Below are 57,671 nucleotides of genomic sequence, written 5' to 3' on the forward strand. Positions count from 1 at the left end.
ATATCGCTGCCTGATTACTGAACAAAACCCTCTCCGGTAAAACCGGGGCAGTTCAGTAGACAGTACCAGAGTGGCCGCACGTTAGCCCTAACAGAGTAGCAACGCGTATTGCGGTGATAACCCAACCTGAAAGAACAGGATATGACGCAGAATTTTTCTGAAACAGACAAAATGCCCGCTAATAACAACACATGTTCCGTTCGTAAAAGAGCCTTGGTGACTGGGGCCTCAAGTGGTCTGGGGGTCGATTTTGCCGATTTGTTGGCAGCACAGGGATACGACCTTGTTCTTGTTGCAAGGCGGCAGGAACCCATGGAAGCGCTGGCAGAGCAGCTCCGGTTCAAACATGGCGTGGATATTGCGGTGGAGCCTGCGGATTTAGCAGTTCCGGGTGCTGCTGCGGCTCTCAAGGAGCGTCTGGATGCACGGTTGTTTCAGATCGACGTTTTGGTGAACAACGCCGGTTATGGATTGCATGGTGATTTTTTGGATACACCAATCGCGCGTACGGTTGATATGATTCAGCTTAACGTGAGCGCACTCACGGAACTGAGTTATGTGTTCGGGCAGGATATGGCTGTTCGGGGCCATGGGCATATTCTGCTTGTGGCAAGCCTGTTGGCGTTCCAGCCGGTGCCGACCTATGCGGCATATGCCGCAACAAAAGCCTATGTGCTTTCTTTGGGGGAGGCCCTTCATGATGAACTCCGCTCTTGCGGTATTACGGTAACTACGCTTTGCCCTGGCCATACCGAAACAGGTTTTGATGCCGCAGCAGGGGCAACGGCCTCAGCCGCCTTGCGTATGCTCACCATGCAGCCCCGTCCGGTTGTTCAGAGCGGGCTGCATGCGCTCTGGAAGGGCAAGGCAAGCGTGACCTCCGGGGTTATGAATAAGGTTGTCGCCTTTTCTAACCGTTTGATGCCCAGATTTATGCAAAGAGCTGCAATGCGCAGAGTTCTGGGGCCGTAGCATACGATACGGGCGGGGAGTGGGCTTGCTTTTTATGCCGCGTTAAAAATGCATGGGCACCTGAGATGGGCTGATGCCAAACTCTCTTTTAAAGAGTTTGGCAAAGTGCGAGCTGTTAGAATACCCAACCTGCAAAGCGACCTCCGTTACGCTCACAGGCTGGTGCGCAAGGAGGGATTTGGCTTTATCCATACGCAGTTTTTGTAAAAAACCATATGGACCTTTCTGATAGTATTTTTGGAATCCGTCTTTCAGGCGTTTTTCGGAAAGGCCTACCCGTTCCGCCAGCATTTTAATTGTCCATGGTTCGGCCATGTGGGTGGTTAATACTGTGGCGGCCTCACGGATACAGGCCTCGTAACGCCCAGCCTGCCGCCATAATGCTGCGTCCTTGTTGCCGTCAAAAGCTTCCAGCACTTCATCCAGCAGGCAGAGTGAAAAACCTTCCAGCATAAGGGAGCGCCTGCCATCTGCTGCCGCAGCCCGGAGGGTTCGTGCGGTTGCACCCAGCGTGAATGTGCGCGACAGGCGTGCCATCCAGCCTGCGGCTTTGCCTATGACCTGCACAGGCTTGTAGTGGTTTTCTGCCTTGGCCAGAAAACCGGGCATGAGCTGCTCCAGCAGGTCAAAACTGACCCTGAGTTCCAGTCCGCTGAATTTCTGCCCCGCAGTGAGCCCAAAAGTTGTTTCTCCGTCCGCCAGATTGCAGGCAACAATGACATCACCAGTCTGGTAGCTCAAACGGGGGGAGGGGGCTTTATCGGCGCAATGCCGGAAGGTGCCGTAGGCCAGACCCTCAGTAATAAGCACAATAACAAGCTGGGGGGAGGCGGAAAAAGTGCCCATAAAATCCCTGCGTGCATAAAGGTCGAACACGCCTAGTTCCAGCCCCTCCCGAAGAGTGAAAGTTCGCATTCGGCCTTGCAAGGCCGTCTCCCGGCCCAGCCTGTCCACCTCCTTGTAATAGGACGGAGAAAACGCATGAGCCTGCTTCATTTGAGAGCGTGAAACACGCGACAAAATCTCTACGGACATGATCGCTATGGCCTTGGGAGTGAAAATAATAAGAATGATTATCAATTACATGACCGGATCGCAATAGTCTGGTTCGATCGCGGTGGCGAGGGGCATCAACTCCGATCATGACAGGAGGCATCTTTTCACCCGTCGGAACAGATCAAAGTCCAGCACATGTCCTGTTGTTCACCTGAGTGTTTGAGTATTTCGGATTATATTCACCGGTATAAGCCACGGTTTTATGTGGTCATTGTTTTTTCTGTTCTGACAGCACTTAGCGGGCTTATCCCGCTTGTTATTCTCAGCCAGCTTTTTCGCTCTCTCCCTACGCAGCAGGCTGTGCGGATAGCCCTGTTTCTGCTCCCCGCTGTTTTTCTGCCGTTTCTTTGTCAGGGGGCTACATCTGTGTTCTGTCACAGGTTGGCATTTGATGTTGTCAGGGATTTGCGGAAGGCTATTTTAAGTCTTACGCAAAAACTTCCTGCTGATTATGCAGCCAGTCACCGGGCAATGTTAAAAAAACTGGCCCTTGATGACAGTGCCGAATTTGAGACGGCTATTGCGCACACTTTCCCTGATGCAATTGTCAGCCTTGTCACTGTACTGGTAAGCCTGCTTTTTCTGCTGGTTATTTCTCCGGTTATGGCTGTGGCCAGTGTTGGATTGCTGCCCGTGGCCGTATGGGCATGGCGACAGATTGGGCGTGTTGCTTCCGGTAATGGCCGTGCGTGGCATCAGGCTGATGTTAAAATCAACCAGAACATCATGGCCTGCCTGGAAGGGCTGACGACACTCAAGGTTTTTAACAGACCACCAAGCTCTCTGCCTCCTTTAAAAGACGCATTGCAGGATGTGGCGCATCTGGCGTGCGATATGACCCGGCGCTCCAGATGGAGCTATGTCATGGTGTTTCTATGCGTTGGCACAAACCTGCTTCTGGTGCTGCCATGCGCGATCATCCTGCACATTGCGCATGATCTTGCTTTGCCTGATTGCCTGTTTTCCATTCTGCTTGGAATGGGGCTGATGACGCCACTTCAGCGGCTCATGTTTGTTTCAGGCACGCTTCCACGCCTGCGTGCGACAATTGGGCGCTTGAACGTGCTTCAGGCAGAAAATACAGCACAGCCCGTTGCACTGCACCTACCCGTGACAGTTCAAACCGATAAACATGACTACGATGTTGTGTTTGAAAATATCAGCCTTGAACGTTCCGGGAATGAGAACGTGCTGACGTCTGTCTCACTAACATGCCCTGCAGGGCAGGTAACGGGTCTTGTTGGCCCCAGTGGAGCGGGAAAAAGCACGCTTTTACAGCTTGCCGCAGGCAATATTAAGCCAACATCCGGCCGTGTTTTGATCGGCGGTCATGATCTTGAAGCACTTTCACCGCAAGAGATTGGGCAGCTTATTTGCCCGGTATTCCAGCATCCTGTTCTTTTAGGTCATTCCCTTGCGGATAATCTGCTTCTGTACCGCCCCGATCTTGCCGAAAATGAAATTGTTGATGCTCTGGCTGAATGTGATCTTGCCGGGTGTGTCAAACGCTTTGGGCTGCACGGCCCGATTGGACGGAACGGAGCCCGCCTTTCGGGGGGTGAGCGCCAAAGGCTGGCTATTGCGCGCGCACTTGTCAGTCAAGAACCTGTTATTCTTCTTGACGAACCAACGGCTTTTGTTGACCCGGAGCGCGAGTTCCATATTCAAACGGCTCTGGCGCGTGCGCTGGAGGGCCGCACTATTCTTATTGTTGCGCACAGGCTTGCCACTGTGCGCGAGGCCGCGCAGGTCGCGGTTATGGAGCATGGGCACCTGACTGCCTTGGGGCAGCATGAAGACCTTATGGAAAAATCTGCACTTTATGGAACCTATGCCTGTCACCAGTTTGGCGATGGAGCCATGCCATGAGGGGGTATTACAAAGCTCTGCTGCACACCCTTGTGGCAGACCCGGCGTTGCGTACTGGGTTTGTGTATGGGGTGGCGTCCTCTCTGGCGGAAGCGGCAGGCTACATCCTGTTGCTGCTCAGTGTGCAATGGATGGCAGACGGGCGTGGCAGTATGACATTCGCCCTGCTTATCCTGCTCGGTCTGGCTGTGGCGTTTGGCTTGCAGGCGCTATTTCGCGCCCAGGGGTTGGTGCAGGACTTTACCGGAACGTATCGTGCCATGTCACAGATCAGGCTGCGCCTGCTTGATCATCTGATGGCGCTCCCGGCCCAGCGGCAGTTGCCAGATGAGCGCGCCAGACTGCTGGACCTCATGACAAGCCGTTTTGCTGCCGTGCAGGATATTTTTACCCATCTGTGGGGCATTGTTATTCCCGGTATGGCTTTACCCGTTCTGCTCCTTGCCCTGATCGGGGTCCTCTCATTTTCTGCTGCGGCTGTGCTGGCACTCAGCCTGCCGGCGGTTGTTGGCATGATGCTGCTGGCATTCCGCCTGCTGGATAAAGCCGATGCAGGCCTGGCCTTTGCGCAGGAAGCTTATGCCCAGGCGACACTGACGCTTTTGGAAGGTGCCGGTGAGATCCGTTTTTTTGACCCGCAGGGGCAGATTTTCTCTCGTGCACAAGCGGCAACGGATAACCTGAAAACAGCCCAGATGGCGCTTGAAGTGGCGCCTGCGCCTGCCATTATGGGGTATGCCCTTGCTGCGCAGACCGGAATGGCCCTTGCCATTGGCGTGCTGGTCATGGGTTTTCAACAAAAGAGTCTTTCCGCAGGTGCGGTGTTTGCAGCCATTATACTGACCTACCGCTTTACCCGCTGCGTTGTTGAATTGGCAGGCCAGATTGCAGGGCTACGTTTTGCGAGGAATACTCTCCGCCGCATGAGCCTGATTATGGGGCAACCCGGCATGGCCCAGACTCAAAAAGTCGCGGAGCCGGAGGGGTATTGCCTGCATTTTTCAAACGCCTCGGCTCTTTTTGATGCAGATAATCCCGCAGCTGGTGGCCTTGCCCCGATTGAAGGAACAATCCGCCAAGGCACAAAAATTGCACTTGTTGGTATTTCGGGTTCTGGCAAAACCACGCTCGCACATCTGGCTCTTCGCCTGCAGGACGTTGGTGCAGGAACCATTACAATAGGTGGTGCGGACCTGCGGGGCATGGACCGCAATATGCTTGCCCGGAGCATTACGCTGGTGCCACAGGACGTGCACCTTTTTGAAGGAACCATAGCCGATAATATCCGCCTTGGTTGCCCCGCGGCCTCAGAGGCCGCTGTGCTGGCGGCTATTAAACAAGCACATGCCCATGAGTTCATCCAGCGTCTGCCGCATGGCCTGAACACAGAAATCAGGGCTGTGGCAACAGCACTTTCTGGCGGAGAGAAGCAGCGTCTCGCCATAGCACGTGCACTACTTATGAACGCACCTTTGCTGGTGATGGACGAAGCAACCTCGCAGCTCGACACAATGAGGGAAACTGCCATCCGCAACACCCTGCAACACATAGGGGGGGATCGCACATTGCTCACAATTGCGCACCGCCTGTGGATTGCACAGGACGCCGACGAAATCTGGGTGATGGAGAACGGCCACATCGTAGAGCGTGGCACGCACAAAACCCTCATGTCTTTCAACAGCACCTATGCCCGGCTCTGGCACGCACAACAGTGCCCCCGGTCATGGGTTGCCCCTAATGCCCCACTGAACTGACCCTTACTCTCTTTGGAAAACAGGATATGTCTTACTCGATCAGTCACACATCAGCGCGGTGGCATCAGAAGCTTTATAAAGGCCTTATGGCTGGCGGGGTTCTTGTGAGCTGTTCTGCGCATGCAGAAACAATAGTGGCCAAAAACAACACTAGTGCCCCAAAAGCAGCAAAGGAACATCTGGAAGTCGTGGGTGTCCGCCAGCCTAGGCGGTTGGACCAGACGGGCACAAGCGGGCAGTTTGTAACGGGTACACAACTCCGCCAGAAACAGGTGAGGGACACGAATGATCTGGCCCGCGTGTTACCGGGTGTGCAGATTCAAAGCTCGGGGAGCTTTCTTTTCCCCGCCATTACAGTGCGGGGTATTACCTCGGCGCAGGACCTCTACCATCCAGCCACAACGTTTTATGTGGATGATGTTCCCGTGCTTCCCATTAACGCCATGCAGTCTCTTATTGGTATTGAGAGCGTGCAACTGCTGCGCGGACCACAGGCGGCCCTGTATGGCCAGAGTGCTGAAGGCGGTGTGATTGATATTGCAACACGCCAGCCCGGCCCGCGTGCCCATGCCTCGTTCGAGGCCGGGGCGGAAAGCCGTTATGGTTACCATGTAACCGGTACGGCAGATGGCAGCCTGATAAAAGACTGGTTATACGGCTCCATTGCCCTGACTTCTCAGGAGCAGCAGGGCAATGTGAGCAATCCGTCCACGGGTTCCAGGCGCCTTGGTGGTTTTGAAAGCCGTGGAGGGCGCGCCACGTTGCGGCTTGCACCAACCGACCAGCCCTGGGAGCTTGCCTTTGCTGTTGATGGCTCCTGTAGTTATGGGAGCCAGGATGTTTATGTGGGCTTCAACCATTTGCGGGATCGTAAAGTGGCAAGCGTTGTGCCGGGCACTCCCGACCCGCGCCTGAGCCGGTGTGGGCATGATGAATCCCTGCACGGCACCTATCATTTTGATGGGTGGAAACTCAGCGCCATAGCCTCATGGCAAGACAGTGATATTGTGCGTTCGTTCCCTTACTATTCGTATATTTCCACCCAGCCGGAGCAGTGGAGTGCCAATACGCAGGAACTGCGTTTGAGCACTGAAGGTAAACATCGTTTTTTTGATGTTGTAACAGGGTTTTATCATCAGACAACATATCAGGACCGTACAAGCCAGACAGCGGCTTATGTTCCAAGTTACATGCCCTACCCACTAACCGCATCGCATAACCGTGCGGAAACAGTGGCTCTTTATGGCAATGTTTACTGGCATATTCTGAAAAATCTGGATCTGGGGCTAGGTGGTCGTCTCTCGCGCGATATGTCCAGCATAGCGTTCAATTCGACCTATGGCGGGCAAACGCTTTATGCGGGCAATAAAAGCCGAGATCAGAACATGAGTCTTGGTAATGTTTCGCTTGATTATGAAGCTTTGCCGGGCTGGCATCTTCATGGTCGGGTCAGTCAGGGCTACAAGCCTGCGGGGTTTAATTACGCCCCAACCAGCATTGCAGATGCAACATCCTACAATCCGGAATGGGAGCTGAGTTACGAGATAGGGACGGTGTACCGTCATAAACAATTCTTTGTAAGGGCCGGGTATTTTTATAATCACCTGCAGAATGAGCAGGTCTATGTTGGTCCGGCAGGCTACCAGACAATTGCCAGTGCGGCACGCGCACATGCAAGCGGTGTGGAAGGGGAGGTGCATTGGGAGTTTAAACCCGGTTGGATTATTGGGGCAGATGGCAACAGAACACTCTCAAAGTTCGATAGTTTTAATGATGGCGCAGGCAATAACTATGCCGGCCTGCGTATGCCTTACGTTCCGGAGTTTATGGCTGCGGGGCATCTTTCAACCCGGTTTCAAACAGGTTTTGGGCGTATTGAACCCGGGTTGGACCTGCGTGTAACCGGTCCGCAGTATTTTGATATTGCCAACCAGCTAAAACAACCCACCTACACACAGCTAGACCTGAGAACGACTTGGTCTTTTGGGAACCGTTACGAGGTCATGGTTTACGCCAATAACGTAACCGACAAACTGTATCGCACCTATGCCTTTACAGGGCCTGCGGGGAATGTGGCGCAGATCAGTTTTGGCAGAACTGTCGGCTTTAACCTTAAGGTCGCCATTGGAGACAACTCCAAATAATGAGAGCCGCCGATACCAAAAATGGTTTAGCCCCTTTGTTCAATATTGGGGCTCTTCCCGCCATCTGGGGCATTTACATAGCGCAAGGTGTATTGGGCGGGCTTACGTTTGTCGGTTTGCCAACCATTCTGCGCAACCAGCATGTTTCGTTAGAGAAAATAGGTCTGCTCTCATTGGTTATGCTGATCTGGGCTATAAAATTCCTGTGGGCGCAGCCTGTTGAAAGGCTGCGCATCGCCCCAACGGGCCGCAGGTACTCGCGCAAGATCATCCTGATGGGGGACTGTGTTACGGCTGGGTTATTATGTGTGATTGCATTTTGGCCCCCTTGGTTATTTTCCGGTCTGTTAGCGCTTCTTTTGTGTGCGGCCGTTTCCGCAACAATCGTGGATATTGCCTGCGATGCATTCCTTATTGAACAGATCCCGGAAAACGAGAGGAGAAAAGGCAATATGGCGCAGGTGGGCGGTGCCTATATTGGCCTGGTATTGGGAGGAAGTGTTTTTGTAAGCCTATATGGTGCCTTGGGGTGGCAGATTGGCTGCTTTGTTATGGCTTTTACTGTTTTAAGCCTTACAGCTCCAATGTTCTTTTATAACCATGAAAACAGAGAGGTTTTTCTGGTCAGACCTCAAGAGTTACGCCCCGGCCTTTTGAATGCGCTCAGAAGGGGAGAAATATGGTGTGGCATTGTTCTGACCATGACGTATGAAATGAGTGGTCGGTTAGTGCAGGGTTTGACTGGTCCTTTTTTGATTGATCAGGGTATTCCGCTTAATACTGTTGGAGTTTTTAATGGTATGGGTGGTGTTGTTGCAGGTCTATGCGGCACAGTTATTGGCGGTATTGTGGTGCGCAAAACCGGTGCAAAAAATGGCATGTATCTTATTGCCATCTGTCAGGCCGCTTTGCTTGCTGTGATTTTTTCCTCGATTAAGCTTCAGTTCCTGCACATATCTATTCTGTTCGCCCTCTTTGTGTGTGAGGCAGCCCTTATGGCGGCCAGTTTTGTTGCCAGTTATTCTCGACTAATGGCGTTTACGGCTCCTCATCAACCCGGAATAGATTTTACATTATTTCAAAGTGCAAGCGCCATTGCGGCAGCCTCCCTTGGAGCGACTGGCGCCTTTGTGGCTGGCAGGGCAGGATACGATACAGTTTTTCTAATTTCGGTTGTGTTATCTCTAGTGGCGCTGTGTCTCATTCCTTTTATAAATTCCTTTCAGAAGAAATATTTCTAACAGTATTTATAACATAATTTTGGAAATGGTATTTAATGGTTTTTAATCTATATTTTAAATCAGGATTATTTGTTCAAATAATAAGATATTTATTTTCCAAGCAGGCATAAGCATTTTGGGCCATTGTATTGGGAATGATAAGGATCATGGAGGATACGCCTAATTGCGATATATTCTCATTTGTGCGGAGCGCGTTTATCCGTAGTGTTCTGGTGCTCCTGAAAGCATGGATATGAACAGTTTCCAGATAAAATAAATGTATACAGCTTTATATGGACCATGCCTGTTAGGGGCATAGTCTCACTAAAGGCCATTGCAGAACACCTACAGAATTCCGCTCAGAATACGGGGATTATCTGGCCGGGCAATACCTTTTTGTCTGCGGGAATACGGCCGGGTTCCCTCTATCTGGTATCTCAATCACAAGAAATATGAATAAATTGTAATATATTGTCACTTTGGGTGAGGGCGGGAGTCTGCTAGACGCGCTGCTTATGAGAATGACTCGCATTAACCTCTTTGGTAGGACCTTGATGTGACACTCCGTCCCGTATCATCTTTCCGCGTAACCGCTCTTTTGGCCTCGACATTCCTCTCTCTGGGGGGAGCATTGTCTGCACAGGCAGCAGACGCGGCGTATAATAAGAATAACAAGACAACTTCAGACGAAGTGTTGGAAAAAAAAGCGGACGCCCCTAAAACCCCAGCGGTAAAGGCGAATAAAAACCAGAAGACCATCGTCAATGTCGCTTCCAAGGCGGACGAGAGTATTCTGGTTAAGGCCCACAGGTGGGACCGCGGCAGTTACACGGCATCGGAAACAAGCGCATCAACCGGTTTACCGCTAAGCCTGCGAGAAACACCACAGACCGTTACCGTCATGACCCGGCAGGTCATGGATGATCAGCAGATCAATAGCCTTGATGATGTTCTGAATACGACCCCCGGTGTGACCTCTTACGCCAACGATAACGCCGGTCGCACAACCTACCGTGCACGTGGCTTTGATATTACCAACTACAAGATTGATGGCATGCAGATTGATGCCTCAACCAGTTTTGGTGGTGTGGGTTCGTCCATGAACATGGACCTGTACGACAACGTGCAGATTGTCCGTGGGGCCAATGGTCTGCTGGGCGGGACGGGGGATCCATCCGCAACAATTTATCTGCAACGCAAGGCACCGCAGCGCGAATTTTCCGCCAATGGCCTGTTAAGGCTGGGGAACTGGAACGAGCACCGTGTTATGGCGGACCTGAACGCGCCATTAAACCACTCAGGCACCATCCGTAGCCGGTATGTTTTTTCGTGGGATGATACGGATACTTTTCGTGTGCGTGAACACGTTAACCGTATTGGTGCGCTGGCAAACTTTACGGCGGACATATCCTCGCGCGATACCCTTAATTTTGGGTTCCAGTATGAACGAACCCAAAATGATGGCGCGTCCTGGGGGACAAACGTGCCAATCTGGTATGCTGATGGGACAAAAACAAACCTCTCCCGTAGCACAAACCCTGCGGCAGACTGGAGCCAGGCCACCCGCGACCAGTACACCGCTTTTATTAACTATGATCATGATTTCTCGGCCGGTTGGCACCTGAAGGCTGGGTACATGCGTACGCAGGGGAGTTCCTATAACAACCTTGGCGTTGCAAAAATTAACAATGCAACACGGAAAACCTATGGTGGTTTCTGGAATCAGGACGGCACAGGCGCTTATCTGAATGCTCTTCATGCCGAGTATGAAGATGCACGCGACAATGCTGATGTGCATGTCTCTGGCCCGGTGCATTTTCTGGGGCATGAGCACCAGCTTGTGTTCGGCTTTAATGGTTATAATGACGAGCTGACGCAATATACATTCAGCAATGCCTTGGGGAACTGCTCCATTGCCGGGGTTACACCGTATTCAGGGTGCCAGTACCGCGCGACCGGGTTGCCCATTGCAAACTGGCAGACATGGGATGGCTCTTACCCCAACTTTGTAACGCATCGCACCCACGCGCGTGAGGTTGATGTTACGCGCAATTATGGTGCCTATACATCCGGGCGTTTTGTTCTGGCCAAGGGGCTGTCGCTTATTCTGGGTGGGCGTATCAGCAGTTATCAGGCTTATACGGGCACTTATAACAAGGCAAACCAGTATTCCGGCTCTTCCAGCACAGGGCAGCAGAATGCAGTGCTAACGCCTTATGCCGGTATGGTTTATGATTTTACCAAAACCATGTCGATTTATGGAAGCTACACAAACGTTTATACGCCTCAGTCAAATCTGCGGGATTCTGATAACAAACCTCTCAACCCGGTTATGGGCAAGAGCTATGAAACGGGTTTGAAAGGGGCATTCTTCAAACAGCGCCTGAATACATCTCTGGCTTTTTATCTTAACCGGCAGAGCAACGTAGCACAGGCAACAGGTGCCACAAACGTTACCACGGGTGAGGCCATTTACGATTCAGTCAATGGCGTGAAAACGGAAGGGATCGACTTTGATGCCTCCGGCGAGCTGCTGCCCGGCTGGAATGTCTTTTTTGGGTATAGCTATCTTTACGAAAAAGGCCTGAGCTATCGTCAGGACCCGCATCACCTTGTACGTCTGACAACGAGCTACACATTCCCCGGAAAACTGCATCATCTTACCATTGGTGGGGGTGTATCCAGCCAGTCCAGCACGGAATGGACAACCAACCCGGGGCGTCCTCTTGGGGGTGGCAAGTATGATGCATCCAACCTTCGGGTTAAAGGGTATACGCTTATCAATATCATGGCCCGCTACCGTGTTGCGAATTGGCTGGATATTGCAGGCAACATTACAAATCTTACCGATCGCACCTATGTCCGGCAGGCAGGGTTTTACGATGGCATGATTTATGGTGAACCCCGTACGTTCAGCTTTACTCTACGCGGTCATTACTAAGCCTGAATGCAGCTATTGACCCAGCCAGCGTGCGATGCAAGCTGGCTGGGTATTCTCAGTTTTGAACCTGCAATGCCCGCATGCGTGGCAGCACCAGAGTTTGGGAACGAGGGGTGCCAGACCTTGTGAGCACTCAAAATAATGGACAAATGTTTTTTGTGCCATGCAAGCCGGACGAGAAAGCCCATAATACCGGATGAAGTCTGTGCCGTCGGCTTTGGAGCGGGGGAAGGCGTATTGCCACGCGTTGTGGCCTAACAGAACAGACTTGATATTTTGGCCAAAAATCTGAAATAATGCGGCCTGATCAAGCCTGAAGGCAGTCCATTGGGTGGTTTTGTAAAAAATGGACTGGATTATAGCGTCATGAAACGAACTGCCGATTTCCCGCGGCATCCGCCTCCCGTGGTCGGGTTTTCCGATTGTTATACAGGTGGGTTTGTGGATGCGTTCCATGCCCATGAACGGGGGCAGCTCTCGGTTTTTCTGGCCGGGAGCGTAACCGTTAATACACGTAATGAGAGCTTTGTGCTTGGGCCAGGGCAGGCAATCTGGCTACCGGCCAATGTTGTGCATCAGGCAACATGCCGGACCGATCTGGCTTTTCAGGTTGTATATGTCGCGCCCAGCCTGATCGGGGCGGATACGTTGCCATGCAAGATGTTCGATGCCTCCTCGCTCGTGCGCGGGCTGGTGGACGAAATTGTTGCCATGACATTTAATTTTGACATGGATGAACGCATGTCCGCCATTGCCCGGCTGTTAGTGGATGAAGTTGCCCGCGCGCCGCGTATTGCAGACAGGTTTCTTTTTCCATCAGACCCACGTCTGCGCCGTGTTTGCGAGGCCATTACCGCCCAGCCGGGGGATTGCCGCGATATTGATTACTGGGCGCGGGAAGCCGGCATGGCACGGCGCACATTTACCCGGCTTTTCCAGCAGGAAATGGGTATGGGTTTTGCTGCATGGCGGCGCAGGGTCCGGGTGGTGGAGGCAGCCTCCCGGCTTGCTACAGGGCAATCCATTGCGGAGGTCGCGTTTGACCTTGGTTATGATAATGCCGGTAGCTTCAGCACCATGTTTCATCGCACGTTTGGCGTAGCTCCCAGCACATTGCGGGTTAATTCCCTGCCAACACCTCGCTCGTAAAAGCGAGCGCTCTACGCACTCCTGCGCCCATTGTGGCGCTGCGCTTTTTCCCTTCACACCACAATAAATCATATCCGTGCGTCATGCCGGGCCTGCTTGCCGGGTGTCGGGCAGGCGGGTTTTGGCGTTCAGGCGGAATAGTGTCGCGTTTGGGCCAATGGCATGGGGGGCTGCTTGCTGACTTTTATGAATATGGATAGGAGCGCAATTAAGTCTCATTATTAATAAGAATACCGACAGCTGCCCTCTGTAAGGAGAAGCCGGTAACGAAACGAGTTGGGTATGAAGCGCAGCAAACTTTTTTATACGGTTTTTATCTCGTTTGCTCTGAGTGACGCCGCGTTCGCAGCAGAGCAGGATGCGCAGACGGATAATCGCCCGCAGTCACAAACCGCCACACCTGCACACACCGCAGCCAAGCCGGCCAGAGCCCGCATTGCGCAGGATGAACTGGTGGAGGTCCGTGGCCACGGCCGGTCTTCCGTCATGGCGTCTTCTGCAACCAAAACAAACACACCGCTGGTTGAAACCGCACAATCCGTGACCGTGATCACGCGGGATGAAATGGACACACGCGGTGTTTTAACGCTCAATCAGGCGGTGCGTTATGCTGCGGGGATAACGGCTGATACCCGAGGCGGGGAGGGCACACGGTATGACCTGTTTGACCTGCGCGGCTTTACCGTCCCCACGTTTTTGGACGGGCTGAAACTGCAGGATAGCCCAATGGGTTTTGCCATTGCCCAGACCGATACATCGCGGCTGGAGCGGGTGGAACTGCTTAAAGGCCCGGCTTCTGCACTGTATGGCCAGTCCAGCCCCGGGGGGCTTACGGCATTGTCCAGCAAGCTGCCAACGGACCAGAAGTTTTACGGTAGTGTTAATACCACAGGGGGCATGTTCGACCTTTACCGTGTTGATGCCGATGTCGGCGGGTTTGCAACGGATGATGGTCTTGTGCGCTACCGGTTGTATGGCACGGTCAATGGGCAGCATACCCAGCTTGCCAGAACGGGGAGCAGGCGCTTTAGCATCAGCCCGGCCTTTACGTTTGGGGGGGATGGGCCAACAACCCTGACCCTGCTGGGGAATTACCAGTATGACCCCGAAAATGGATCCTATGGCGGCGCGCCACTTGTGGGGTCGCTCAAACGCGGCACATTTGGCTATCTCCCCCGCAATTTTTATGATGGGGACGCAGCTTTTGAAAAATACAACCGCAGGCAGGGTGGGATTACCTATATCCTGAACCATCGGTTTAATGAAGACTGGAGCTTTAGCACGCGCGGCCGTTACGATGATATTATGACAACGTATCGCAGTGTGCTCAATTCAGGCGATTACGATAGCGCTGACATGACAAGTGGCACCATGCTTGGCCGTTCCTCCTACGGAGCGCATGAGCACAACCGGAATCTGGCATTTGATAGCCAGTTCAAGGGGAATGTTCATACTGGCGCATTGCGGCATACGCTGATGGTTGGCTTGGATTATATGCAGCAGAAATCTCTGGATAATGAAAGTTCGGGCACTGCACCGGACATGGATGTGCTGCACCCTGATTATAATATGGCCATCCCCGACATGAGCCCCTCCGTAGGGTACCGGGTGGATTCACAGCAGATTGGTGTTTACGCGCAGGACGAAATCCGCTGGCGCCGTTTTATTCTAACCGGCAGTCTGCGGAATGACTGGTTCCATGCCCACCGGATTACCTATATTACGCCCGCGGATGACAGGCAGAGCTCCAGCCAGATTACGTGGCGTGCTTCTGGCCTTTATCACTTCGACTTCGGGCTTTCTCCCTATATCAGCTACTCCACCTCCTTTCAGCCGCAGGTAGGGAATGTTGCAACATCTGTTAGCGGGGTGACGCGTCAGGCGTCTCCCTCCATAGGCAAGCAGCTGGAGGGCGGGTTAAAATACCAGCTTCCCGGCAGTTCTCTTTTGCTAAGCGTTGCAGGGTTCCATATTGAGCAAAGCAATGTCCTTGTCGCCATTCCCCCAGCCATGGAGAGCTACACCCAGAGCGGGCTGGTACATTCGGATGGTTTTGAATTTGAAGCTCACGCAGAACCTTTTCGCAATCTGATGCTGACTGCAGCGGTCAGTGTTCAAAAAATCAAGGATGATTCAACTGGTAAGCCCTTAACCCAGTCTTCCAGAGGGAATGCCTCGCTGTTTGCATTCTACACCATGCCTTCGGGCCGGTTGAAAGGGTTCGGTTTTGGGGGCGGGATGCGCTACACGGCCAAAACATATGGCGGTGAACTGGAAAATGGGAGTGTATGGCTGCCACAATACGCCCTGTTTGATGCGGCCGTGTCGTATGACCTGTCCAATGCTTCCCCCTCTCTGCATGGGTGGAAGATCTCGGCCAATGTCCGCAACCTGTTTGACAAGAACTATATTGGCAACTGCTATGCCGATGGTGGTGTTGGTGGCTATTGCTTCTTTGGGGAGCGCCGTAACGCACAGGCCAGCATAGGGTATAGCTGGTAAAATCCAGCCTGTGGGGCCGGGCGTGTGAGGTTAGTATGCGTTTGTTGCGGCCTCATGCTCAATGGCGCAGGTTGCGGCATCGGGCGCGCCAGGGTGGGTTTGCAACTGCTCCAGTTCGTTACGGATTGCTGCGACCTGTTGTGTAAACCACGGTTGTGCCTGCAATGCGGCAAACATGGTGCTCCCGTTTATGTAGCCAGCCTGCACATCGCTTTTCCAGTGCACCCCGCAAACAATGCGGCTTTCCCCAAAAACCCGGCCACGCTGCATAATCTGGCTGGCGCGCTCAGGCAGGGCGCTGGCCAGAATGGAGGCCACCATCCACCCCCATGTTGTATGGCCGGAGGGATAGGCAAAGCTGCTGGTCAGTCTTGTTCGCGCATCGGGGGTGCAGATATCCTGCGTGGTGCCAACAAAGGGCCGTGTCCTGTGCCAGAAGTTTTTTTCTTCCGTAACGCGTTGTTCAAGTGGTTTGGCCAGTGCGTTCAATAGGGTTAGCAGGGCTGGCAGCCTGTCGGGGATAAGCGCAAACCCTGCGGCACAGGAAAAATCGCGTATGATGTGTTGCGGGCTCAGGTCGGCATCATCATGAGCCAGTTGCCAGCGCGGACTGCCCCGGAGTGCGCGTGTGGCTTCAAAAGCCTGCCTGTCTGCTTCCTGCGCCAGTGAGCCCGCAGTGGGTGGTGGGGGCAGCACGGCCCGTTCATCCGGCAGCGGGGCGGGTTGTGCCCACGTTATCTGCACCAAACCTCCGTGCAGGAGCGCACAGGCTGTTACAGTGCAAAGGGCAAAAGCACGCAGGCGCATGGGGCAGGCCTTTTGTTGGCATGGGCAGAAATACTTCCAATACGCCAAACAGCACCGGGCAAAGTGTGATGATTTGATGATGAATAACCGGGCAGGGATGATCAGGCAGTCAGGCGTCGGGGGTTTGATTTTGCGCCTGATCGGTTATGCTTTTACCCAAGCTGATGCGCCGGTGTGCGTGCCTGCGTCTGCCGCTGGTTTGGCCCCTAAGGATTCCTCGGATGAAAATCGCTCTAGGACAATTTGCCGTTGCACCGGAATGGCGCGTCAATCTTGATCAATGCGTATCCCTGATCGAGCGGGCTGCGGCGGAAGGGGCCGGGCTGCTTATTCTGCCAGAGAGCATTATCGCGGCAGATATGCACGACCCCGGCATTACCGTACGCACGGCGCAAATGCTGGATGGTCCATTTGTCAGCGGGCTGGTTAACGCGCTGGCTGGTAAGGCGCTGAGCGTTATCTGCTGCATTGCCACCCCCGCCGTACCTGCGCTGACCCATAACTGCCAGATTGTGCTTGATGCGACCGGGGTGGTGGCCTGCTACCGCAAGCTGCACTTGTATGATGCCTTTAACATGAAGGAATCAAACGACTATGTGCCCGGCACGGAACTCCCCCCTATTGTGCAGGTGGGGGATATACGTGTGGGGTTGATGACCTGTTACGATGTGCGCTTCCCCGAGGTCGCACGCTCTCTTGTGGTGCGTGGTGCGGACCTGCTGAGCGTGCCAGCCGCATGGGTGCGCGGCCCCGGCAAGGAATGGCACTGGGAAGTTATGGTAACGGCCCGTGCGCTGGAGAACACCTGCTACGTGGCCGCCGTGGGCGAGTGCGGCCCCCGCAACATAGGGTGCAGCATGCTGGTGGACCCCATGGGGGTTGCCGTGGTTCGCGCGGGGAGTGGCCCGGACCTGCTCTTTGCCAATATGGACAAGGAGCGTATGCGCGCAACCCGTGAGGTTCTGCCCGTGCTGGCCAACCGCCGGTTCAAGGACCCGGAGCTCAGGGCGGCACAGGAGTAAGGTAATCCCCGATGCACAGCAGGCACCCAGTGGAAGAAGCAGGCCGGGAGGCAGATAACGGGTTTGTGCATGTGCGTGGGGCGCGTGAACATAACCTGAAAAATGTTAGCCTGAGCATCCCGCGGGACAGTCTGGTTGTGTTTACGGGGCTTTCGGGTTCGGGCAAGTCCTCGCTGGCATTTGGCACGTTGTACGCAGAGGCCCAGCGCCGTTATCTGGAATCTGTCTCGCCCTATGCCCGGCGGCTGTTCCAGCAGATGCCCGTTCCCGATGTGGACGGGGTGGATGGGCTTCCCCCGGCCATAGCACTCCAGCAACAGCGCGGAGGGAGTTCGGGCCGTTCGTCCGTGGGGAGTATTACAACACTCTCCAACCTGCTGCGCATGCTGTACTCGCGTGCGGGGGATTATCCTCCGGGGTTAGCTCGGCTGGAGGCGGAATCCTTCTCCCCCAATACCCCTATGGGGGCCTGCAAACGCTGCCACGGGCTGGGCCGTATTCATGATGTTACGGAGGAGAGCATGGTGCCAGATCCATCACGCACACTCCGTGAGCGGGCTGTGGCATCGTGGCCGAGTGCATGGCAGGGGCAGAACCTGCGAGATATTCTGATCACCAGAGGTGTGGATGTTGATATTCCCTGGCGCGACTTACCCAAAAAAACGCGCGAGTGGATACTTTTTACCGATGAAACCCCAACTCACCCGGTCTATCCCGGCCTCACCCACGCGCAGGTGGTGCAGGCCATGGCGCAGGGCGTGGAGCCAGCATACCAAGGTACATTTACGGGGGCGCGGCGATATATTCTGCAAACATTTGCCAAGTCGCAAAGTGCCATGATGCGCCGCCGGGTCGAGGCATTCATGACCACCACACTCTGCCCGGCCTGCCACGGCCAGCGGCTTAATGCCGATGCCCTGCGTGTAACATTTGGCGGGTACACAATAGCTGCCATGACTGCCTTGCCGCTGGAAACAATAGCCGCAACACTTCGCACGACTATTGGCGCAAAGCCCGCAGCAGATGCAACGGCCATTGCCGCGGAGCGGATTGTGCAGGACATGGCTGCCCGGATTGGTGTGCTCGAAGAGCTGGGGCTCGGCTACCTGCAAATGGATCGGGGCGTGCAGACCCTCTCACCCGGGGAATACCAGCGCCTGCGGCTTGGCACACAGATTCATTCCAACCTGTTTGGAGTGGTCTATGTGCTGGATGAACCATCAGCCGGGTTGCATCCGGCGGATACACAGGCCCTGCTTACCGCACTGGAGCACTTGCGCCGCGCAGGGAACTCGCTTTTTCTGGTTGAGCATAATCTGGATATTATCCGCCATGCGCAATGGGTGGTGGATGTAGGGCCGCAGGCGGGCACACGGGGGGGAGAGATACTGTATTCCGGCCCCCTTGCCGGGTTGGAAGATATTGCTGCGTCCCACACCCGCCATTACGTGTTCGCCGCCTCCGCCCGAGTGGCCTGCACGCCCAGAACGCCACAGGCGTGGCTGCGGCTGGATGGTATGACGTGGAATAATCTGAATAATCTTTCTGCGGCTTTTCCTCTTGGCACGCTGGTTGCGGTTACGGGGGTGTCGGGTTCGGGTAAATCCTCTCTGGTCAGTCAGGTGTTAACCAGCATTGTAGCCCGCGCGCTGGGGCAAACCCCGGTGGTGGAGGAGGAAGAGGACCCCATTGTAGCCTCTAACCCCATGGGGGAGCCGCAGGGCCATATTGTGGAGGGGCTGGAGCATATCAGGCGTCTGGTGGTCATTGACCAAAAACCCATAGGGCGCACGCCCCGCTCCAACCTTGCGACCTATACGGGTCTGTTCGACATGATCCGTAAACTCTATGCCAGAACGGAACTGGCACAAAAACGGGGGTATGATGCGGGGTACTTCTCCTTCAACCTGCCCAAGGGGCGTTGCCCAACCTGTGAAGGGGCGGGGGCAACCATGGTGGAGCTGCTGTTTCTGCCCAGTGTGTACGCGCCGTGCCCCACATGCCATGGAGCGCGTTACAAACCGCAGGTGCTTGAGGTTACCTACCGGGGCCGTTCCATTGCCGACCTTCTGGCCATGACGGTGGATGAAGCCTGCCTGTTCATGGCCGAAGATGCGGGTCCGGCACAGATTCTGGCCACACTGCAACGTGGCGGGCTGGGGCACCTTACTCTGGGGCAGCCTGCAACAGAGCTTTCCGGTGGGGAGGCACAGCGGATCAAGCTGGCAACGGAGTTGCAGAAACAGCGGCGTGGCCACACGCTTTATGTGCTGGACGAGCCCACAACCGGCCTGCACCCGTTTGATGCAGACAGGCTGATGGAACATCTGCATGAGCTGGTGCAGGCTGGTAATACCGTTCTGGTGGCCGAGCACGATATGCGGCTTGTTGCAAGGAGCGACTGGGTTATTGACTTGGGCCCGGGAGCAGGCAGCCGGGGAGGGCGCATTGTGGCGCAGGGTGTGCCGTATGACGTGGCACACACACAGGGCAGCACAACTGGCCCGTTTTTGGCCCGTTATACCGGGTAAGGCTCTGGCCGGTGTGGGGGTACCCGGAGGCGCACGGCCGGGTGGGGTGCCGCAGTATAGTGTGCAGGGGTGGTTGGTATGGTTTGTTGCCCATGGTTAATGTAGGCAAAACCGGGGCTGGCATGACAGTTTTATAAGATTTCGGAATATAAGAAATAAAGCCAACTCCCTTCGTTTATACAGCATTTAGGTGTTTCGCTTTGGTGCAGGAAGTGCCAGAAGGGCGCCGCACACACGGTATAAATCCGTATTTCTGTCTTTAAAACAGGTTGTCATGCTTTTTAAAAATCTTCCCCCCGGAGCTAGTATCGGGCTTTGGGCGCTGTTTGCCTGCACCTTTACGGCGCTGACCAGTGAGGTTGCACCCGTTGGCATACTGATAGAAATGGCCGGGACCTTCCATATACAGGAAGGTCAGGCCGGGCTGGCCGTGAGTGCTTTTGCGCTTATGGTTGCCCTTGGTGCCGTGCCCCTGACCATTATGACCGCACATATCGACCGTAAGCGGCTTATGCTTGTTTCTCTCTCGGGCTATGTGGTGTCCAATCTGGTGGTGGCCATGGCACCCACTTTTGTTGTGCTATGCGCAGGCCGCTGTATTGGCGGGCTGGCCCATGCGCTGCTTATGTCCATTGTCTCGGCTTACGCGGCCCGCCTTGTGCCTGCGGGAATGACCGGGCGGGCTATTTCGTTCGTGTATGGCGGTACATCGCTCGGGGCTATTCTGGGGGTGCCGGGGACTGCGGCCGTCGGGCATCTGGCCAGCTGGCGCGTGGCTATGTACATCATGACCGGTATTGCCGTTGTACTCACGCTCTGCATTGCGTTTTTTCTGCCACCCGTCTCCTCTGCCGTGCATGTCAAGGAAAGCCTGCCTAGCATTGTCTCGCGCAAGGTCATGCGCACGTTTCTGGTTGTGGTTCTGGTGGATGCGGTCTTCTTTTTCGCACATAACCTGCTGTACACGTATGTCACGCCGCTCCTGCTTGAGCATGGGCTGTCCAATGGTGTGCTCAGCATTGCTCTGCTGCTTACCGGAGGGCTGAGTATTCTGGGCCTATGGGGTGCAGGGCAGATTGTGGACCGCCGACCGGCTGCAGGTATGCTGGCCAGCGGTATGGCCATGCTTGTGGGCATGGGTCTTCTGTATGGGCATATCCTGTCGGGCTGGATGTCTGTCGCGGCGGTGGGCCTGTGGTGTATTGGTTATTCCGCCATTATTCCGTTTGTTATGTCCGGCGCGATCCGGGCCCGTGCCACCCGGGCGGACGTGGCCGGTGCTGCCATTAACGCCGCAAGCAATGCCGGTATTCTGCTCGGTTCTGCCGCAGGGGGTATGGTGCTGACACAGGCAGGCTTTGCGGTGCTGACACCTCTGGCTCTTGCGGTTGCACTGTGTGGTATTCTGATCGCGTTTTTCAGCACTTCCGCATTCCCGCACGTGCTGCATCCCGCAGAGCATGAGGAATAAAAGGCTAGTGCTCCTGCCTGCATGGAGCAGTCGGGCTGGTCAGGCGTAGGAGCGTTCCCACTATGTGGCCGGGCGCAGGGGCCGGAGCACCTTAAGGTGCAGGGGGCTTGATGGTGACAAGAGGCTTTTGGGAGCGCTTTCTGGCAGGAATTTTCTTTTTGGTGCTGTACATGGACTGGTCGGCATGGACCATAATGGCAGCAAGGTCCTTGCCGTCCTCGGGGTAAAGCCCGCCGCCAATGCTACCCGACAGGGAGAGTTTGAGCGTATCAACCGTTACCGGGCGGCGCAGGGCAGCCAGCAGTTTGTTGCTGACCGTATCCAGCATGGTCCTGCTCTCAATGCCGGGGAGCAGAATACCAAATTCATCCCCGCCCATACGCACGACATAGTCGCTTTTGCGTACGCTTTTGCGCAGCCTGCGGGCCATGCTCCGCAACACGTTATCCCCGGTGGCATGGCCGTATGTGTCATTGATCGGTTTGAACTGGTCCAGATCAATCATGAGGAAGCCTATGGCCTGCGCGGGGTCGTCTTCTATTTCCTCATTCCAGCGCTCCATCAGGCCGCGTCGGTTGCCAACGCCGGTTAGCTCATCTGTAAAGGCATCTTTCTGGAGTGCGCGGTATTTGCGCTTGATGTCTGAAATATCGCGGAAAATACCAATCGCTATGCCCTGCTTATGGAACATGAGCGCATAGTGCTGCACAATGCGTATTCTGCCATCTGCGCCTTTAAGGTCGAGCACCAGTTCTGGCAGTTCGCTTGTGTCCTCCCGATCCGCCCGGCTTTTGGCATGCCGGACCTGAGCACGGAGCTGTTCCTGCTGCTTGGGGTCCACGCAACTGGTGTCGATCAGTGCGGACATGGTGGAAATCTTGTCGTCCGCAATATGGCGGAAGGCCGGGTTGCGCAGGAGAATCTGGCTATCGGACAGACGCACAACGACTGTCCCGATCGGAACTTTCCTGAAAAGTGTTTGCCCCAGAGTCGCCAGATCAGGAAGGGTAGAAAAATCAAACTGACCAGACAGGGGATCGGCGTTCATAGATGGGTATTATCCTGTGCAGCGGTACCGGGCTGGTCTGGCGCCTTGGTAAACGGGGCGCTCAGTCAAAAAAGTTCAGCCAAAACGAGCATACGGGTTTAATAAAGCCTGTTCAGGCCACAACCATAGTGCCCGAGTGTGAGTTGGCCATGCTTCGACCCTAAATACACCATAGACAATGATATATATCAATCATTCTGTATTATTTACGTTTGGCAGATAAGGCAGGTATGTAAGCCCCGCTGGATTCCATGGTCGACTAAAGGGAGAACTCGGGGGCTGAACAGGCCGTGAGTGGTAATAATAAATCCAAGATTTTTTCTGGATTTTCAATGAATTATGTGCGGGAAATATTGTGTGTTGAATTGATGGCTCGGCAGGGAGTGGGCTTATTTGTTGTGTGGATGATGATTATTCAGTTGGGTTGCGCCTAACATTATTGTGCTTGGGGGGGAGCCACAAAGGGCCTGCGCGCCACATGGCTGCCACTACATTCTAAAAAAGCAGGGTTGCCATGTGGTGCGCAGGCGGGGCGGTTAATTCTGCTTTTCGAACGCACCGGAAATGCGCAAGGTTACGGAATCACTCACATAAGGCACATAGGTCTTGATGCCGAAGTCGCTGCGGTTGAAGGTGCTTGTGGCGTCAAATCCGGTCGTATATTTTTTATCCATCGGGTTGATGCCAGCCCCTACAAAATGCGCATTCAGGGTAATCGGCTTTGTAACGCCGTGCAGGGTCAGGTTGCCGTGGATTGTCGCATCATTCTGGCCAAGCATTTTAATGCTGGTCGAAACAAAGGTCGCATTCGGGAACTTTGTCGCATCAAACCACTGCGGGCCTTTCAGCTCATCAGTGAGCTGGGAGCTGGTTGTCTGAACGGATGCAACCGGAATGGTCACGGATAATCTGGAAGATGCGGGGGACTGGGCATTCAGCTCCAGTGTGCCCGATGCGTTGGAAAACGCACCGTAGTAGTTGGTAAACCCAAAATGCAGGACGGAAAACCCGATCTGGGTATGGCCGGTTTCCACCGCATAGGTGCCAGACTGGACCTGAGACGCTTTGGTAATGGTCTGGGCGGATACGGGGCTGAGGGTGCTGAAGGCAATGATGGCCGAAGCCGCCGAAAATAAAAGAGAAGCGCGGTTCATGCTGGGGAATGCTCCAAAGCGTAAGGTCAGGATAGACGTGTCCAGATATGAATAGCAGGGCACACGTGAATTAATGAATAACAATAATATAAATGCTCTGGTTATGTTTTTTGTTTCGTTTTCTGTGGGTAGGCGGCGCTTGGGCCTGTGTTATAATCCCCGCCACGTTCACGTATGAATTAAGGGGAGGGCCGTCAATGCTGACCGGAAAGGCCCCACAGCCCGAGCCTGTTAACGCCTCCGCCGAGGGCGAGCAGATATGGCTGAACGTTATAGGTAAAATGGAAGAAACCTGGGGTCAGCTTATTGGTCAGCAGGTGGAGCTGGAGCGTAAAAATGCCGCTTTAGAAGAAGCGCACGCATTTATGGCCAGCGTGTTTGAATCCATGTCCGATGTGCTGGTGGCGTGCGATACGGCACTGCGCATCGTGCGCACGAATACGGCTGCGGAAAAACTGTTTGCACCAGAAGGGCAAAGCATTGTCGGCGTGCGGCTGGAGGACCTGATAGCCCCCTCATCTGGCTTGAAAACCGAGGATGTTGCAAGCAGCATGACCCGGCGGCAGGGGCTGGAGGACAGGGAGTTCCAGTTCTCCACCACATCGGGTGCGCTACCTTTTGCCGTTAATGGCACGCTGTTATACGACCGGCGGCAACGCCTTTCCGGCATTGTGCTGCTTGGTCGGCCCTTGGGGGAGGTCAGGCGCGCTTATTCCGAGCTGGATCAGGCGCACCGTAACCTCAAGGCTGCCCATGTGCAGTTGGTACAGGCCGAAAAAATGGCATCCCTTGGGCGGCTGGTTGCCGGGGTTGCGCATGAGCTGAATAACCCGATCTCGTTCGTGTATGGCAATGCCTATACGCTCAAACGCTTTGTTCCCCGGCTGGTCGCGTATCTGGAGCATATTCATGCCCAGCCCGGCGCAGCCCTGTTTGCGCAGGAGCGGCAGGCATTGCGGGTGGATATGGTTGTCTCCGAACTGGGGGGCACGCTGGACGGTATTGTAGAAGGTGCCGAGCGCGTGCGTGATATTGTGGCCGACCTGCGCCGCTTTTCATCAGACCGGCGGAGTGCTGGGGCTGTGTTCGATATGGCAGGCGTTGTGCGTACGGGGCTGGAATGGGTGCTTGCCAGCGCGGACCGTATTGTGGAAACCCGCATGGATGTGGAAGAACCGCTGGAGGTTGAAGGCCATGCAGGGCGTATGCAGCAGGTTGTCATGAATCTGGTGCAGAATGCGCTCGATGCCATGGAAGATGTGCCACACCCTGTACTGTGCGTGACAGCAAAGCGGGATGGCGTGCGCGTGCGCGTGCAGATTGCCGATAACGGGAGCGGTATCCCCCCCGATGTGGCGGGCCATATATTTGATCCGTTTTTTACAACCAAGCCTGTCGGCAAGGGAACGGGGTTAGGGCTTGCCATCTGCTATGGCACCGTATCCGACCATGGGGGGCAGTTTACGGTGCGTAACGGGGCGCAGGGTGGTGCGGTTGTGGCGTTTGACCTGCCCGCATTTGCCCCGGATGGCGGGCCAGCCGTGTTACCGGAAGAAGGGTAGGGAGAGCATGGCTTTTACTGTTCTGTGGCTTCAGTCCGGTGGGTGCGGCGGGTGCAGCATGTCGCTCCTGTGCGCTGAAACCCCGGACCTTGTGGCCCAGCTACGCGGTGCGGGTGTGGAGTTTTTGTGGCATCCCAGCCTGTCGGAGCAAAGCGGTGCGGAGGTCAAGGCACTGCTGGCGGACATTCTGGCAGGCCATGTGCGGATGGATGCTCTGTGTCTGGAAGGGGCCGTGCTGCGTGGGCCAGAAGGCACGGGCCGTTACCATGTTATGGGGGGCACGGACCTGCCCATGATGGAATGGGTCCGCCAGTTGGCCGCAGTTGCGCGTTACGTTGTGGCTGTGGGCAGTTGCTCGGCCTATGGCGGTATGGCTGCGGCATCCCCCAATATTCTGGATGCCTGTGGGTTGCAGTATGAAGGTGTGCATCCTGGTGGGGCACTGGGGGCGGATTTTCGGGCGCAATCCGGTTTGCCGGTTGTGAATATCGCAGGCTGCCCGACGCATCCGGGCTGGGTGATTGAGACACTGGCCCTGCTGGCACAGGAAAACCTGCACGCGGAGGATATGGACGCAGTCGGTCGCCCCCGCCTGTATGCTGACCAGCTTGTGCATCAGGGCTGCACGCGGAATGAGTATTACGAATACAAGGCCAGTGCGCGCCAGCCCGCCCAGTTGGGCTGCATGATGGAATATATGGGGTGTGTCGGCACACAGGCCCATGCAGACTGTAACAACCGCCTGTGGAACGGGGAAGGCTCCTGCACACGAGGAGGCTATGCCTGCATTAACTGCACAGCCCCCGAGTTTGAGGAGCCGGGACACCCCTTTGCCCAAACGCCGCGTATAGCCGGTATTCCTGTTGGCTTACCAACCGATATGCCAAAGGCATGGTTTGTTGCGCTCTCCACGTTGGCAAAGGCGGCAACGCCAGACCGTGTTGCCCGCAATGCGGTAAGCGATCATCTGCTTGTGCCGCCGAGCAGCACGTGGGCGGAGGGGTAGGTGCATATATGGTGGAGCAGACAAAAACCCGGCTGGTGGCAGGCCCTTTCAACCGCGTGGAAGGGGATCTGGAAGTGCGGCTGGATGTTGTGGGGCATCAGGTGGAGCGGGCTTGGGTAAATGCGCCGCTCTTCCGGGGTATAGAGCGGGTGCTGGAAGGCCGCACCCCCATGGATGCACTGGTTATTGCGCCGCGCATCTGTGGCATATGTTCTGTCTCCCAGTCCCATGCGGCCGCACTCGCGTTGGGCGGTGTTATGGGCGTGGTGCCAACCCATAACGGCCAGCTTGCCACCAACCTGATTTTGGCGACTGAAAATCTGGCAGATCACCTCACGCATTTTCACCTGTTCTTCATGCCCGATTTTGCCCGCCCGGATTATGAGGGACGGCCTTGGTACCCCCGTGCGTATGAGCGTTTTGCCGCCTTACGCGGGAGTGCCGTGCGCGGTATTTTGCAAACGCGGGCACTGGCACTGCATGTTATGGGTATTCTGGCAGGGCACTGGCCGCACACGCTGGCCATACAGCCCGGCGGTTTGTCCCGCGGGGTAGAAAAGCAGGAATGCACACGCCTGCTGGGTATTCTGGGGGGTGTACGCGCCGCGCTGGAGGACAGTCTGTTTGGCACAAGACTGGAGGATGTTGCCGCCCTGTCCGCCCCGCAGGACCTCCGCCATGGGAGGGATAAACAGAACGGATCAGATTTTGGGCTGTTTTTACAAATTGCCCGGGATCTTGCCTTGCAGCACAGTGGGCGCAGCTACGATCGGTTTTTAAGTTTTGGGGCGTATCCGGGTTTTGAATCTGATCCCCGGCAACGCCACTGGCGCTCTGGTATTTTTGAATCCGGAGCCGTGCGGGCCTTGAATATTCAAGAGGTGCGGGAAGATCACACCTTCAGCCATATGGCGCAGGCTCCGCAGCCTTTGCCTCCGTTTGAAGGCACGACCGAACCCCATATGCGCGAGGATGCGTCCTACACATGGTGCAAGGCTCCCCGCATAGCGGGGTTGCCGTGCGAGACAGGCGCTCTGGCCCGCCAGCTTATGGCAGGCCAGCCATTGGTGCGTGCACTTGTGGCTGATTATGGTGGGAATGTTCTGTCCCGCGTGGTGGCGCGGCTTGTGGAGGTTGCACGGCTTGTGCCGCTTATGGAGCAGTGGGTCCGCGCCCTACGTCCGGGCGAGCCGTGGTGCCACGCCCAGCCCGGCACCGTGCCCGATGGGCGCGCCATAGGCATGACAGAGGCTGCCCGTGGTGCTCTGGGCCACTGGCTTTGCGTGGAAAAAGGGCTGATCTCACGCTATCAAATTATAGCCCCGACAACATGGAACTTTTCACCGCGAGACAGCGCCGGGGTGGAAGGCCCGCTTGAATACGCGCTAAGGGGGGCTCCCGTAAAAGAAGGGGAGCAGACCCCGCTGTCCGTGCAGCATATTGTGCGCTCGTTTGACCCGTGCATGGCATGTACCGTGCACTAATGCCCGAGTGTGCTGAGGAAATTTTTGTAACAGGTTTGGTGCAGGGGGTTGGTTTTCGGCCTTTTGTATGGCGTCTTGCGCAAAAGCTGGGGCTGCGGGGCTATGTGAGCAACCGGGGCGATGGCGTGCGGATTGTCGTAGTTGGGCCACCAGAGCGGGTGGCGGCACTGGTGGATGCGCTCGCAAGCCCGCCTCCTCGTGCCCGTATTGTGGCGCTCAAGCGCAGCATGGCGCAGGACGAAGGCTGGCAGGGTTTTACCATACAGGCCAGCCAGCCCGGTACGGTGCAGGCTGGCATTGTGGCGGATCTGGCTATATGCCCCGCCTGCATTGCGGAAATTGCGGATAAAAAAGACCGCCGCTACCAGTATGCTTTTACAAACTGCACAGATTGCGGGCCACGTTTTTCCATTGTCACCGGCATTCCGTATGACCGTGCCCGCACGACCATGGCGGCCTTTGCCATGTGCCCCGCCTGTGGGGCCGAATATGCCAACCCGCAGGACAGGCGCTTCCATGCCCAGCCCGTTGCCTGCCCGGTGTGCGGCCCCCGGTTGACGTTTGTCTCCGGGCAAAAGGGGAGCAACCCTGTTGTGGGGGATGGGGCGCTTGATCACGCCGTGAGCAGTCTGCTGGCGGGGCAGGTGGTGGCCATAAAAGGGATCGGGGGTTTTCATCTGGCCTGCCTTGCCGGTTCGGAGGCGGCTGTTGCAGCACTGCGGGAGCGCAAGAACAGGCCCACCCGCCCGCTTGCGGTTATGGTGCGGGATATGGCTATGGTGGAAGACTATGCCCATTTCTGTGCCGCGGAGCGTCAGGCGCTGGAGGATGTCTCAGCTCCCGTCGTGCTGGTCCGCCAGCGCAGGGAGTGGGCTTTTGCGCCCAATGTGGCCCCGGGTGTGGAGCGGGTCGGGCTGCTTCTGCCCTATACGCCGCTGCATGTTGTGCTCATGCAAAAAATTGGTCAGCCGCTGGTCATGAGCAGTGCCAACCGTTCGGGGCAGCCGCAGGTTGTGCATAATGCTGAAGCGCTGGAGGACCTGCAGGGCATTGCGGATGCATGGCTCATGCACAACCGGCCTATTGCCAGGCGGCTGGATGATAGCGTGGTGCGTGTGCTGGCCGGGCAGGCGCGGGTTTTGCGCCGGGGCCGGGGGCTGGCACCAGAGCCACTGCCGCTACCGGCTCTTACGGCAAAATCTCCCCCCGTTCTGGCGATGGGGGGGGATTTAAAAGCCGCGTTCTGTCTGACGCAGGGCGGGCGGGCTCTGCTGTCCCACCATCTGGGGGATATGGCGCAACTGGCTACGGAGCAGGCTATGCTGGCCGCTCTGGCGGATTACAGGGCACTGTTCGGGCAAACGCCCGCCATTGTGGCAGTGGATGCCCACCCCGGGTACCGCAGTCGCGCTGTAGGGCAAAAACTGGCGGAAGATCACGGCTGGCAGCTTGAAACAGTCTGGCACCACCATGCACACATTGCCGCTACCATGGCCGAGAATGGGTGGGAGAAGGGGCCTGTTCTGGGGCTGGCGCTTGATGGCACAGGCTATGGGCCGGATGGCACCTTATGGGGGTGCGAAATACTGTTGTGTGATTATGCCCATATGACCCGCTTGGGCCGTTTGGCCACAGTGCCCATGCTGGGGGGAGAAAAAGCCGCGCGTGAACCCTGGCGCATGCTTTTGGCACATCTGGACAACGCTTTGGGGGCGGAGGAGGCCTGCAAAGTGCAGGCACAACTCTGCGCGCTAAAGGACAGGCCGGTAGATGCCCTGCGCTCCATGGTACGCGCTGGGGTTAATGCTCCCCTGACCAGCTCCGCCGGGCGCCTGTTTGATGCCATGGCAGCCCTTGTTGGCACGGCCCCAACCCGCCTGAGTTATGAGGGAGAGGCCGCCATGCAACTGGAAGCGCTGGCTGAAAAGGCAGAAGGAGCCTGTGAGCCGCTGGAGTTTGGTTTGCATCTGTGCGGCACCTTGCTGGAAATAGACGCTGCTCCCATGTGGCGCGCTGGCCTGCACAGGCTGGCAGAAGGGGTTGCTGCCCCCGAACTGGCCTGGGCGTTCCATGCCGGGCTGGCGCGTGTTCTGGCCAAAGCCGTAGGCCAGCTTGCCCGGCGTAAGGGGTTGGGTACGGTGGCGCTGGCGGGCGGTGTTATGCATAACGGTGTGCTTGTGGGCCTGCTGGTGCCGCTTTTGCAGGCCGCCGGGTTGCGCGTGCTCCTGCCCGCGCATGTACCTGCGGGGGATGGCGGGCTGGCTATGGGCCAGGCTGCGGTGGCGGCATACCGGCACAGTCAGGCCTGAAAGAGCAGATAAAAGTGGAAAGCTGGCTGCCAATTCTGTCGGCAGGGTTGTGTCCATTGGCGTGTCTGGGGCGGAGCCGCCTGCCTTTTTGGGGTGTGGCACACTTCTTGCTTTCTCCTTGTAGGTAATTGCGGACCTGTTCTGGTTCGCCGCCTGAGGAGGACGTCTTCATTGATGGCTGGACTTGAAACGTTTTATGACGTGATGCGACGGCAGGGCATTACCCGCCGCTCGTTTATCAAATACTGCTCGCTTACCGCTGCGGCCCTTGGTCTGGGGCCTGAGTTTGTGCCCCAGATTGCCAGCGCGATGGAAACCAAACCCCGCCTGCCCGTATTGTGGCTGCATGGGCTGGAATGCACCTGCTGCTCGGAAAGTTTTATTCGCTCGGCACATCCTTTGGTCAAGGATGTGGTCCTGTCCATGATCTCGCTGGATTATGATGATACCCTTATGGCGTCTGCCGGGCATCAGGCTGAGGCCATTCTGGACGAGGTCATGGAGAAGTACCACGGCAACTATATTCTGGCCGTGGAGGGGAACCCGCCCCTTAATGAAGATGGCATGTACTGCATTATTGGCGGCAAGCCATTTGTGGAGCAGCTTAAAAAAGTGGCCAGCGGGGCCAAGGCCATTATCTCGTGGGGGTCATGTGCGTCGTATGGCTGCGTGCAGGCGGCTCGGCCCAACCCCACACAGGCAACCCCCGTCCACAAGGTTATTCTGGACAAGCCAATTATCAAGGTGCCCGGTTGCCCGCCCATTGCCGAGGTCATGACCGGCGTTATTACCTACATGCTTACATTTGACCGCCTGCCCGAACTGGACCGGCAGGGGCGGCCCAAAATGTTCTACTCCCAGCGCATTCACGACAAATGCTACCGCCGCCCGCATTTTGATGCCGGCCAGTATGTGGAAAGCTTTGATGATGAAGGGGCCCGCAAGGGGTACTGCCTCTACAAGGTCGGTTGCAAAGGCCCAACCACCTATAACGCTTGTTCTACCGTGCGGTGGAATGATGGCGTGTCCTTCCCCATCCAGTCCGGTCATGGCTGCATTGGCTGCTCCGAAGATGGGTTCTGGGACAAGGGGTCATGGTACGCAAGGCTCCAGAATGTCGGGGGTTTTGGCATAGAAGCCAGCGCGGACAAGGTAGGCATGGTTGCCGCCGGAGCCGTAGGTGCGGGCCTTGCCGCCCACGCCGCCATAAGCGCGCTCAGCCGCGCACGTTACAAAGGGGATGATGCCCAATGACCACGCTCCAGACACCAAACGGTTTTGCGCTTGATAACGGTGGCAAGCGCATTGTGGTGGACCCGCTGACCCGCATTGAAGGGCATATGCGCGTTGAAGTTAATGTGGATGAGCAGAACATCATCCGCAATGCGGTTTCCACCGGCACAATGTGGCGCGGGCTGGAGGTTATTCTGCGTGGGCGCGACCCGCGTGACGCATGGGCTTTTGTGGAGCGTATCTGCGGTGTGTGCACCGGCTGCCATGCTCTGGCCTCCGTGCGTGCGGTGGAAGATGCGCTGGATATTCGCATACCCACCAACGCATTCCTTATCCGCCAGATCATGGCCAAGGTTCTGGCATGGCATGACCACGTCGTGCATTTTTACCACCTGCATGCGCTGGACTGGGTTAATCCGGTCAATGCTCTGCGGGCGGACCCACGTGCAACATCCATGTTGCAGCAATCGGTTTCTCCCAACCACGCCAAATCTTCTCCCGGTTATTTCCGCGATGTGCAGAACAGGCTGAAAAAATTTGTGGAGAGCGGGCAGCTCGGCATTTTCAAAAACGGGTACTGGGACAGCAAAGCCTATCTGCTCCCGCCCGAAGCCGATCTTATGGCTGTAACGCACTACCTTGAAGCACTGGATTTTCAAAAAGAAATTGTAAAAATCCATACCATTCTGGGGGGTAAGAACCCGCACCCCAACTACATGGTTGGCGGCGTTCCCTGCGCGATCAATATTGATGGGGACATGGCAGCGGGGGCTCCGCTTAACATGGAGCGTCTGAACTTCATCAAGCAAAAGCTGGATGAAGCTTACGAGTTTTCGCAAAACGTGTATGTGCCCGATGTTATCGCGATTGCCAGCTATTACAAAAACTGGCTCTACGGTGGTGGTCTGGCAAACCATAACCTCATGGATTACGGCGATTACCCAACCGTGCAGGGGGATAAATCCACCGATCGTCTGCCCGGTGGTGTAATTCTGAATGGCAACTGGAACGAAATCCACCCGATTGATGCCCGTGACCCGCAACAGGTGCAGGAATTTGTAACCCATAGCTGGTACAGCTACGGACAGGGCCGTGAAGATATTGGGCTGCATCCATGGGATGGGGTAACCGACCCGCATTACGCTCTGGGCAGTGGGGCCAAAGGCACGCGCACCAATATTGAAGCAGTGGACGAAAACGCCAAATATTCGTGGGTCAAAGCACCGCGCTGGCGTGGCAATGCGTGCGAGGTCGGGCCTCTGGCGCGCTATATTCTGGCGTATGCAAAAGGCGTACCTTACGTTAAGGCGCAGGTCGATGATGCACTGGGGCGCTTTAACGTGCTGGCGGGCACCAGCTTTACCCCGCAGCAGGCGTTGCCAACCACCATTGGGCGTACGTTAACCCGCGCGCTGGAAGGGCATTATTGTGCCCAGCAGCTGCTGGATGATTACGATGCCCTGATCACAAACATCCGCAATGGTGATCTGGCAACAGCCAACATGTCCCGCTGGGATCCTGCAACATGGCCCAAGGAAGCAAAAGGTGTTGGCCTTGTGGCTGCTCCGCGCGGTGGTCTTGGCCACTGGATTAAAATCAAGGATGGCCGGATAGAAAACTACCAGTGCGTGGTGCCCAGCACATGGAACGCAGGCCCGCGCGATGCCAAGGGCAATATTGGTGCATTCGAAGCCTCGCTTCTGGGCACGCCCATGGCCAACCCCGAACAGCCGGTGGAAATCCTGCGCACCCTCCATTCGTTTGACCCCTGCATGGCCTGCGCCACGCATGTCATGGCACCAGATGGGGATGAACTCGCCCGCGTAACCGTGCGCTAAGGGGGATAGCCCGATGGTTCCATCCAAATCAAACATCCTGACCGACGAGGATTTGCAGGGCACAAACCTGCAGGGGCAAAACGCGCGCGCATTGCGTGCGCGCAAGCTCACCACGATTTATGTGTATGAAGCCCCTGTGCGGCTCTGGCACTGGGTGACTGCGGCCTCTATCGTTGTGCTGGTTATTACCGGGTATTTTATTGGTTCTCCTCCCCCCTCACTGTCGGGGGAGGCCAGTAACCATTTTCTTATGGGCTGGATCCGCTACCTGCATTTTTCTGCGGCGTGGATTTTTGCCGTAGGGTTTGCCGGGCGTATTTTATGGACCTTTATGGGCAATATTTACACGCGGGAGCTTTTTTATATCCCGGTCTGGCGCAAGGATTACTGGAAAGGCCTGCTGGACGAAATACTGGTCTATGCCTTTATTAAAAAGCAGGGCGAAAAAACAATCGGGCATAACCCGCTTGCCCGTACGGCCCTGTTCTTCTGCTTTACCCTGACCGGCCTGTTCATGATTATCAGCGGGTTTGCGCTGTATTCTGATGGAACCGGAATTGATAGCTGGGAAGGCAGGGTTTTTGGCTGGGTCATGCCTTGGCTTGGGGGCAGTCTTGGCACTCACTTCCTGCACCACTGGGGTATGTGGGTTATTATTCTGTTTGTTATGATTCATATCTACACCGTCACGCGGGAGGATATTATGTCCCGTCAGACGTTGCTCTCCGCCATGACCAATGGCTACCGCTCTTACAGGGATGACCGCCCTGAGTGAGAGGACTGTGACCATAAAACTGGTCAATCTGGAAATATAGAGTCCACAAAATCCTACCATCACATTTACGTGTTGGTGGGATTTTTGTATTTGCCCGGTCGCGTATCTGCCATTCTGGAAGTTGGCATGGTTCTTGCTTCTATTGAATGGCAGGAAAAGCGCGAACCAGTTCAGGCCGGTTCGCTGTTTCCCACGCAGGGTAGCAGGAGGCGGCAGACGTGGCGGCAGACGCGGTTCTATATGGCAATGAGCGGAAAATTCTGGTGCTGGGCATCGGGAATATCCTGTGGGCAGATGAGGGGTTTGGTGTTCGGGCTGTTGAGCACCTTGCCGCGCATTACAGTTTTGGCCCGGATGTGCAGATCATGGATGGTGGCACACAGGGGCTATACCTGCTGCCCGTGCTGGAAGACCTTGAAACCCTGATTATAGTGGATGCCATAGATTTTGGCCTCGCGCCTGCCACCTTGCACCATGTGGAAGGCTCTGCCGTGCCCGCCACAATTGGCGCGCGGAAGATGAGCCTCCACCAGACCGGTTTTCAGGAAGTGCTGGCCCTGCTGGAGCTGCGTGGCCATGCACCGCGCACTATTCATCTGGTGGGCGTACAGCCTGTGACCATGCAGGATTATGGCGGAGGATTGACCGAGGCCGTTGCCCGGCAGGTGCCCCACGCCGTGCATATGGTGCTGGAGCTTCTGGCGCAGCGCTACGGTGTTTGTCCCACGCCCTTGCAACACGCACCAGCACCGGGGGCCGGGGTGATGACACAGGCCGTAGCCCGCACGGCGTATGAGCAGGGCCGCCCGTCCGAAGAACTGGCCTGCCGCTATGGTGATGAACGCGTGCTTGCACGTAGCGGGGTATAAACCATGTGCCTTGGCATCCCCATGAAAGTGCTGCGTTGCGAAGGGAGCTTTGCGCTCTGCGTGGCAGAACCTCCCCCCGGCCAGCAGCAGTCCGCCCGGCAGGAGCAGGTTGATACCATACTGGTGCCCCATGTGCAGGAAGGGGACTATGTGCTGGTTTTTATGGGCATGGCACGTGCACGCATGGAGCCGGATGAGGCCCGCAAACTGCAAGATGCCCTTCAGGCTCTAGCCACACTGGCCGCAGCGCCAGTGGATGCAGGGGCTACCCAGAAAATTGTAACCCACGGGTTTGCAGACCTGTGCAATGCGCCACCGCGCCTTCCCCCCCACCTTCAGGCTGCATTCGATGCAGGGCTTACGGAGGCCTGAGTAAAAATGTCCGTTCTAGAACTTCCTCTGGTGCAGGGGTTAACAACCCGGCACGGTATGCCCGTTTTGCACACGCTGGAGCAGGCACAGGCAGGCTATGTGCTGCTGTTGCTACCCAGCCACGCCAGAATACATCTGGAAACCCCAGACCTTGCAGCCATTTTGCCGGACCTGTTGCAGTTGGGGGCGACCCATTTGCGGAGCGCGCAACCGATCAGTGGCGCTGTGGCAGATGCCGCGCTGGAGGCTGAACTGGTGCGGGATGAGGGCGATCTTTCCCTCCCCGCACTTGTGGTGCTGGAAAACGGGCAGGTCAAAGCCAGCGTTGCGCGCATGCGCGACTGGGATACCTATGTCAGCAGGTTTGGGGCACTTTTTGCTCCCTCCACAACAGCAGGCGGGGAGCCGGTGGTATGAGCGCATCTTTTATGTTCCCCCCCGTCGGGTTTGGTCCGGGTTCGCAGATCGGGCAGGAAGATGAGGAACTGAACTATCTGGCCATGCCATCGGGCGTTCATGTGTACGAACCCCATGTGCCCGAGATTGATGACCCGGCTACCATGGCGGCAACGCTTGCCTTTCTGGGCGACCTGCAAAAACAGGCACAGGCATGGCGGGAGGGAGATGCCCGCATGCTGCCTCGGCACAACCTGAGCCCGGCCGCTGGTGCTGCGGTAAATGATGCTCTGGGGGAGGGGGAAGTCTCCGCCAGGCTGGAAGACACCGCAGGGCTGGTAGAGGTGCAGGAAACGGTTTTTGCAGGCATATGGTCCCTGCGTGCCTATGGCGGTCCGCCGGGGCAGGATGTGCGTGAACAGGTGGAGGTCTCGGCTTTTCCCAAAGCACTTCTGGCGCGTGCGTTCCCGCTCAGGCGTGCCCGCCCCGATATGGCGGCGGGTGTGGCAGATGGGGTTGTAAACGCTCCCGCTATTTTGACCGAACTGTTTGACCGGAGCGAAAACTGGAAGCCTCAGAATAGCCCCCATGTTGTCAACCTGAGCCTGCTGCCCCATACGCCGGAGGATATGGCCCTGCTGGAAAGCAGTCTGGGCCGGGGGCGGCTGACCATTCTCTCACGCGGGTATGGCAACTGCCGGATAGAAGCAACAGCAACGCCCCATGTCTGGCGTGTGCGTTATTTCAACTCCATGGATACGCTTATTCTGGACACGATAGAAGTGTCTGCTGTGCCCGAAGTGGCCTGCGCTGCGGTGGAAGATATTGCAGATTCTGCCACCCGCCTGCGCGAAATATGCGCCGTGCTGCAAGAGGAAAGTGCCAGCCCGCAGGGAGGGCAGGCATGAGCAGCCTCACCCCACGGTTTGAGGGGTCTTATCTGGGGGATACCGCACGTCTGGCGGATGATGCGGTTATGGAATGCAAGATCTGCTGGAGTGTGTATGACCCCGCAGAAGGGTGCGAGGTATGGCAGGTGCCCCCGCATACACCGTTTTCCAGCCTGCCGGATTACTGGCGCTGCCCTACATGCGATGGCGCAAAAGAGCAGTTTATGGTGGTGTCGGCATCTCCCGTGCCGCCCGCGCCTGCGGGGGAGGTAGCCACCAGTAATGCCGCCCTTACGCAAGAGGAGCCCAAACACACGCCAGACCCGGCCAGCGGCTTTGCCCGTGCGCTGGAAGATGTGTTTGCAGATATTTATGCCAGCAAGATGCGGGGCCTGCCGTTTGTCAACGAAGTGCTTAACGTTAAGGCGGTAGGGTTCTGTTCGTTTGAAGGGCAGTTGGTCGGGGCATTGGTCACACCGTGGTTCATGAATCTGATCGTGCTCCCCGCTGCGGGTACGGATTGGTCTGGCGTGGTTTCGGGCCATAAAAAACTGCTGGAGTTCCCCTCCGGAGCCTACGAGTTTACTGCGGCCTTGCGTGATGGAGGGGAAGGCGCACTTCCGGGTTACTGGGCGTGTTCGCTGTTTTCACCCATGTTCAATTTTACCACCATGCTGCAAGCGGTTGATACGGCGCAGGCTGCCGTGCGCGGCTTGCTGGACCCTGCACTCCACCCGCAGCCCGGCACCGACCAAACCGCAGCCCCCGTTCCGCAGGCCGGGCAACCGGCAGAAACGCCGGATATGGGCCGCAGGAGCCTTCTGGGCGGTCAGTCAGCCAGAAGGGCGGGGAGCTAGGTATGATTGGCACAATTCTCCTGCGTGGCGGGCAGGCCGGGCAGCCCTGGCAGGTGCAGACACATAATGTGGTCGATGCCGGGCTTTTATGTGCTGGTTTGCCGCCGGAGCAGGCTCTGGCGTTAATCGGCCGGGTTTTTGGTCTGTGCCGGGTAGCCCATATGGCGGCAAGCGCACGGGCCATGGGGCTGGCCGGGCACGCAATGCCGGACCATGCCCGCATGCAGGATGAAATTTTGCAAGATCATGCCTTGGCCCTGCTGGTAACTCTTCCCGCCCAACTGAGCCTGCCCCCACAGCGCGAGAGCCTGTGCCGGGTTTTGCAGGACCGGCAGGCAGGACGCGCCATTGCAGGCGAGTTGACAGGCACAAACGTAAGTCTGGCACACATGAACGCTCAGGCGTTTGAAGCATGGCTTGCAACCGGGCAAACGGAAAACGGTGCTTTTCTGCCAAGGCTGCTCAATTGTTGCCGGAGTGCTCTGCAAGGTGTGGGGGCGGCGGTGGGCATGGCAGGGCTAACCCCACAGGCTGTGCAGGCCCGGCTTGCGCATGAGCGGGGGCAACCTGTTCCTGCCATGGCGTATGATGCCAGCATCTGGCCCGATTATGCACATTACCCCGTTATGCAGGCTCTGGCTGAAGCGGGAGAGGTCACGCCCTTTGCACGGCTGGTGGCCCGGTTGCTGGAGTTTCTGGCCTGTCTGGAAGGGCATGTGGGGGGCATGTTTGCGCGTGTGAACCCCTTTTTGGCCAGCTTGGGAGCCGGATTTGGGGTGGCCCGGGCCGCGCGTGGCATACTGGTCCATGCCGTGCAGGTGCGTAACGGACTGGTCACAGATTATCAGATCCTCTCACCCACGTTCTGGCATATGGCCGAAGGGGGGCTTTTCCGGCAGGCTATCTCCCGCCTGCGGCCCGGCTGCGCTAAGTTGTCGGTCGAGTGTGTTCTGGCCGCGCTTAACCCTTGCGTGCCTGTTACGGTGGAGGCAACGCACCATGCATGAAATGTCCTTATGTGAAAGCCTGCTGGGCGTGATTGAGGAGAGCGCACGGCAGGAGGGGTTTACAAAGGTCACATGCGTCAGGGTGGAAGTGGGGCGTTTTGCCGGGGTGGAACTGCCCGCCATGCGCTTTGGCTTTGAGGTTGTGGCGCGCGGCACAGTGGCCGAAGGCGCAAGGCTGGACTTTGTGGATGTGCCCGGTAGCGCATGGTGCTTTGACTGCGGGCAGACTGTGGTGCTCGAAAACCGTCTGGACCCATGCCCCCTATGTGGGGGTGTGCGCCTGCAACCTTCAGGCGGGACGGAAATAAGGCTGAAAGACATGGAGGTAATCTGATGTGTACAACATGTGGCTGTAGCGGCGATGGCGCAACGTTTGAAGGGGAGAACCACGCCCACCCCCACGGTGCGCACCACCACCATGACCATGCCCACCCGCATGAACATGAGCACGCTCACGATCACCCGCACCCGCATGACGGCGCGCATGACAACGGCAGTCTGGACTATGGCAGTGGTCCAGCCCGCTCGCATGCGCCGGGGCTGTCTCAGGCACGGATGGTGGAAATCGAGCGGAATATCCTTTCCAAAAACGATACCTATGCCGCCAGTAACCGTGCCCGTTTTGCACAGAATGGCAACCTCGCCCTTAACCTGCTGGCAGGCCCGGGGGCTGGCAAAACCACGTTGCTGGTTGAAACACTTAAAACGCTGGCAGGCACCATTGCGTGTTCGGTGATTGAGGGCGACCAGCAGACCAGCAATGATGCAGAGCGCATCCGGGCGACCGGCACACCTGCCATTCAGGTCAATACCGGCAAGGGCTGCCACCTGGATGCCCATATGGTGGGCCATGCGGCAGAACACCTTGGGATGAGCATGGGCGGTATTCTGTTTATCGAGAATGTAGGCAATCTGGTCTGCCCGGCGGCATTTGACCTTGGGGAAAAACGGCGCGTCACGCTGCTTTCCGTAACGGAGGGGGAGGATAAACCCCTTAAATACCCGGATATTTTTGAAAAAGCGGATATGGTCCTGCTGACCAAGACCGACCTGCTGCCGTATCTGGATGTCGATGTTGCAGCACTGGAAAGTAACGTAAAGCGCGTAGCGCCTGCTGCGCGTATCCTGCATGTTTCCACTCGCAACGGGCAGGGCATGCCCCAATGGCTGGACTGGCTGAAGGACGAGCGTCGCGCCTTGCTGGACGGGCTGGCCGCACAGGCGCAGGCCCGCGCGGACATGCTGCGCGCAGCGGAGTAAGCAAAAAGTGGTAGCACCTGCCTGCATTCTGGTTGTTGATGATGAACCGCGCTCCGTGGAGGTTATTGCTCGTATTCTGCGTGAAGACTTTGAGGTTCTGAGCGCAACCAGCGTGGAGCAGGCCCGCGCCTTGCTGGAAAATAACTGGGTCCATGCCATTTTTTGCGACCAGCGGATGCCGGGCATGAGTGGTGTGGAGTTTCTGGCAGAAGTGCGCGCCCGCTGGCCTGACATCGTGCGGATGATCGTAACCGGCTACACCGAACCGGACGACATGATAGACGCCATTAATCAGGCTGGTATCTACCAGTATATTACCAAGCCGTGGCACCCGGACCAGCTTTTGCTGGCCGCACGGAATGCCACACAGCTTTTTGCCATGCAGCGGGAATACGAGCGTCTTTCGCTCGAACTCAGGCTGGCGCCACCTGTGGTGGAAGGGCGTTTGCGCCAGCAGCGGGAGCGGGTGGCAGGCAGCTACCATTTTGACTCCATCATCCGCAGCCCAGCCAGCCCGATGTGCGATGTTTGCCGGCAGGCCGCCAAAACAGCGGTGTTCGACATTCCGGTGCTGATTGAAGGTGAAACCGGAACAGGCAAGGAGTTGCTGGCCCGGGCAGTACATTACGCCAGCCAGCGTAGTGCCGGGGCATTTGTTGCCGTCAACTGCGGGGCGATACCGGATGACCTGCTGGAATCCGAACTGTTCGGCCATCGTAAAGGCGCGTTTACCGGAGCACATGCAAATCGCCGGGGGCTTGTGGAAGAAGCTGACGGCGGCACGCTTTTTTTGGATGAGATTGGGGATATTTCTCCCGCGTTTCAGGTCAAGATCCTTCGTTTTTTGCAAGAAGGCGAGTTCCGCCCCCTTGGCACAAACGAGACAACGCGTGTGGATGTGCGTGTACTGGCCGCAACTCACCGGGACCTGCGGGCAGAGGTACGGGCAGGGCGGTTCCGGGAGGATCTGTATTTCCGCCTTACAGGCATGGTGCTGAGCATCCCCCCGCTTCGGAGCAGGCCTGCGGATATTCATGTTCTGGCACAGCACCTGCTGGACGCCGCCTGCGCACGGCACGGGCGGCATGTGCGCGGTTTTGCACCCGGCGTTATGGACGTGCTGGTGCGTTACGCTTGGCCCGGCAATGTGCGTGAACTGCAAAACGAAATCTTGCGCATGCTGGTGCTGGCGGAAAGTGACTGTCTGGGGCTGGACCTGCTTTCCCCCATGCTTATGGGGGTGGGGCCCGTTACGGTCACACCACAGGCAGCACTTGCCGCTGAACCAACTGTGCATGACAGCGGCACCTTGCAGGAACGCATGGACGCGCTGGAAGCCGATGTGCTGATGGAAACCATAGCCCGGTGTGGCTGGAACAAAAGCCTGACCGCGCGTGAACTGGGCCTCTCCCGCGTGGGGCTGCGGGCCAAGCTTGAGCGCTACGGTATTGTTCCCGATGCGGGAAAACAGAGTTTACAGAAGGGAAATTCCTGAAATGTGTCTTGGTATTCCCGGCCGCATAACGGCAATTGTGGATGAACAGGCCATGCTGGCCGAGGTGGACGTATCTGGCGTGCGCAGGCAGGTGGATGTGCTGTGTGTTGCAGAACCGGGCAAACCGCTGGCCGAGCTTGTGGGCACATGGGTGCTTGTGCATGTAGGTTTTGCCATGAGCCGGATAGACGAGGCAGAAGCGCAGGAAACCCTGAGGCTGCTCGCCAGCATGGATGAACTGGCAGGGGAGCTGGACACCATGCGTAACAGCGCGCGGGCCTGAGCCATGCAGTTTGTAAAGGAGTTCCGCAACCCGTATCTGGCTGAAGCACTTCTGGCGCAGATCAACCTTGTCGCCGAGCGTATCGGGCGTACCCGCAAGCGCCCTGTTACGGTGATGGAGGTGTGCGGCGGGCACACACATACGATTTTCCGTTATGGGCTGGACCGGCGGTTGCCTGCCAATATCGAGTTTGCCCATGGTCCGGGCTGCCCGGTGTGTGTTCTGCCCAAAGGGCGTATTGAAGATGCCATAGCCATTGCGCACAAGCCCGGTGTGATCCTGACCACATTTGGCGATGCCATGCGTGTGCCCGGTGGCAGTGGCAGCCTGTTACAGGCCCGCGCTGCGGGGGCCGATGTGCGTATGGTGTATTCCCCGCTGGATGCGCTGGCCTTGGCACGGGCCAACCCGGAGCGGCAGGTCGTGTTTTTTGCTTTGGGGTTTGAAACCACAGCGCCATCCACCGCCCTGACTGTTTTGCGAGCTGGTGCAGAAAAAATCAGCAATTTTTCTATTCTATGTCAGCATATCACTATTATTCCCACCTTGCGCGCACTGCTGGAACAACCCGACTTTGCTGTAGATGGGTTTATTGGCCCCGGCCATGTTTCCATGGTGATCGGCACGGAGCCTTATGCCTTTATTGCACAGGAGTTCAAACGTCCGTTGGTCGTGGCGGGCTTTGAGCCGCTGGATATCCTGCAATCCCTCCTGATGGTGCTCCTCCAGATTGAGGCGGGGGATGCCCGGGTGGAAAACCAGTACGCACGCGTGGTGGCCGCACAGGGGAACCCGGCTGCCATGGCCGCCATTGCGCGGGTTTATGAGGTCCGGGAAGCATGCGAATGGCGTGGCCTTGGCCAGATTGCAGGGTCCGGTCTGCAATTGCGGGCTGAGTGGAGCCGTTTTGATGCGGAAAAACGCTTTGCCGTGCTCCCCCACCATCTGGCGGACCAGGAGCAATGCCGTTGCGGGGATGTGCTGACAGGGCGGATCAAGCCCCCGCAATGTCAGGCGTTCGGGCGGGCCTGTTCGCCGGACCATCCATCCGGTGCGCTTATGGTTTCCTCCGAAGGGGCTTGCGCAGCGTATTACGAATATCATGGCGTAGGGGAGGCAGCATAATGCCCGGCACTCTAACTGGAGTTGGTGCAGATGGCCGCATTACGCTTGCACATGGTGGTGGCGGCAGCGCCATGCGCTCCTTAATTGATGAGGTTTTTCTGGCAGCCTTCACTCAAGGCCCTTCAGCAGTGCAGGAAGATCAGGCCCGGCTGGACCTGACCACACTGGCGCAGGCGGGGGACAGGCTGGCATTCACAACAGATGCTTTTGTGGTGGAACCACTGGAATTTCCCGGTGGGAATATTGGAACATTGGCCGTGTGCGGCACGGTTAACGATCTGGCTGTGGGTGGTGCTACCCCTGTTGCCCTGTCGGCGGCATTTGTGCTGGCAGAAGGGCTGGAACTTGCCCTGCTCCGCCGGGTGGTGGAGGCCATGGCTCGGAGTGCAGCGCAGGCTGGTGTGCGTATTGTTACGGGGGATACCAAGGTTGTGCCCCGCCATGCCTGCGACGGGCTGTTTGTAACCACAAGCGGGGTCGGGGTTATTCGGCCCGAACACACCATAAGCATTGCCGCAGGGCAGCCGGGGGATGTGGTGCTGGTCAATGGCACATTGGGGGACCATGGGGCCGCCATATTGTGCGCACGTGGAGATCTGGCCCTTCAGACACACCTGCAAAGTGATTGCGCACCCCTGAACACGCTGGTGGATACCCTTTTGCGTGCTGTCCCCGGTGTGCACTGCATGCGGGATGCCACGCGCGGTGGCGTTGCCGGGGTGCTGAGCGAACTGGCAGAGGCCAGCAACGTGCTGGTGACGGTGAATGAGGCCGCTTTACCAGTGCACCCCGAAGTGGAAGGGGTGTGTGAAATTCTGGGGCTGGACCCGTTGTTTCTGGCCAATGAGGGCAAACTGGTGGCCGTTGTTCCCGCATGCCATGCGGAGCACGCACTTGCCGCCATCCAAAGCCACCCGCTGGGGCGCAATGCTGCCATTATTGGCACGTTGCAAGCCAGTGCCAGCGGGCAGGGGGCTGTTCATGTTGTTAATGAGTTTGGTGGTGCACGGGTTTTAACCATGCCATCAGGCGAGCAATTGCCAAGGATTTGCTAATATGCGGCAAAACCCATCTGTTCCGGCTTTAAGTTCCTTTGGCATGGTGGCCCGCTCCATGCAGGGTTACAGGCTTCTGGCGGCTTTGCTGTTTTTTAACGTGCTGGCCTGGGTGGCGGCATGGTTCTGTTTTGGGGGGAATGCCACGCTCCTGGCATCCGCTTTGCTGGCATGGGTGTTTGGCCTGCGCCACGCCATGGATGCGGACCATATTGTGGCCATCGACCTTGTTACCCGCAAGCTTATGGTGGCCGGGCGCTCTCCTCTGGGGGTGGGGCTGTTCTTTTCTCTGGGGCATTCCTCGGTTGTGTGTCTTGCCGTGCTCTTTCTGGCAGTATTGCCGACGCATGACTGGCTGGAGCGCTGGCACCTTGTGGGGGGGAGTGTTGGCTCGGCGGTTTCCATCTCCTTTCTGTTCCTTATGGCGGCGTACAATGTGTATGCGGCCTGGCGGCAATGGCATGCGTTGCGGCACAACAGCGATATGCCCGATACACCCCCGGGTGGAGTGATGGCACGCCTGTTTGGCCCGGCTTTTCGGCTTATCGGGCGGTCGTGGCAGATGTATCCGCTGGGCTTCCTGTTTGGTCTGGGGTTTGATACGGCAACCGAGGTCGGCCTGTTGGGTTTGGCTGCGGCCCAGAGCGCGCAGGGGCTGGGGCTTGTGGGTATTCTTATGTTCCCGTTGCTGTTTACCGCAGGCATGTCTGCCATAGACACGCTGGATGCGGTGCTGATGATGCGCGCCTATGGCTGGAGCGCACATACGCGTACCCGCCGCCAGATTTATAATCTGGCCATTACCAGCATATCCGCACTGGCGGCCGTTGGGGTTGGGGCTACGGAATATGTGGCCGGGCTGGGGGAAGATGGTGCCGCAGGGTCTGCCCTTGCGGAGCATTTCCCACTTTTGGGCAGCGTTATTCTGGCAGTATTTCTGGCGTTATGGGCTGGCGTTTTTCTGTGGGATAAAGCGGCACTCCGGCGGGCGGAGGGCATGGCTCCCGTGCCACATACCAGGAGCTGAGTCTGCGCCATGCGCACGGTTCTGGAGCAAAAGGTCCGCCACAAACAGGGTGTTGCGGTAACACCCAGAATGCGCGAGGCGCTCCGGCTGTTGCGTCTGCCGCAAGCGGATATGGATGCTTATATCGCCCAGCAGGTGGAGCAGAACCCTTTTTTAGAACTGCCAGACTGGGAGTGTGATCGGGGCGCGGGCCGTCCCGACCTGTCTGGTGCGGCCTCTACCCAGGATGCGGCCGAGCGGCTGGCCTCGGCTGATGTATCGGTTGAGGAGCAGATGCTCCGCCAGATCGCACTTTCCGTCAGGCCCGTATGGCTTTGCCGTTTGGCGGCGCTGCTGCTGGAAGAAGTAGATGAATATGGCCGCTTATCCTCCACCGTGCTGGATACATTCTGCCAGAGCCGTGGCGTTGTGCGGGCCTGCGCGGAAGAGGCCCGGCAATACCTGCTCAGGCTGGAGCCGGTGGGGGTTGGGGCTTTTTCTGTTGCCGAATGTTTTGCCGTACAGCTTGATGATGAAGGGCTGTTAAACGAAGCATTTACCAGATTGCTGGCTAACCTTAACCGTCTGGTCAAAGGGGACCGGGCCGGGTTGGCAACGCTCTGTGGCGTGAGTGCGCAGGAACTGGAGCAGATGCTCCTGACCCTGCAACGTCTGGAACCATACCCTTATTGCAGGCAGGCTATGGAACCAGCCCTGCTGCGCCGTGCCGAACTGCGCGTTGAACAGGACGAACAGGGCATATGGCATGTGTTTGCGTATGCAGACCCGGCACAGGGCCTGACGTTGAATACGCAATTGCGGAGCCAGCTTTCCACGCGCATGAGCGTGCGTGAAAAAGAGCAGGTCAAGGACTGGATGACCAATGCACGCTGGCTTTTGAATGTTGTTGCCAAAAGGCGCAAAAGCCTTGTTCTGCTAGGGCAGAAAATTCTGGCCCGTCAGCCCGATTTTTTAAACCGGGGTGTAGAGGCATTGCATCCGCTTACCATGTTCCAGATCGCACAGGACATGCAGGTGCATGAAAGTACGGTCAGCCGGCTTGTGGCGGACAAATACATGTCCACACCAGATGGGGTTCTGCCGTTACGCTTCTTTTTTACAGCCGGGGTGGGCCGCCACGGGCAGGCCCCGCCACGGGCCGCGGCTGCTGCCAGAGCCTGCCTGCGCAGGGTTGTGCGGGAAGAAAAACCAGATAACCCTCTTTCTGACAGCGCTCTGGTCGAAGTTCTGGAGCAGCAGGGGGTCAGTGTATCACGGCGCACTGTTGTCAAATATCGCCAGCTTATGGGAATACGCTCATCCTTTGCCCGCAAAGGGCATGCTGCCACAGTATAAACGCATATTGCATTGCGAAACGTCGTTCATTCAACGCGACCGTGATCGCCAACCATCGCCTATAGAACCGGACCTGTGCAAAAGCACGATTTACTGTTTGTAGCGAACAGGCAGTGCTCTTATGCCAAAGATGCAGAAATACTCGGATTTTGTATTTGTTATTAATCCGGAATGGGTTACGCAAAGTGGTGTTACAGCCTTTGCGGTGGAGCAGGGGAGATGCCTCTTACGTTGGATGCTTGCATGAAGGGGCGGGAGCACGCATTCCCACATTTGTAAATGACCATATACCTGCAAGCAGTATCCTGAATAGTTAAGGTGGTATGCCGTGGTTTTCGGGCTTGCTGAATGACCGAAAGGTGGCTGATGTAGTGGCGTATATTCGCACTCATTCTGGCAATAACTACAAATACGTCCTTAACCCTGCAGATATTGCGTTTATGTGCCAAAACCTGACACAAGCGGTGGAGTAATAAGTCCATGCGTATCTTCAAAGTGCTTGTTGCTACCACCCTGTTTGCGTCAACGGCTTTTGTTGCAATGGGTGACATAGTCCCCGTGTGGGCGCAAGGCGGCGTTGTCCGGCATAATGAGGCCGCATACCCCATTGCCTCAGCCATTGAGGTGCCAGCAGGATACTCAACTGTTTATGTCAGTGGTATTGGTGCGCCCATAACAAATCTTGCTGCCCCTGCCAAAAGTGTGGAAGCCTATGGTTCCATGGCAACCCAGACGGAAGAAAGCCTGAAGCGGATTAAGGATATTCTTAAAGATATGGGGCTAGGTATGGGGGATGTGGTGCAGATGCATGTTTTTATGGTTGCAGATGCGCAGACCAAAAAAATGGACTTTGAAGGCATGATGCAAGGCTACACAAAATTTTTTGGCACCAGAGAGCAGCCTAACCTGCCGGTCAGGTCGGCTTTTGGGGTGGCGCAACTGTCCAGACCCGGTTGGTTGGTAGAAATTGACGTTGTGGCAGTCAAACCACCATATCATTAACGTCAGGACTTATTCATTTATTGAACTGAGCGAAGGGGTGCACAGGCTTACATGCCTTTGCGGATCAGCAATCACGAACGGGGCTGTTCGTCTGAACCGTAGGCATCGTGCGAGCCATCATGAGGATTGGACTGGCCAATATCATCCACAACATGCGTGGTTTTCTCTTTATGGAGCGGATTAACTAAAACAGGTCCATGAATCTTCTTCGTCAACCGGCTACTCCCAAGATCAGGTAGAAAAGTTTTCAATTCACGTTTCTTCAGTACCTCCGAGCCAATAATTCCATATTATTTCCGGAATGGATTATGTAAATCAGTGTTATTGTCATCCCAATAATCTTCTAAATATTCCCACCCGTTATTTTCAATAATATCTTTATCTGAATTTGTTATTGGAACAACCCAAATGGCCAAAATTCCAATTTTTTCCATATTAATCTCAAACTCTTCACTTCTATATGCTGGTAATGTAAAATATATCCCACATGTATTATCATTCGGCCATATATGATCTTCTTGATCTGGAAATAAAATGAAATTTCCTCTTTTTGGAAAAGGTATATGCTTCTCTATTAGCATTGAACATAATAGTCCATCATGGATGCCGCATTTTCTGACGCCAATTCGCCATCAAACTCCATAAACCATTCAGATTTTTTGTTATTGAAAATAGTTAAATTACTCAAACCTAGAGTGCTTATGAATTGGATATCGTGTTTTATGTAATCAACTATCTGAACTTTATTGTTCACAGAATTTTTCATAGATCTTCTAATTTCGCCAAATTCTTTTTCCAAAGAAAATGGGAGTTTGCGTTTTGAGAAATTTTTCATTGTTTCTCGCTTCTGCGATTGTAGTTCTGGCATTTAATGCATGTTCTATTCTGATAATTATCAATTATATATTGTCGTTCAAGATTATAACCAAATAAATTGACGCTGCATGAGGGTTCCATTCTACCGTATACGAATATCAATAGTCGCATGGGCGTTTTGCGCATCTGCAAGAGTGATATGGGCAAAGCCGGGAGCATCGGGCGTCCAGGATGGTTGCGCACCTGGCGACACATCCAGCGGAATGCCATTGATATACCAATGATAAGGCGGATGGCCGCCGGAGCCTTCCAACCCAACAGGAAGCATCGTGCCTTCGGAAGAACTGCTTTCAATTTCGGAGTGATTACGCGGGAAGATGATCTGTGGTGCCTGCCGTTGTTGCAAGCTGCGCAGAGCAGGTGACAGGACTGCAACTGCACGGTGAGGTTGGGCACTGGCTGACGAGGCTGATGTATGCGGGGGGGAAGAAAGCAGAGAGAGGAGTGCTGCTAGCACTGGCCCTGCCGTATCCCGCCCGGTTAGCCCGGGAGAGGCTGTGCCGTCCGGGCGTCCGGCCCAGACACCGATTGTTGCCTGCGGGGTAGAGGCCATCGCCCATCCGTCACGATTGCCGTAGGATGTGCCTGTCTTGAAGGCAACGCCCTCCCATGAAGCGACACCAGCCGGTGGAGCGGTGCTCCGCAGGATTGTACGAATGTCGGCATTTGCTCTGCTGGGCAGCAGGATTGTCTCGGGTGCAGGGGCTGCCGATTTCAGGTTTGTCGGTTCACGGCGTAGGGGGGCAACGTGACCATTATGGTCGAGTGCCGCATACAGCATTGTCAGGTCATGGAGTGAGATGCCTGCTCCCCCAAGAACGATCGCAAGGCTTGGTGCGCTTTGTGTGCCATCCGGGTTTTCTGGCAGTCGCAACCGTACACCGCAGGCGGAAAGGCGGTCCATGAACCGGGAGGGGCCAACCCGCTCCAGTGCCTGAATGGCAGGCACATTGAGTGAAAGCTGAAGGGCTTCACTCACGGTGGTTTCCCCCCGGAAAGTGTGGTCAAAATCCTTGGGGGCATAGCCGCCAATGGCAAGTCGGCTATCGCGCACATGTGTGTGCGGCGTCATCCAGCCGTTTTCGAATGCCATGCCATAGACAAACGGCTTGAGTGTGGAGCCGGGGGAGCGGGGTACCAAAACAGCATCTATCGCATTGCCCGGAGCTTTATGTTCGCCCCCCCCGACCCATGCCACAATCTGCCGTTCATGGTCGACAATCAGGGCTGCAAAGGTTCCACGTAGTGACGCAGGGTGGCTGGCAAGCACCTGCCGTGCGTTGCGCTGGAGCCTTGCATCCAGCGTTGTCACCACCACGCCGCTGCGCCCTGCGCTGAGAAAATGGCCAGCGAGTTCAGGGGCGTCATGCGGTACGCCGCGTGTATCTGGTGTTGGCCATGCAACAGGCTGTAATCGAGTGGCGCGTTGCAGTGTGCGGTGCGCAGCGTTCAGCAGAGCATCAGGGTGGCGGTCCGGGCGTAGTGCGTCGGGTCGCCGGGGTAAAGTTACAAGAAACGCGGCTTCGGTAGGCGTTAGGTGGCGGGGCTCATGGCCGAAATAAAGCAGGGATGCGGCACGGATGCCTTCGATATTCGTGCCTTCAGGCGCCAGCGCAAGGTAAAGGTTCAACACACCCCGGCGGCCGAAGCGCCATTCAAGCTGGAGGGCGCGCAGAATATCGCGCAGCTTGCCACCCCATGTATGACGGTGCGGGGTAAGGAGGCGGCTTGTCTGCATGGCCAGCGTGGAACCACCCGAGACAATATGACCGCGCCGGGCCAGTTGCCAGATGGCACGTGCGAGGGCCTGCGGATCAACCCCCGGATGGCTTTCAAAGCGGTGGTCTTCCGTTACCATCAGAAGTTTTATGTAGGTCGGGTCAACATCCTGGCTTTCAATCGGCAGACGCCAGAAGCCATCGCGGCTTGTATGGCCGTCAAGCAGCGTATGGTCGCGGGCTTGAACCAGAAGGGCTGCCTGCTCGGCCCGATGTAGGTCTGGTGGATTAAAACGGTCGGCCACCAGCAGACCAGCCGGAATGAGGCTGGTAAGCAGCAGGCCGAGCGTACAGTTTCTGGCAAGGTGAAGGGGGGCCTTCAATGCGCGGTGATCTCGACAGTCCCTGATGCCGTGCGCGCCATCAGGCTCGGAAAACTCCGTGCGCTGACCATCGCTTCAGGCAGAGTAAAGCGGCCCGGCGTAATGGCGCGGACGATGTAAGCGACATGGAAGCTCCGCATCGCAAGGCTAGGAGACTGCGTTGTGAAGCTTACCGAAGCGTTGAACCGATCATCCAGCGCGGCAGCATGTTCGGTGTTACTGAGCGTGCCCAGAAAAGCATAAGGGGGCTTTGTGCTGTCGTTTTCAGCGTCATCCCCGTCATGGTCGTCAGATACGGCTTCATCAGGAGACACAATGCTCTCGATCTCCCATCCGGCAGGTAGCAGGCTGGTGAGGCCTACCAGATAATGACCAGGGTGGAGGGCAGTGCCTTTGAGGCTGACGATAAACCGGTCATTCTGTTGCATGTGGGTCAGGTCAAATGGCTGGCCGGTCAGGGTAAAGCCCTGCATGGTCAGTGTCAGCCCGTTGGTGAGAGGTTTGACTGCCCCGGCTGGTTCGCCCTGCACGGTCAGAGTGCTGAACAGCATCTTCCTGCCGGTATTTTCAACCTGAAGGCCTTTCCCGAGTGCGGCGGACTCAAACGGATAGGTAAGCGGCAGGCGCAGCGGTGTGGAGTTAGGGCGCCCCTGCACACGCACGCTCCGCCCGTCAGTATCCTTGTTCAGGGCGCTGGCGGCTTCGAGTAGCGCCGTTCTGGTTGCGGTTGTCAGCATATCCGGCGACAGAGAGAGCTTGCCAAACCGCCCGATGAGCAGGTGGGTGCGCCGGTCGTCATGCGCTTCGGCGGTCAGGGCAGCAAGCCCGGCCAGATCGCGCACGTAGGTCCAGTATCGGTAATCCCACAGATCCGGCTTTCCAGTGCGGGGCGGCCCGAGTGCCGCGATGGCTGCGTCCAGCAGTGCTTCTGGCGATGTTGTGCTCTTGTCCTCCGGTGCATCGTCCATTGCGAGTGCGACAGCGAGATGCCCAAGGGCCAGAGGATTGGCCTGTGCATTGGAGCCTGCCGTGTCAGCCCAGACATAGCTGACACGGGTAGCATCCTGCCGCGCAACGAGCGAGGCCGCGAGAGTATGGAGCGCATCTGGGTGGAGGCGACCAGCACGGGCCAGCACGTATGCCGCGTAAGCGCGAGTATTCAGCCGTTCTGCCTGCCTTTCACTGTCATGATCATCATCATCGACGTCTTGAGACTGGAGCTGCTCGCTTTCAATATGGTCGAGCAGCAGGCCGAGCCGGTCCTCTGGCACGGTGTAGCCAGCGGCTTTGGCCCGGATCAGGAAATCGGCAAGATAGTCCAGATCATCGGGAAGGCTGAGGCCATCTGAGCGGTCCCACTGGCCAACCTCACCTGACGGGTTCTGGCGATCAAAAAGCGTATTGATGGCTGACTGGATGGATTTACCCGAAGTGTTGCTGTGGTCGCGTGTCTCGGGGTGGGGCGGGTTGCCTTGTTGCAGCAGCGCACGGGCCTGAGCTGCCAGCGTATCAGAATCCCCCCAGACGCTGGATTGCAGGGATTCTTGCAACCCGACTGTATCAAGGCCGTCCGATGCGGAGATGTTCAGGGTTATCCGAGCGTCTGCCGGGTTGAAGCCCGCCAGTTCCGTGCGGTCCCACGTTTTGTGGCTGCCCGGTGGGAGTGGCGCAGTCCGGCTGACGGTCAGCGGAACATGCGCCAGCCGGATGCCGATGGGCCAGCTTCGCGTCAGCAGGGCTTTTGATGAGCCGGATCGGCGCAATGTAAGATGGACATGCGCAATGGCAGTACGGCCCGGTAGGGTGGGGGTGGCGGCCAGCGCAACGCGTAGGTCAGCGCGCTCACCGGGTTTGACAGGAGCGCTGAGTGTGCCGGAGCCGAGAACACGGAGTGGCCCATCTGTGGTGACCTGCACCTCGTAAGGTGCGGATGGCGCATCAACATTGATGATGGAGACCTGTGCCTGCGCCGTATCCCCCGGGGCGAGGAACCGTGGCAACCCCAAGTCGGGGAAAACCGGGTCCCGCGCTGTGATGTCTGCCTGCGCGTTGCCAACGGCATCTTTGCTCCAGGCGGAGGCCATCAGGTGAAGCTGGCCGTCAAAATCCGGAACATCGAATGAGAGCGTGCCGTGCCCGGTGCTGTCGAGTGCGACCGGACCATCGAACAGCGCAACGCTTTCCGTTGTTCGCACGGGTGGGCCGTCTGCGCTGCTGCCGTTTGAGGCCGCATCCCCCCCAGAGCGGATCTGGCCGTTTTTCGCATCACTCAGCAGAAGAGACCCGTAGTTGTCCAGCATGTCCAGCCCAAGGCGGGGGCGACCGTAAAGGGCATCAAACAGGTTGAGCGGCGTGAAATGCGTGAGGTTGAGAATACCCTGATCGACCGCGGACACCGCAACCTGCACCTGCCCCACTGGCAGACCCTGACTGGCCTGCACTGTTACGGGAATGGTGATGCGCTGGCGCGGCGTGACCGTGCGGGGCGCATCAAGCGTTACGTTCAGCCGATGCGTGTCCTGATTAACACCAATCCACGTGACACCAACCGCCCGCACAGGGTCATGCGGGCGCAGGCCGGAGGGGCTGTTGAGGGGGCGGTAGAGTGTGACCAGTGCATAAGCACCGGAATGCCAGTCCGGTGTGGCGGTTACGGGCACGTCCAGCCCTTCTTTCGGTACGTCCACAAAACGTGTGTTCAGCACACGGTCTGTTGCAAGCGTTATCTGGGCCTGCCCGGCAAAACCGCCACCAATGTGGATGACCGTACTACCGCCTGACATGATATGGCTATCGCGCACGCTGAGCGGCAGATGGTCCGGTGTGCTGGCATCACCGCTACCACCCCAACCGACCTGAAAGCGGAGCGAACTGCCTGTTACGCCGTCACTTTCGCTCGGGACGGCACTCAGGCGGTATTCGCCCCAGTCCAGCGTGGGGGTATCCGCGCTGTGCCTTTGGCATCTGTTGCAATATCGCCCGAGCGCATGGGCACGTCCACGGTGTGGCTGCTGAAGGTCCAGCCATTGTCGGGTGTGTGGGACCAGTTATAGATCCGGTTGACGCGTGACAGGGTCCAGTGAATTTTGCTGATGGCAACTGGACTGTTATCCGGCGCAAAACTTGCAAGATCAACGGGGATAACAGTACTGCCCATGCTGGCGGAAGCATCTGCCGCGACATGGAGGCCGATGAGCGGCGCGGTGCGGCGGACGGGAATTGTAAAGTGCTCACCCACGCGCCGCCCCATGGGGTCCAGAAAACCGGCTCGTATATCAAGCGCGAGTGGTCGGGTAAGGCCCGGAGGAATATCCGGCGTGAAGGTTAACTGCGTATGGCCTTCATGGTCCGTTGGATCTGCGCTGATGTCGCCGCTGGCTGATGGTGTCTCCTCGTTCTCAAACCCGAAAGCCCAGCCTGTAAGGCCAGGGATCGGATCGGTTACGGGAACAAGCTTGTAGGAACTGTCACTTTTAAGGCCCGCACCGGGTGCGCCGTAGAGAAAACGTGCCGAGGCATCAATCTCAACAGTCTGTCCGGCGATTGCGGAGGCGGGGGGCTTAAAACTGGCTTCGATACTGGGTGGCACGAAATCCTGAACGCTGAAACGGGCCGAACCGATAGCGGGCAGGGAAGGGTCGAGCAGAATATCGGCCCGCCACAAACCCGTGGGTGCGCTGGCGCTCAGGGGCAGGGTGGTGGCGTAGCCGCCCTCTGCCGCACCTGTAAGCGGAATGCGCCGTTCTTCCATCAGATCGGGACGGTACAGAACAAGGACCGGGTGCGTGTCTGCAATAGCTTGTCCTGCGCGGTCACGCAGAAGAGTGAGGAGATGCACGCTCTCTCCGGGACGATAGATCCCGCGGTCAGGCTGCACGAGCGCGCGACTGCTCCCCTGAAAAGGGCTGACTGCGCCTTCAAGGTGCTGTTCTGAAAAATCGAACCATTGCCGGTCAAGATGCAGAAAGCCGAAATCCTCTCCCTTGCTGGCTAGCAGGACCGAGGAGCGGTCTGCCATGGTGCCACGGAGCAGGGGGGCATCAAAATGCCCAAGGCCACTCGCATCCGTTTTGACTGTCGCCAGAGTGCCGCCATCACGCGCTCGCAGTGTTAGCGTAACATCAGGAGTAGGCTGTCCGCTCATCAGGGAGCGGGCACTGACTGTCAGCCCGTCTTCACCCCGCAGCATGGTCAGGCCAAGATCGCTCAGATTAACCCAGCGGGCAGAAATAGGCTTGCCTTGCAGCGGATCGGCGTTGGTGTTCCCACGTTTAAGAGCGGTTTCCACTGGGCTTTTTTCGGGCGGCGTTGCGGCGTCTTCCACCGTCACCAGATAAAGTCCGTTCTGTCCTGCACCAATTGTCTCTGCCAGCGGGAATCCAGTTGTCACAGACCGATCTGGGGCATGATCAATAGCCATGCTGCCATGCCAGATTTCACGCATGGTCGTGTCCAGCAGGTTCTGGAATGTATAAGGGTCAAAACTGGTCTGGTTCAGATCCGGGAGTGTGCTGTCGATATGATCTGTGCCGGGAAATTGCTGATATGCAGCGACCCGAAAGACGTGGAGACGAACAGTGGAAACGTTAACAGTTTCGATCGCGAGGGCAGGCGTACGCCCGGTCGTGCGTCCGGGTAGAATAAAGCCATCTCCTGTCAGCCCGACATGCGCATCACGACGCCCAAAACGGGCGCTGAGCGTGAGAGGGGCGGCGAGATTCTGACCATCGGCTGAAGTAAAATCCGGGTCGACTGTTATTGTGTACCCCTGCCCGAAGGCAAGCTTGCCAAGGCAGAATGTGTCGTTCTCAACACGGGGTGTGAAGGCGCTTTTTGGTGAGAGATGGACCGAACGGGCCAGTGTTGATGTTTTTTGTGCGTTCAGGTTCTGATTGAAGTGCAGACAGATTTCAGGGTGTTCACCTGTTGCATCAAGAGAGGTGCGCTGGAACGCGAAAGGCGAGGACTCAGCAGAGGCCGCCTGACTGCACGGCGCGAGGTACAGAGCCGGAAGGGCAACAAGGCTCAGGGAAGAAAGCAGGAGGCGTCGAGACAATATCTTGAACCCTGAACAGTTTTTGCTGGATTACGCGATGCTTTAACAGTCCCGGGATTGGTGGGGACCTAATTTTACAAGTTACGCGGCCATGAGAATTTGGTCCATAGTGACATAAAAATGTTACTCGGCCTCAGGCTGGCGTGATGCGGCCGGCAGGTTCAAGGATACGGCAGTTGTTGAGCCAGTCTACCCATGCGGGCTGCGTATTCGAGGGCCTCAAACTATCTCGCTCAGAATACGATGCTTGCAGCGGGACAGGTGGCCGAGAAAAAGGCGCAGGGGCAGCATGCGTAGTAAGGTGACAATATGCCTCAGCCCTTGATCCAGCCGAAATATGATTTTGATGCAATTACCCCAGCATGGCGCTGGCTTGACCGGTAGTTATGCAAGAACTCAGGGGGTTTCTACTCCGTCGGGCACGGCGGGGTACTATTTATGCGTTCGTATTCTTTAACACAGGGTAGTGGCAGGCAACCGCGTGGTTGGGCGCAATTGGCGTTAAGGTCGGGGCTTCGTTCTGGCAGCGGGTTTGCACAGCCGGGCAACGGGTATGGAAGCGACAGCCTGAAGGCTTGTTAACAGGGCTTGGGATTTCTCCACGCAAAGGAGCATGCCTTGGTGCCCCCACAACCGGGCGGGGCACGGCTTGCGTCAGGGCTATGGTGTAGGGGTGGGCCGGGTTGTGCAGAACGGTATCTGTCTCCCCCAGTTCTACAATTACGCCAAGATACATGACCGCAACACGGGTGGATATCTGCCGGACCACAGCAAGGTCATGGGCAATAAAAACATAGGTCAGGCCTAGGCTTTTTTGTAAATCTGCAAACAGGTTGACAATCTGGGCCTGAATCGAAACATCCAGAGCCGAAACAGGTTCGTCCGCTACCACAAGGCGGGGGGAGAGCACCAGAGCGCGGGCAATATTAATGCGCTGGCGCTGCCCACCTGAAAATTCGTGTGGGTAGCGTTCCAGCGCCGCACGGGGCAGGCTGACCAGCTCCATAAGTTCTTCCAGCCTATGCGCTATGGCCATGGGTGTATGTTTGCGCCCATCCGGTGTGCGGTGAACCCGCAGGGGTTCTGCCAGCAGGTCCCCGATCCGCCTGCGGGGGTTAAGGGATGCGTATGAGTCCTGAAAGACCATCTGCATCTGCTGGCGCAGGGGGCGCAAAATACGCTCGGGCAGGCGCGTTATATCCTGACCATCAAAAATAATCTGGCCGGCAGACACATCATTAAGCCGCAGCAGGCAGCGCCCTAATGTGGACTTGCCGCAACCGGATTCCCCTACAAGACCGAGCACCTCGCCGGGCATAACGGTAAAGGAGACGCCATCTACCGCCCGGAGTGTTTGCCCGTGTTTGAGGCTGTAGGTCTTGTAAACATCCCTTACCGCCAGCAAAGGCTGCGTTGCACCTGAAGATGAGCGAGGGGGAGCCGCCTGCACGGTGGAGGAAGGGAACTGCATGGGGCTTCTCACAGAACAGGCGTTGCGCTGGTGTAGGCGCGCTTGGGGAGGGGGTTTCCTTCCCCCGGCAACACACAGGCCACTTTATGCGCCGGGCCAACCGTGCAAAACGCAGGGGGTGGTGCAGGCAGGCAGGAGGCATGGGTGTACGTGCAGCGCGGTGCAAAGGCGCAGCCTGCCGGGCGCTCCAGAGGTTGGGGGGGCGTGCCGGGAATGGCTGGCAGCCTGTCCGGGCGCGGGCCGTTCATGGGTGGGATGGAGGCTAAAAGAGCTGCTGTGTAGGGGTGCTGAGGGTGAGCAAACAGGTCTTGGGTAGCACCTGTTTCCGCCGCCCGGCCGGAATACAGGACTAATGTGCTATCGCATGTTTCGGCCACCACACCCATATCGTGCGTAATCAGCAGGACAGAGGAACCATAGGTGGTACGGAGCCTGCGCATGAGGTCCAGAATCTGGGCCTGTACGGTTACGTCCAGTGCTGTAGTGGGTTCATCCGCGATCAGCAGGGACGGATTGCAGGAGAGCGCCATGGCGATCATGGCGCGCTGGCGCAGGCCGCCAGAGAGTTGATGCGGGTATCTGTTGGCGGTATTGGCGGGGTCTGGCACCCCCATTTCCCCCAGTAGTTCTACCGTGCGGGTGCGGGCCTGCTTGCGGGAGAGGTTGTGGTGGGCACGCAACTGCTCATCAATCTGCCAGCCAATGGTGTAAACGGGGGTAAAGGCGGTCATCGGGTCCTGGAAAATCATGGCAATTTCCCGGCCACGCAGAGCACGCATCTGTTTGCCTGACAGGCCAAGCAGGTCCTGCCCCTTAAAGCGGGCGGAGCCGCTCACATGCACGCCGGGCGCATCAATCAGCCCCATAAGAGCCATGGCTGTAACAGATTTGCCTGACCCGGATTCCCCCACCAGCCCCAGTATTTCCTGCTCACCAATGCTGAAGGACAGGTTCTCCACAATAGGGATGACCTGCCCGCGTGAGGTAAAGCTCACGCACAGATCGTGCACATCCAGCAACGGGGGGGAGAGCGTGTTAGTGGGCATCGCGCACCCTTGGGTCAAGGAGAAGATAGGCCGCATCCACCAGAGCATTGGCCAGCACCACAAATACGGCCGAATACATGACCGTGGCCATGATCAGGGGCAGATCAAGGCTGTTGAGTGCCTGATAGGTCAGGCGGCCCACGCCGGGCAGGCCAAAAACAACCTCTGTCAGCAATGCGCCCCCACCAACAAGCTGTGCAAAGTCCATGCCAAAGAGCGAAACAAAGGTTATAAGCGCTGTGCGCAGGCCATGGCGGAGCAGGATGCGGGCAGGGGATAACCCTTTGGCACGGGCCGTGCG

45 protein-coding genes and 1 pseudogene (1 of these 46 running past the window's edge) are annotated in these 57,671 nt (G+C 56.9%); 34 read left to right on the plus strand and 12 right to left on the minus strand.

Going from position 1 to position 57,671, the window contains the following annotated elements; genetic code table 11:
* Positions 1-216: 216 nt before the first annotated feature.
* Positions 217-972, plus strand: coding sequence for an SDR family oxidoreductase (locus HK20_RS07210; RefSeq protein ID WP_198943894.1), 756 nt, complete (start codon positions 217-219; stop codon positions 970-972).
* A 42-nt stretch (positions 973-1,014) separates the two neighbouring features.
* On the opposite strand, the gene HK20_RS07215 is transcribed toward HK20_RS07210, so the two are convergent.
* A complete protein-coding gene (locus HK20_RS07215) occupies positions 1,015-2,007 on the minus strand; it encodes a helix-turn-helix transcriptional regulator (RefSeq protein ID WP_086646416.1) in 993 nt (330 codons plus the stop codon).
* Between the two features lie 156 nt (positions 2,008-2,163).
* Here HK20_RS07215 and HK20_RS07220 point away from each other — a divergent pair, with 156 nt between their 5' ends.
* From HK20_RS07220 to HK20_RS07255, 7 genes are all read left to right on the plus strand, one after another.
* Entirely contained in the window at positions 2,164-3,897 is a 1,734-nt protein-coding gene (locus HK20_RS07220) for an ABC transporter ATP-binding protein (RefSeq protein ID WP_086646417.1), read from the plus strand.
* Positions 3,894-5,651 (plus strand): ABC transporter ATP-binding protein, encoded by a 1,758-nt coding sequence (locus HK20_RS07225; protein WP_086646418.1) that lies wholly within the window; start codon positions 3,894-3,896, stop codon positions 5,649-5,651. The genes HK20_RS07220 and HK20_RS07225 overlap by 4 nt, the downstream gene beginning before the upstream one ends.
* A gap of 188 nt (positions 5,652-5,839) precedes the next feature.
* On the plus strand, positions 5,840-7,795 hold the full coding sequence (locus HK20_RS07230; protein ID WP_158093040.1) for a TonB-dependent receptor: 1,956 nt from the start codon (positions 5,840-5,842) through the stop codon (positions 7,793-7,795).
* Positions 7,795-9,036: an MFS transporter gene (locus HK20_RS07235; protein ID WP_086646420.1), complete on the plus strand. Its 1,242-nt coding sequence runs from the start codon at positions 7,795-7,797 to the stop codon at positions 9,034-9,036. Before HK20_RS07230 ends, HK20_RS07235 begins: the two co-directional genes overlap by 1 nt.
* A gap of 535 nt (positions 9,037-9,571) precedes the next feature.
* On the plus strand, positions 9,572-11,956 hold the full coding sequence (locus tag HK20_RS07240) for a TonB-dependent siderophore receptor (RefSeq protein WP_233129120.1): 2,385 nt from the start codon (positions 9,572-9,574) through the stop codon (positions 11,954-11,956).
* Between the two features lie 366 nt (positions 11,957-12,322).
* Positions 12,323-13,105 carry a helix-turn-helix transcriptional regulator gene (locus HK20_RS07250; RefSeq protein ID WP_086646422.1) on the plus strand — a complete coding sequence of 261 codons (783 nt, stop codon included), beginning with the start codon at positions 12,323-12,325 and terminating at the stop codon, positions 13,103-13,105.
* A gap of 282 nt (positions 13,106-13,387) precedes the next feature.
* Positions 13,388-15,607, plus strand: a complete 2,220-nt coding sequence (locus HK20_RS07255) for a TonB-dependent siderophore receptor (RefSeq protein ID WP_086646423.1) — start codon at positions 13,388-13,390, stop codon at positions 15,605-15,607.
* A gap of 30 nt (positions 15,608-15,637) precedes the next feature.
* Here HK20_RS07255 and HK20_RS07260 read toward each other — a convergent pair whose 3' ends face one another.
* Complete coding sequence (locus tag HK20_RS07260; RefSeq protein WP_233129121.1) at positions 15,638-16,351, minus strand: phosphatase PAP2 family protein; 714 nt, start codon at positions 16,349-16,351, stop codon at positions 15,638-15,640.
* A 284-nt stretch (positions 16,352-16,635) separates the two neighbouring features.
* Between HK20_RS07260 and HK20_RS07265 the strand changes: the two genes are divergently transcribed.
* The 3 genes from HK20_RS07265 (at position 16,636) to HK20_RS07275 (ending at position 21,438) form a co-directional block, all read left to right on the plus strand.
* A complete protein-coding gene (locus HK20_RS07265) occupies positions 16,636-17,436 on the plus strand; it encodes a deaminated glutathione amidase (protein ID WP_086646425.1) in 801 nt (266 codons plus the stop codon).
* 11 nt (positions 17,437-17,447) lie between these two features.
* Entirely contained in the window at positions 17,448-19,967 is a 2,520-nt protein-coding gene (locus HK20_RS07270) for an excinuclease ABC subunit UvrA (RefSeq protein WP_086646426.1), read from the plus strand.
* A gap of 274 nt (positions 19,968-20,241) precedes the next feature.
* Positions 20,242-21,438: an MFS transporter gene (locus HK20_RS07275; protein ID WP_086646427.1), complete on the plus strand. Its 1,197-nt coding sequence runs from the start codon at positions 20,242-20,244 to the stop codon at positions 21,436-21,438.
* A gap of 91 nt (positions 21,439-21,529) precedes the next feature.
* Here HK20_RS07275 and HK20_RS07280 read toward each other — a convergent pair whose 3' ends face one another.
* Both HK20_RS07280 and HK20_RS07285 read right to left on the minus strand, forming a co-directional pair.
* On the minus strand, positions 21,530-22,486 hold the full coding sequence (locus HK20_RS07280) for a GGDEF domain-containing protein (RefSeq protein WP_086646428.1): 957 nt from the start codon (positions 22,484-22,486) through the stop codon (positions 21,530-21,532).
* Positions 22,487-23,022: 536 nt separating this feature from the next.
* Positions 23,023-23,640 carry a YceI family protein gene (locus HK20_RS07285; protein WP_086646429.1) on the minus strand — a complete coding sequence of 206 codons (618 nt, stop codon included), beginning with the start codon at positions 23,638-23,640 and terminating at the stop codon, positions 23,023-23,025.
* Positions 23,641-23,837: 197 nt separating this feature from the next.
* Here HK20_RS07285 and HK20_RS07290 point away from each other — a divergent pair, with 197 nt between their 5' ends.
* The 23 genes and pseudogenes from HK20_RS07290 to HK20_RS13170 form a co-directional block, all read left to right on the plus strand.
* On the plus strand, positions 23,838-25,202 hold the full coding sequence (locus HK20_RS07290; RefSeq protein WP_086646430.1) for a sensor histidine kinase: 1,365 nt from the start codon (positions 23,838-23,840) through the stop codon (positions 25,200-25,202).
* Positions 25,203-25,209: 7 nt separating this feature from the next.
* The gene (locus HK20_RS07295) at positions 25,210-26,208 is read left to right on the plus strand and encodes a HupU protein (protein ID WP_086646431.1); all 999 of its coding nucleotides are present in this window, start codon (positions 25,210-25,212) and stop codon (positions 26,206-26,208) included.
* Positions 26,209-26,216: 8 nt separating this feature from the next.
* Positions 26,217-27,692, plus strand: a complete 1,476-nt coding sequence (locus HK20_RS07300; RefSeq protein WP_086646491.1) for a nickel-dependent hydrogenase large subunit — start codon at positions 26,217-26,219, stop codon at positions 27,690-27,692.
* Positions 27,692-30,001, plus strand: a complete 2,310-nt coding sequence (hypF, locus tag HK20_RS07305) for a carbamoyltransferase HypF (RefSeq protein ID WP_198943895.1) — start codon at positions 27,692-27,694, stop codon at positions 29,999-30,001. Before HK20_RS07300 ends, hypF begins: the two co-directional genes overlap by 1 nt.
* A gap of 174 nt (positions 30,002-30,175) precedes the next feature.
* On the plus strand, positions 30,176-31,255 hold the full coding sequence (locus HK20_RS07310; RefSeq protein WP_025825895.1) for a hydrogenase small subunit: 1,080 nt from the start codon (positions 30,176-30,178) through the stop codon (positions 31,253-31,255).
* Entirely contained in the window at positions 31,252-33,072 is a 1,821-nt protein-coding gene (locus tag HK20_RS07315; RefSeq protein WP_086646433.1) for a nickel-dependent hydrogenase large subunit, read from the plus strand. Before HK20_RS07310 ends, HK20_RS07315 begins: the two co-directional genes overlap by 4 nt.
* Before the next feature lie 13 nt (positions 33,073-33,085).
* Positions 33,086-33,847 carry a Ni/Fe-hydrogenase, b-type cytochrome subunit gene (cybH, locus tag HK20_RS07320; protein ID WP_086646434.1) on the plus strand — a complete coding sequence of 254 codons (762 nt, stop codon included), beginning with the start codon at positions 33,086-33,088 and terminating at the stop codon, positions 33,845-33,847.
* A gap of 218 nt (positions 33,848-34,065) precedes the next feature.
* Positions 34,066-34,716, plus strand: a complete 651-nt coding sequence (locus HK20_RS07325) for a HyaD/HybD family hydrogenase maturation endopeptidase (protein ID WP_086646435.1) — start codon at positions 34,066-34,068, stop codon at positions 34,714-34,716.
* 3 nt (positions 34,717-34,719) lie between these two features.
* Positions 34,720-35,088, plus strand: a complete 369-nt coding sequence (locus HK20_RS07330) for a HypC/HybG/HupF family hydrogenase formation chaperone (RefSeq protein ID WP_086646436.1) — start codon at positions 34,720-34,722, stop codon at positions 35,086-35,088.
* A gap of 6 nt (positions 35,089-35,094) precedes the next feature.
* The gene (locus HK20_RS07335; RefSeq protein ID WP_086646437.1) at positions 35,095-35,505 is read left to right on the plus strand and encodes a hypothetical protein; all 411 of its coding nucleotides are present in this window, start codon (positions 35,095-35,097) and stop codon (positions 35,503-35,505) included.
* A complete protein-coding gene (locus HK20_RS07340) occupies positions 35,502-36,392 on the plus strand; it encodes a hydrogenase expression/formation protein (protein ID WP_086646438.1) in 891 nt (296 codons plus the stop codon). The genes HK20_RS07335 and HK20_RS07340 overlap by 4 nt, the downstream gene beginning before the upstream one ends.
* On the plus strand, positions 36,389-37,231 hold the full coding sequence (gene hybE / locus HK20_RS07345; protein WP_158093041.1) for a [NiFe]-hydrogenase assembly chaperone HybE: 843 nt from the start codon (positions 36,389-36,391) through the stop codon (positions 37,229-37,231). The genes HK20_RS07340 and hybE overlap by 4 nt, the downstream gene beginning before the upstream one ends.
* 2 nt (positions 37,232-37,233) lie before the next feature.
* Positions 37,234-38,238 carry a hypothetical protein gene (locus HK20_RS07350; RefSeq protein WP_086646440.1) on the plus strand — a complete coding sequence of 335 codons (1,005 nt, stop codon included), beginning with the start codon at positions 37,234-37,236 and terminating at the stop codon, positions 38,236-38,238.
* Positions 38,231-38,572 (plus strand): hydrogenase maturation nickel metallochaperone HypA, encoded by a 342-nt coding sequence (hypA, locus tag HK20_RS07355; protein ID WP_086646441.1) that lies wholly within the window; start codon positions 38,231-38,233, stop codon positions 38,570-38,572. The genes HK20_RS07350 and hypA overlap by 8 nt, the downstream gene beginning before the upstream one ends.
* Positions 38,572-39,498: a hydrogenase nickel incorporation protein HypB gene (gene hypB / locus HK20_RS07360; RefSeq protein WP_086646442.1), complete on the plus strand. Its 927-nt coding sequence runs from the start codon at positions 38,572-38,574 to the stop codon at positions 39,496-39,498. The genes hypA and hypB overlap by 1 nt, the downstream gene beginning before the upstream one ends.
* 7 nt (positions 39,499-39,505) lie before the next feature.
* On the plus strand, positions 39,506-40,993 hold the full coding sequence (locus HK20_RS07365; protein WP_086646443.1) for a sigma-54 dependent transcriptional regulator: 1,488 nt from the start codon (positions 39,506-39,508) through the stop codon (positions 40,991-40,993).
* A gap of 1 nt (position 40,994) precedes the next feature.
* A complete protein-coding gene (locus HK20_RS07370) occupies positions 40,995-41,276 on the plus strand; it encodes a HypC/HybG/HupF family hydrogenase formation chaperone (RefSeq protein WP_086646444.1) in 282 nt (93 codons plus the stop codon).
* 3 nt (positions 41,277-41,279) lie between these two features.
* Complete coding sequence (gene hypD / locus HK20_RS07375) at positions 41,280-42,401, plus strand: hydrogenase formation protein HypD (RefSeq protein WP_086646445.1); 1,122 nt, start codon at positions 41,280-41,282, stop codon at positions 42,399-42,401.
* Positions 42,401-43,456 (plus strand): hydrogenase expression/formation protein HypE, encoded by a 1,056-nt coding sequence (gene hypE / locus HK20_RS07380; RefSeq protein WP_086646446.1) that lies wholly within the window; start codon positions 42,401-42,403, stop codon positions 43,454-43,456. The genes hypD and hypE overlap by 1 nt, the downstream gene beginning before the upstream one ends.
* A 1-nt stretch (position 43,457) precedes the next feature.
* Positions 43,458-44,483 (plus strand): HoxN/HupN/NixA family nickel/cobalt transporter, encoded by a 1,026-nt coding sequence (locus HK20_RS07385; protein ID WP_198943897.1) that lies wholly within the window; start codon positions 43,458-43,460, stop codon positions 44,481-44,483.
* Between the two features lie 9 nt (positions 44,484-44,492).
* Positions 44,493-45,818 (plus strand): RNA polymerase factor sigma-54, encoded by a 1,326-nt coding sequence (gene rpoN / locus HK20_RS07390; RefSeq protein ID WP_086646448.1) that lies wholly within the window; start codon positions 44,493-44,495, stop codon positions 45,816-45,818.
* A 480-nt stretch (positions 45,819-46,298) separates the two neighbouring features.
* Positions 46,299-46,820: a RidA family protein gene (locus HK20_RS07395; protein WP_086646449.1), complete on the plus strand. Its 522-nt coding sequence runs from the start codon at positions 46,299-46,301 to the stop codon at positions 46,818-46,820.
* Positions 46,821-46,870: 50 nt separating this feature from the next.
* Positions 46,871-47,008, plus strand: a pseudogene (locus HK20_RS13170) (IS5/IS1182 family transposase); the annotation flags it as partial.
* A gap of 102 nt (positions 47,009-47,110) precedes the next feature.
* Here the strand turns inward: HK20_RS13170 and HK20_RS07400 are convergent.
* The 8 genes from HK20_RS07400 to HK20_RS07435 form a co-directional block, all read right to left on the minus strand.
* Positions 47,111-47,401: a suppressor of fused domain protein gene (locus HK20_RS07400; RefSeq protein WP_086646450.1), complete on the minus strand. Its 291-nt coding sequence runs from the start codon at positions 47,399-47,401 to the stop codon at positions 47,111-47,113.
* Positions 47,395-47,688: a hypothetical protein gene (locus tag HK20_RS07405; RefSeq protein ID WP_143296468.1), complete on the minus strand. Its 294-nt coding sequence runs from the start codon at positions 47,686-47,688 to the stop codon at positions 47,395-47,397. The genes HK20_RS07400 and HK20_RS07405 overlap by 7 nt, the downstream gene beginning before the upstream one ends.
* 90 nt (positions 47,689-47,778) lie before the next feature.
* Positions 47,779-49,797 (minus strand): transglycosylase domain-containing protein, encoded by a 2,019-nt coding sequence (locus tag HK20_RS07410; RefSeq protein WP_086646452.1) that lies wholly within the window; start codon positions 49,795-49,797, stop codon positions 47,779-47,781.
* Positions 49,794-52,580: an alpha-2-macroglobulin gene (locus HK20_RS07415; protein WP_086646453.1), complete on the minus strand. Its 2,787-nt coding sequence runs from the start codon at positions 52,578-52,580 to the stop codon at positions 49,794-49,796. Before HK20_RS07415 ends, HK20_RS07410 begins: the two co-directional genes overlap by 4 nt.
* Positions 52,581-52,705: 125 nt before the next feature.
* Complete coding sequence (locus tag HK20_RS07420; protein WP_086646454.1) at positions 52,706-54,853, minus strand: MG2 domain-containing protein; 2,148 nt, start codon at positions 54,851-54,853, stop codon at positions 52,706-52,708.
* 436 nt (positions 54,854-55,289) lie between these two features.
* Entirely contained in the window at positions 55,290-56,324 is a 1,035-nt protein-coding gene (locus tag HK20_RS07425; RefSeq protein WP_086646455.1) for an ABC transporter ATP-binding protein, read from the minus strand.
* 8 nt (positions 56,325-56,332) lie between these two features.
* The gene (locus HK20_RS07430; RefSeq protein ID WP_086646456.1) at positions 56,333-57,370 is read right to left on the minus strand and encodes an ABC transporter ATP-binding protein; all 1,038 of its coding nucleotides are present in this window, start codon (positions 57,368-57,370) and stop codon (positions 56,333-56,335) included.
* Positions 57,360-57,671, minus strand: partial view of an ABC transporter permease gene (locus HK20_RS07435; protein WP_086646457.1) — the end only. The gene runs 663 nt beyond the window's last position; only the last 312 of its 975 coding nucleotides appear in the window; its start codon lies beyond the right edge, outside the window; it ends in the stop codon at positions 57,360-57,362. Before HK20_RS07435 ends, HK20_RS07430 begins: the two co-directional genes overlap by 11 nt.

The sequence above is a fragment of the Acetobacter sp. DsW_54 genome (assembly GCF_002153575.1).
Classification (GTDB): domain Bacteria; phylum Pseudomonadota; class Alphaproteobacteria; order Acetobacterales; family Acetobacteraceae; genus Acetobacter; species Acetobacter fabarum.

Coding starts and splice junctions, on each gene's coding strand:
- HK20_RS07215 (WP_086646416.1), bottom strand. CDS start 2,007: ATGTCCGTAGAGATTTTGTCGCGTGTTTCACGCTCTCAAATGAAGCAG.
- HK20_RS07220 (WP_086646417.1), top strand. CDS start 2,164: ATGTCCTGTTGTTCACCTGAGTGTTTGAGTATTTCGGATTATATTCAC.
- HK20_RS07225 (WP_086646418.1), top strand. CDS start 3,894: ATGAGGGGGTATTACAAAGCTCTGCTGCACACCCTTGTGGCAGACCCG.
- HK20_RS07235 (WP_086646420.1), top strand. CDS start 7,795: ATGAGAGCCGCCGATACCAAAAATGGTTTAGCCCCTTTGTTCAATATT.
- HK20_RS07250 (WP_086646422.1), top strand. CDS start 12,323: ATGAAACGAACTGCCGATTTCCCGCGGCATCCGCCTCCCGTGGTCGGG.
- HK20_RS07255 (WP_086646423.1), top strand. CDS start 13,388: ATGAAGCGCAGCAAACTTTTTTATACGGTTTTTATCTCGTTTGCTCTG.
- HK20_RS07265 (WP_086646425.1), top strand. CDS start 16,636: ATGAAAATCGCTCTAGGACAATTTGCCGTTGCACCGGAATGGCGCGTC.
- HK20_RS07270 (WP_086646426.1), top strand. CDS start 17,448: ATGCACAGCAGGCACCCAGTGGAAGAAGCAGGCCGGGAGGCAGATAAC.
- HK20_RS07275 (WP_086646427.1), top strand. CDS start 20,242: ATGCTTTTTAAAAATCTTCCCCCCGGAGCTAGTATCGGGCTTTGGGCG.
- HK20_RS07280 (WP_086646428.1), bottom strand. CDS start 22,486: ATGAACGCCGATCCCCTGTCTGGTCAGTTTGATTTTTCTACCCTTCCT.
- HK20_RS07285 (WP_086646429.1), bottom strand. CDS start 23,640: ATGAACCGCGCTTCTCTTTTATTTTCGGCGGCTTCGGCCATCATTGCC.
- HK20_RS07290 (WP_086646430.1), top strand. CDS start 23,838: ATGCTGACCGGAAAGGCCCCACAGCCCGAGCCTGTTAACGCCTCCGCC.
- HK20_RS07295 (WP_086646431.1), top strand. CDS start 25,210: ATGGCTTTTACTGTTCTGTGGCTTCAGTCCGGTGGGTGCGGCGGGTGC.
- HK20_RS07300 (WP_086646491.1), top strand. CDS start 26,217: ATGGTGGAGCAGACAAAAACCCGGCTGGTGGCAGGCCCTTTCAACCGC.
- hypF (WP_198943895.1), top strand. CDS start 27,692: ATGCCCGAGTGTGCTGAGGAAATTTTTGTAACAGGTTTGGTGCAGGGG.
- HK20_RS07310 (WP_025825895.1), top strand. CDS start 30,176: ATGGCTGGACTTGAAACGTTTTATGACGTGATGCGACGGCAGGGCATT.
- HK20_RS07315 (WP_086646433.1), top strand. CDS start 31,252: ATGACCACGCTCCAGACACCAAACGGTTTTGCGCTTGATAACGGTGGC.
- cybH (WP_086646434.1), top strand. CDS start 33,086: ATGGTTCCATCCAAATCAAACATCCTGACCGACGAGGATTTGCAGGGC.
- HK20_RS07330 (WP_086646436.1), top strand. CDS start 34,720: ATGTGCCTTGGCATCCCCATGAAAGTGCTGCGTTGCGAAGGGAGCTTT.
- HK20_RS07335 (WP_086646437.1), top strand. CDS start 35,095: ATGTCCGTTCTAGAACTTCCTCTGGTGCAGGGGTTAACAACCCGGCAC.
- HK20_RS07340 (WP_086646438.1), top strand. CDS start 35,502: ATGAGCGCATCTTTTATGTTCCCCCCCGTCGGGTTTGGTCCGGGTTCG.
- hybE (WP_158093041.1), top strand. CDS start 36,389: ATGAGCAGCCTCACCCCACGGTTTGAGGGGTCTTATCTGGGGGATACC.
- HK20_RS07350 (WP_086646440.1), top strand. CDS start 37,234: ATGATTGGCACAATTCTCCTGCGTGGCGGGCAGGCCGGGCAGCCCTGG.
- hypA (WP_086646441.1), top strand. CDS start 38,231: ATGCATGAAATGTCCTTATGTGAAAGCCTGCTGGGCGTGATTGAGGAG.
- hypB (WP_086646442.1), top strand. CDS start 38,572: ATGTGTACAACATGTGGCTGTAGCGGCGATGGCGCAACGTTTGAAGGG.
- HK20_RS07370 (WP_086646444.1), top strand. CDS start 40,995: ATGTGTCTTGGTATTCCCGGCCGCATAACGGCAATTGTGGATGAACAG.
- hypD (WP_086646445.1), top strand. CDS start 41,280: ATGCAGTTTGTAAAGGAGTTCCGCAACCCGTATCTGGCTGAAGCACTT.
- hypE (WP_086646446.1), top strand. CDS start 42,401: ATGCCCGGCACTCTAACTGGAGTTGGTGCAGATGGCCGCATTACGCTT.
- HK20_RS07385 (WP_198943897.1), top strand. CDS start 43,458: ATGCGGCAAAACCCATCTGTTCCGGCTTTAAGTTCCTTTGGCATGGTG.
- rpoN (WP_086646448.1), top strand. CDS start 44,493: ATGCGCACGGTTCTGGAGCAAAAGGTCCGCCACAAACAGGGTGTTGCG.
- HK20_RS07395 (WP_086646449.1), top strand. CDS start 46,299: ATGCGTATCTTCAAAGTGCTTGTTGCTACCACCCTGTTTGCGTCAACG.
- HK20_RS07400 (WP_086646450.1), bottom strand. CDS start 47,401: ATGCTAATAGAGAAGCATATACCTTTTCCAAAAAGAGGAAATTTCATT.
- HK20_RS07405 (WP_143296468.1), bottom strand. CDS start 47,688: ATGCCAGAACTACAATCGCAGAAGCGAGAAACAATGAAAAATTTCTCA.
- HK20_RS07415 (WP_086646453.1), bottom strand. CDS start 52,580: ATGTCAGGCGGTAGTACGGTCATCCACATTGGTGGCGGTTTTGCCGGG.
- HK20_RS07425 (WP_086646455.1), bottom strand. CDS start 56,324: ATGCAGTTCCCTTCCTCCACCGTGCAGGCGGCTCCCCCTCGCTCATCT.
- HK20_RS07430 (WP_086646456.1), bottom strand. CDS start 57,370: ATGCCCACTAACACGCTCTCCCCCCCGTTGCTGGATGTGCACGATCTG.